This is a genomic window from Ruegeria sp. HKCCD6119, assembly GCF_013110585.1.
GTDB lineage: Bacteria > Pseudomonadota > Alphaproteobacteria > Rhodobacterales > Rhodobacteraceae > Ruegeria.
The window spans coordinates 1-57,671 of the sequence record NZ_WVQV01000007.1; the positions used below are offsets into that span (position 1 = coordinate 1).

The following is a 57,671-nucleotide window of genomic DNA, read 5'->3' on the forward strand; positions in this document are numbered from 1 at the left end:
CATCGCTGAAGCCATTGAAATCTAGTGAAGTTGGGCCGCCTACATGGGGCGGCCCTTAGCTGCCGTTGATCGGTGGGTATCATCGCTGCGGTGCAGTCCGTCGGAGGAGACATTCGCTGCAGTAGCAAAATTTGGTGACGACCAAACTCAGAGCCTGAATACAAAGTGGGCCTTTAGCAAAATCAAGTATACTTCGACCGCAGTTAGCAAAGCTGGCCTCTTTCGGCTTGGTGTTTTGCTTTGTTCAGGCTCGAATGACCGAAAGTTTCTGCGCCTAATTGCCTATGCAGCTAGAAGCTCAGGCTCACCACTTGCGGTACATTAGCAAACCTATGATGTTTGGGTATGGTGCTGAATACCACCAACCGTGAACAGCGCGAAAGATGTTCTCGCAACCCATGTCATACGGATGTCGCGGGAAGCCTGCAAAAAACATGTTAACTAACTAACTTGAGAGGTGCCCAATGTCTTTCTCTAACCGAAAATTTTTTTCCCGTCGCCAGTTTCTTTCCACAACAGCTGCAAGTGCCGCTACGATTACACTTCACCCCTTCTCGGCTGCTGCGGCCAACAATCAGGCGCATCTTCGGATCATGGAAACAACCGATATCCACGTCCATGTGTTCCCCTACGACTACTATGCAGACAAACCCCGGGATACAGTCGGCCTGTCCCGGACCACCTCGATCATAAATGAAATCCGTTCTGAGGCGACGAATTCGCTTTTGGTTGATAACGGGGACTTTCTGCAAGGCAATCCGATGGGCGACTACATCGCCTATGAACGCGGTATGAAGGAGGGGGATAGCCACCCAATCATCACCGCGTTCAACACAGTTGGTTATGATGCAGCCACACTGGGCAATCACGAGTTCAACTATGGGCTGAACTTTCTTGAGACCTCTTTGGCAGGTGCAGATTTCCCAGTGATTCTTGCCAACGTAGCAAAGGAGAAAGGCGCGAGCCCGCGCGATGACAAGACGCTCGTCCAACCTTACACCATTCTCGACCGCGAAATTGAAATGGGTGACGGCACAAAGCACCCGCTCAAAATTGGTGTAATCGGTTTTACGCCTCCGCAGATCATGAACTGGGACCGCAAGCATCTCGAAGGCAATGTCGAAGCGCGGGATATCGTTGAGACGGCCAAGGCCTATGTGCCTGAGATGCAGGAACGGGGCTGCGAACTGATCATCGCTTTGTCGCATTCGGGGATTGGCGATGCCAATCACGCGGATGGTATGGAAAACGCATCGGTTGTGCTTGCTGGTGTCGACGGAATCGACGCGTTGGTCACGGGTCACAACCACTTGGTCTTTCCGTCGCCAACATTTGCGGACCGTCCCGGCATCGATGTTGATAAAGGTACTCTGATGGGCAAACCCGCCGTTATGGGCGGTTTCTGGGGGTCACATCTTGGTCTGCTTGATCTGCTGTTGGAACGAGATGGGAACGAATGGCGGGTGGTAACCACCACATCCGAGGCACGACCTATTTCCAGAAGGAACGAGGACCGATCAATCACAGCACTGGTCGGAGATGATCAGCGAGTCCTCGACTCGGTTGCGACAGATCACGACGAAACGCTGGTCTATGTTCGCCGCGCTGTTGGCAAGACCTCAGCTCCTCTGCACAGTTATTTCGCACTGGTTGCAGATGACCCATCAGTCCAAATCGTATCAATCGCGCAGAAGTGGTATGTCGAAGACATGCTGAAAGGCACTGAACACGAAGGCCTGCCAATCCTGTCTGCGGCAGCACCTTTCAAGGCTGGTGGCCGCGGTGGTCCAGAATACTACACGGATGTTCCAGTTGGTGACGTTGCCATAAAAAACGTAGCCGATCTGTATCTCTATCCGAACACAGTGCGAGCGGTCCGCGTGAATGGTGCGCAGGTCAGGGGTTGGTTGGAACGGTCGGCCGGAATGTTTAATCAAGTTGAATCGGGTTCAATAGATGCGATCCTGCTGAACCCGGAGTTCCCATCCTACAATTTCGACGTGATGGATGGTGTGACCTATCAGATAGACCTGTCCCAACCCTCGCGCTTCGGACCCAAAGGCGAAGAGATTAACCCTGATGCAGCGCGGATTGTAAACCTGACTTACAATGGCGAACCCGTTGCTGATGAAATGGAATTCATCATCGCCACCAACAACTATCGCGCATCAGGCGGTGGATCATTCCCCGGAGCGTTGGGTGATACAATCGTATTCGAAGCCCCGGATACCAACCGCGACGTCATCGTGCGCTATATTGTCGAGCAGGGTACGATCGATCCAAAGGCAGATGCCAACTGGTCTTTTGCGCCGCTTGGGGACACGACGGTATTGTTCGAGACCGGCCCAAAAGCGCGGGACTATATGGGCGACGTCAAAGGTGTCACAATCGAGGACGCCGGAGAAGGCACCGACGGCTTCGCAGCCTTCCGGATCAAGCTCTGATCCAATTGGAGCAAGAATACCACCTGTCACCAGTAAAGCTGGTGGTGGGCTTACATTGTTGGCTATCGGCCCGTTCCTGCCGTTAGCGAACGGGTCAAGATGCTGCGGTCGCAGCCCGCGTAGCCGCCATTCGCCGCGGCCGCAATATCCCGGAGTAGATCGAATTCACGGAACGAGGACAGACCCGCCTTTTGCCTACGCGGCTGTCCGACGCGTTGGCCCCGTTCACCTCTAATGTGGCCGATCTGCTGAAACTGCGCCGCAATGGGCGTCTGAAGGTGGGAATGGACGCGGAGCCGGTGGTTCTTGACGAAAACCTTACCGTGCGGCATGTGATGGCCTGGGGGGAATGGCATGTCGGCGGTGGCCAGATAGCCCAGCGGGGCATGTATGAACAGATGTAAGCGCCCGCGCGGCCCCCGGTGGCTGCCCGCTTCAGCACCGGAAGGTAGTTAAGATATGTGCCCTGCACCCGTTGATGCAGAAACCCCGCGCGGGTTCATCATTCCAGTTGGCGGCGGCGAAGACCGCGTCAAGGAAATGCAGATCCACCGCAAGTTTGTCGAGATGTCGGGCGGCGCGGACGCCGATATCGTGGTGATCCCGACCGCCTCGATGTTGGAGGAGACAGGGCCGGATTATCACCGCATCTTCTCCGAGCTTGGCTCAGGGCAAGTCGAGTTTCTGCCGATCTCGCGCCGGGCCGATTGCGACAATCCCGACTATGTCGAGATTCTGGACCGTGCAACCGGCATATTCATGACCGGCGGCAACCAGTTGCGCCTGTCGGCGATTCTGGGAGGCACGCTGGTTGCACAGAAAATCCGCCGTCGCAACGCGGCGGGCGTGCCGGTTGCCGGAACCTCGGCCGGGGCCTCGATCATGTCCGAGCATATGATTGCCGGTGGCAGCAGCAATTCCGCCCCGGCAGAAGGCAATATAACGCTGGCCCCGGGCATGGGCTTGACCAACGCCGTCGTCATAGATCAGCACTTTACTCAGCGTAACCGGCTCGGGCGTCTGCTAACGGCTTCATCTTTCAACCCTTTTTTGATTGGATTGGGCATTGATGAAGACACGGCGGCCTTCATCGGGCCCGACAACGTTCTGGAAGTGGTTGGCAGCGGAACAGTCACGGTGGTGGACGCCAGCCACCTGACCCATTCGTCCATGTGGGACGCGCGCGCGGGTGAGGCGCTGAGCCTTCTGGGACTTCGCCTTGACGTTCTGGGCGAAGGGTGCCGTTATGATCTGACGGCTCGCCAGGCTTTTCCGCCGGATGAGCATCTGGCGTTCTGCACATTGCCGGACCTGTCCGAGGATGAGGCCGCCAGCGGGGGGGAAACAAAAAGCTAACAAACGGGGAGCCTCATGAAAATAATCTCGACCAATGTCTTTGTCGGCCCGAATGTCTGGGCAAGTTTTCCGGTCATCCGCCATGTCATCGATCTGGGTATTCTGGAAGATTGGCCCTCGGCAAAAATTGGTTCAGAGTTCATCGACGCTCTGGTTGAGGCACTTCCCGGTCTTGCGGAACATGGCTGTTCCTACCGCGAACCCGGTGGTTTCATCCGCCGCCTGCGTGAGGATGAAGGCACTTGGTTGGGTCATGTACTGGAACATTGCTCCATCGAAGTGCAGAATGTGGCGGGCACCGATGTGACCTTTGGCCGGACCCGTGGCACGGGCGAGCCGGGCAAGTACAACATGGTCTATGAATACCGCCAGCGCGATGTCGGTCTGGACGCGGGCAAGCTGGCATTGCGGTTGCTGATGCACCTGCTGCCGCAATCCCTCAAGGATCAGGTGGATTATGATTTCGACCCTGATTTCAACTGGGATGACGAATTGCGGAGCTTCGTCCTGCGGGCGCAGCGTAAGGAATTCGGCCCTTCGACCGGCTCGCTTGTCAAGGCAGCGCAGGAGCGGGATATCCCTTGGATCAGGCTGAACTCGGGCTCGCTGGTGCAATTCGGACACGGCAAGTATCAGAAACGCATTCAGGCGACCATCACATCCGAGACCAAACATATCTCGGTCGAGATTTCCTGCGACAAGGAAGACACTCATAACCTGCTGAACGATCTGGGCCTTCCGGTGCCGCAGCAGCGCATGGTCTATTCAGCGCGCGAGGCAGTGCGCGCCGCCGGACGGATCGGACATCCGGTGGTTGTCAAACCGCTGGACGCCAATCACGGGCGCGGGGTTTCAATCAATCTGAACTCGGACGCTGAAGTTGAGGCAGGTTTTGCTGAGGCCAAGGAACATTCGCGCAGCCGCGCCATTCTTGTGGAAAGCTTCATCACCGGGTTCGATCACCGGATGCTGGTGGTGAACAACAAGCTGGTCGCGGTGGCCAAGCGGGTGCCAGGCCATGTGGTCGGCGACGGCAAGCACACGATTGCGGAATTGGTCCACATCGTGAACGAAGACCCGCGCCGGGGCATTGGGCATGAAAAAGTACTGACCATGCTGGAGATTGACAATCAGGCCAAACGTTTGATGGAAAACGCGGGCGTAACCGAAGAGACGGTGCTGCCGGATGGCGAAGTTTTCTATTTGCGTTCCACGGCAAACCTGTCGACGGGCGGTACAGCCATTGACCTGACCGATGTGGTGCATCCAGACAACCGCGACATGGCCGAACGTGCCATCATGGCGGTGGGGCTGGACGTGGGCGGCGTCGATTTCCTGATTGATGACATCACCAAGTCCTACAAGGATATCGGTGGCGCGATTGTCGAGGTGAACGCCGCCCCCGGTTTCCGGATGCATGTCGCCCCGTCCGAAGGTCAGCCGCGCGACGTAGCGGGCAAAGTGATCGACATGCTGTTCCCGGCTAATGAACAGACCCGCATCCCGATTGCGGCAGTCACCGGCACCAACGGCAAGACCACGACCTCGCGGATGCTGGGCCATATCATGAAAACCAGCGGCAAGACCGTTGGCATGACCTCCACTGACGGTGTCTATGTAGACGGTAAGTTGAGCGTCAAGGGCGACATGACGGGACCCAAATCTGCTCAAATCGTCCTGCGTGATCCGGCGGTCGATTTCGCCGTGATGGAAACCGCGCGCGGCGGGCTGGTGCGGTCGGGCCTGGGCTATCAGCGCTCGGATGTGGCGGCCTGCCTGAACGTCTCGGCGGATCATCTGGGTCTTGGCGGCATCAATACCGTCGAGGAACTGGCCGTGGTCAAACGCGTCGTGGTTGAAAGCGCCACCAATACGGCGGTGCTGAATGCCGATGACATCAACTGTCTGAAAATGGCCGATTACGCAGAAGCGGGTCAGATTTTCTATGTAACGACAAACCCGGGTCACAGTCTGGTCAAGGAACATATCAAGGCGGGCGGTAGGGCCATCGTGCTGGAAAAAGGCATGAATGGCGACATGCTGACCATCTATGACAACGGGCTTCATATCCCGGTTCTGTGGTCGCATCTGATCCCCGCCACGCTTGAGGGCAAGGCGATCTTCAATGTGCAGAACGCGATGTTCGCTGCTGCGATGGCATATAGTTTCGGTGTGGATCTGGACAATATCCGCCACGGGCTGCGGACCTTTGACACCAGCTATTTCCAGGCACCGGGACGGATGAATGTCTATGACGAACATCCCTTCAAGGTGATCCTGGACTATGGCCACAACCCTGCTGCGCTCAAGGCGATGGCAGCGTTGGCCGACCAGCTTGAGATCACGGGGCGAAGACTGTGTGTGGTTGCCATGCCCGGCGACAGGCGCGATGAGGATATCATCGACGGTGCCGCCGCGCTGGCCGGACATTTTGACCAATTCATCTGCAAGGCCGACGACCGCCGCCGGGGCCGTGGCCATGACGAGGTGCCCCAGATGATGCGAAAGGCCCTGATCGACAACGGGGTAGACGCCGCTGCGATCACAATCATCCCTGATGAGGTCGAGGCGGTGACGGCCGGGTTGGATCAGGCCGCGCCGGGCGATCTGCTGGTGATCTTCGGCGACGACACCACGCGGTGCTGGAAGCAGATTATATATTTTAACTCCGACGGCGAAGCCCCCGAAGTCGAAGCTGTACCCAAGGCTCGACCTGTCGACACCTCGATTGAGGATATGTTCGAAAGCGACCAGAACCTGATCCGGGACGCGCGCGGCGTGCGTCTGGCCCGCGACATCAGCGAAGACGCGGACTGATCGGGGGCATCGCAATGGATCGGATCGAACAGCTTGAAACCGCGCTGACCATCGAAAGCGCGACCGCCGATCATATCCGGGTGGATGATGCCAGACGCCTGACCGGGCCCGGCCTACTGTGGAACAAGCCCGGCGCGGTGATGGATGTGTTCTTCAACGGGATCGACGCCGCGCAGGTCACGACATTGTGGGAAACTCATGCGCGCCGGGTGATGGATGCGCTTGGCTGGCAGGATCAGAGCGTGACCCACCGTACCTTCACCGGCGGCGTCAATCTGGCCATCTCGGCCCCGATGGATCAGCTTTATTCCGCGATCTTCGCGGCGCAGACTGCCTGGCACTTCTGCGCCGCCGAGCTGTTGGCCGCACCCTCCGGCGACTTTGATCAGATGGTGGGTGATGTCAAAGGTGTCATGGCCAGCGAAGCCAACCCCGCCCTGATCGCCCTGATCGAGGCGGCCGAGGCGCATGGCGTGGATATCCTGTGCGACGATGATGAGATCTCGATCGGGCACGGCACCGGCAGTCAGGTCTGGTCGGTCGATGCGCTGCCCGCCCCCGATGATGTGGACTGGTCCGGCCTTCACAACATCCCCGTTGCCTTCATCACCGGAACCAACGGCAAGACCACGACAACCCGGCTGCTCGAAGCGATTGCACGCGCCTCGGGCAAAGTGGCGGGGCTGACCTCGACCGAATTTGTGCGGGTGGGTGACGATATTCTGGACCGCGGCGATTATTCCGGCCCCGGGGGCGGGCGGATGCTGCTGCGCGACAAACGGCTCGAGGTTGCCTGCCTCGAAGTGGCCCGGGGCGGGATCCTGCGCCGGGGCCTGCCGACCCGCGCGGCGACGGCGGCGGCAGTGACCAATGTGGCGAATGATCATCTGGGGCAATATGGAGTCAACACCGTGCCAGAACTGGCGCAGGCAAAGTTCGCCGTCCACCGGACCTTGGCGGAGGGTGGCGTGCTGGCGCTGAACGCCGATGATGCGTATGTCCGCGCCGAGGCAGAAAACACGTCGGCGAACATCTGGTGGTTTTCTCTGGATGCACAGAATGATCTGATCCGTCAGGCGCGGGAAACCGGCACTTGCTGTGCATATGTTCAACACGGGAAAATTGTCTTTTTCGACGGCACGACCGAGCAAATGGTGATCCCCGTCGCCGACGTTCCCCTGACAATGGGCGGGGCCGCAAAGTACAACATCCAGAACGCGCTGGCGGCCCTGTGCCTTGCTCTGGCACTGGGTCTGCCGCAACAGGCGTTGCGCGACGGGCTGGCCGGGTTCAAGCCAGACGCCAAAGATAACCCAGGACGTTGCAACGAGTTTCGGCATAACGGAGCCCAGGTTTTCGTGGATTTTGCCCACAATCCGCATTCAATTTCGGCAGTTTGCGATGCGTTGTCGAGCTTGCCGGCAAAACGGCGTTTCATCATGCTTAGCCATGCAGGGGATCGATCAGATCAAGATATCTGTGACGTAACAGCGACAGCCCTGAACTTCCGACCTGATGTGGTCGTCGCAACGGAGTTGGAAGGGTACTTAAGAGGTCGCGAATTAGGAGAAATTTCTGATCTGATCGAACGAACAGCTTTGGAACATGGGTATGAAGCGAAACAAATACTCAGAGCTACGTCGCCCTCACAGGCCGCTTCAGTTATACTTGAGAGGGTGGAGCCGGGTGATATTGCCTTGCTGCTAGTGCTATCCGATCGCGACGCCGTTCTCGCGATGCTCGATGGTTAAAAACGAGGCCGGCTACCGAATTCACTGAGTTACAGCCAACACGAGGCAATACCAAAAAACCCTGTGCAGGTATCCAATTGGGCTTCAGACACTGATTGAAAGGTGGATTTCTAGTTCATCGGTAATGATTAGCTGAGAAAATAGCCTGGGTTTCTCCCTGGCAAAATCACGTACACGGGCCCACCTTGTTTACAACACCAGATCTATAGCGGCCCTGAGCTGCCGTTGGCCTACATGTTTCAATGCTGCGGTCGCAGCCCGCTTTGCAGCCATTCGCTGTAGTTGCGAAAGCCAGCCGAGGTGAATTCTCACTCTGCGGTTGAAAGTGGCATCGCGACTTAGACTTGCTTCATTCATCGCTTGATTTCTAGAGTGAGAACAAACTCCAACCAGCTATCGATGCTGGGGTTCAAGAACTGGTGCCAGACACGAAGACAAATCTGAGGACACAGCGAATATGATTCTCTAGAACTTTCTGCAGTCTACTCGCGCCAATCAAACGATGTTCGTAACATCACAACCCAGTCTCGAGTTCACCAATAAAGAATTCTAGAAACGATAAGTCGCGCCTAACACTGGCCCTGACTGATCAAATGTAAAATCGCTACCGTCGATCTCATGGTCAAACGAGATATAGCGATAGCCGCCGCGGATCAGCCATCTGTTGTTGATGGCATATTCGGCGGTCAACAGAACCTGCCATGTTTCACTGCCGCTGCGGAAACCTCCGTAGTCGACGAAACCGGTGCCGGACCATTTGTCCGAGAACCGGACGCGTGCTCTGGCGGCGATGACAGGGTCGGTCCAGCTGTCGTCGGCGGTTGTTGTCCTCCCCGGTGCCGCGCCAGGGAGAAGGGTGAACTCTGTATCAGTGCTGAACCACCGGAACCCTCCGGCGACATCCACCGAGATAGTTGGTGCTTCATACACTCGGTAGCCGACCTAACCGCTTAGGTATTGCGTGGTAAATGATGTCTCGAGGCCCGAACTGGCGGGGCCGGGAGTGCTGTTGCTGAACGACAAATCTGTGTAGTTGTAATCTGCAAGTATAAGCCATCGTCCGTCGGTGGCCGAGAACGCTCCCATAAAGGCGAAATCTAGGTTTTCCAATGCATCAGAAAAACTGAGTGTACCGTCCAGTGTCCCCATGGGGGTGCTTAAGGATGTTTCTGTTTCCGGCATGAACAGATAAATCGTGGCTTCGTAGGACCAATCGGATTGTTGTGCCGCAGCCGTTGTGGCTGCCGATGCCGATAGCGTTGCCGCGCATAAGCAACTTTTCACCCATAGTGACGAAAACATTCTGTTCCTCCCGACAAACATACAAGTTTCAATAAATTGTCGTTGGTTTGAAATTGTGTGGTCCTGATTTTCATTCCGCAGCTTCTTCCGTCGCCATCGAACTGTTGCCGACGCGATTGATATCTGTGTTCGGGAAAAACTCGGACCAAACGTGCCAGAATACGCCTGCGCGCAGGGTTTCTACACGTTTTAGCTGACCCTGATCCGAGTGACCCCAGAAATCGCATTTGGCCACCGGTTGACCCAAGTCGTTATACCAAACGCCCAGGCTTTCATATTTCGGATCCAGGCTGACCACGACATCCCGTCCTCCGACTTTGGCGGTCACGATCCAGTTGTTCTCGATGATGAAATCGTCGGTCCAGCAAGCGACATCTTGACCAATCGTAATTCCCCAGACGTAGGTTTTGTTCGGCAACCGGTGGTCTGAACGATCCATGTTGTCCATCACAGGAGCGTCTTCCTGATGTTGGCGTCCGATGCCCCAGCCAAAGGTGATCTCGGTCATCATGTCCAGCAGACGCAGCAAAGGGTTCGTGGATGGTTTGTTCAGAAACACCTCACCTTCTGGATAGGCTTTCTGAAACCCGCGGAATGTCATTCGAAAGGTGGGCCAAGGCCTCATTTGCGCTTCGGGCCGGAGAGGGCAAGCAGGACCCTCGGAGTTGGGGTCGCGATCCGCCTCGCGAAAACCGTAGATATGCTGGATCGGATCGCCCGTGTCGTTGTCACGCAGTATCAAGTTGTTGCCATGCTGGGCCAGAACCTCAAGGTTCAGGCGCCGTCCTTCTATTCGCGGTGTGTACCCCTGACCCAGATTGGCCATCGCGCAGTAAGTCATTACCACATCCTCGCCCCCCAGCCCATCTACATCGCCCGCCAAATGAGGGCGCATGATCTGCGCATCCGGGTGCGCGCGCGCGTGACCATTGTGTTCGATGACGATGACTGGCGCTGTTGGACCGACATATTTTCGCGCTTCCTCGATAGAAAAATACTGGGCGTCGTTGAGCTGGTTTCTCAGGCCCAAATGCACCCACACATAGGGAAACCCATAAAGAAGCAAGGTCAGCGCAGCCGTTACGAGCCAAAGCCAGAAAGGGCCGCCCCCCAAAAGGAAATGTGCAAGGGTTGCCACTACAAATCCGCCCAGGCCAATGCCAATCAGGCGGTATTCATGCCGGATAAAGCGCACCATATTCTCGCGCTTTACTTTCAGCAGCATTTGCGAGACATCGCCAAGGTCGCGGAAATAGACAAACCCGATTCCGAGTGACACGATCAATCCCAGTGCGAAAATTATGCTACCAACCATGCTGAGATCCTCGATTTTGGTGATTACAGCCCTTCGCGGTTCATTACGAAAGAACAGGCCTACTTCTGGGGCGACGCGCGCTTGATCATGAAAGCTTCAACGGCTTGCTGTGTCTCGGGACGAATGTTCTCAATCCCCTCATAAGGCATGCCGTAGGCGGGCGGAGTATCGGGGTATTTCTCTTTCCGCGCCTTGTGGCGGCCCAGTATACGTACGAATTCCTGCCCACCCCAAGACCCGACTTCGGTTGAGACCGAGTATTCTTCGCGGGTGTCGCGGTAAAGATCGAAGAATTTTGCTAAAATTGCGCTCTCGCCGGGTCCCGGCAGTTTGAGCTTAAGCTGATCCTTAACGATCGCCTCGGGTTTCGCGACCGAATAGATGATCACGTGATCGCGTCGCGCTTTCGATTCATCCGCGAACAGTAGCGCCGCCGACTGATCGACACCATCGACCAGACGATCCCTTGGGATGAATCCATCCGCCCCGGCAAAGCGCGAGATCGTGGTATAGAGGTCCGAAACATGAATGATGCTGTTTAACAACCCGTCAGCTTCAATCATGCCCGGCCAGCGGATGAAGGCGTCCACGCGCACGCCACCTTCAGTCGTGTCGCCTTTACCGCCCGCGTAAATCAGTGGGGTAAACCCGGATTGCGGCGCGTATTTGGTAAAATGCCCATTGTCGCCCATAACCACAACGATGGTGTTTTCGCTGAGCCCTAGATCATCCATGCGCGCGAACAGATCACCCAGCCACTGATCCAGTAGCTGCATTTTGTCGACATAGAGACCCCCATTCGCACTTTCCGGCCCGTCGCGTCCGGCCCGCGTATTGTCCAGCGGGATCATGGGCCAATATTGCAGGAAAAACGGCGCTTCGCCGCCCGCAAGGCGCTCTAGCTCATTCAGCGTTTTGTCCTGAAAGGTCTGGTTCATTTCATCGTATTTGGCGGCGTTCCAGCGTTCACCGGCGTCCATGCGGATTTCGCGGATCGGCCCGCTGGCCTCACCTTCGATGACGGTCATCATCGCTGACGCGTCCGGTCGGAACCAGCCATCCAAAGTGTATTTGTCGTCATAATCCCGGATCGCGACCGAGACCTGTTCCTTGATCGCATCATCGTTGAAAATGGTCAGCTGGCCCTGCTGGTGAACGGCGTGCTGAGCGTAATCGAATCCCTGATTCATTGCCCAGCTTTCGGCAATGTCACCCATGTGCCATTTGCCGACATGGCTGGTTGCATACCCTGCCTGTTTCAAGACTTCAGCTAGCGTCACTTCGCTACCCGGCAATCCAAATCCCGCAATATCGACCGTCGTGTCACCCATTCCCATACGCACGGGCAACCGGCCGGTCATTTGTGCTACACGTGTTGGCGTGCAGGACGGTTCGGTATACATCCGTACCATGCGTAGCGCTTCGTCCGAAAAGTCGTTGATGTTCGGAGTGTCGTACCCACGAACTGCGTTGAGTTCGGGTATACCCATGTCGCCAAAGCCCATATCGTCGATCAGTACGCTGACTATGTTTGGGGGCTGTCCATTGTTGCCGTCACGAAAGGCTGCCAGAGCCTCATCTACAGCGGTGTCATCTTGCACCCATTGTTCCGCGCGTTGTGCTTGCAGAACATAAAACTCGGCATCGTGTTGAATCGGACCTTCCTGTGCCTGCAGAGGTGGTGCCGCGACGCTTGAACACAAAACCAGAAGCCATTGTAGTTTCATTCCGTCTCCCCCTTGGTTGAAGCAGAGCTTCGGTGTTTGAACTTTGATGTGCTGGCAATTTGTAACATCATTATATTCAAATAATTGTTTTTTGCGAATTCACTGCCAGCTCATGAATGTATTGCGGGTCAGTTCGGTTTCCGGACGCAGGTTTTCGATGCCCTCATAAGGAATACCTTTGCCAATCTCTGAATGCGGGTACTTGGCGATCATCTTCTGGTGGCGCTTGATCATATCCTGAAAAGATGCGCCGGCCCAAAGCGAGTAGCCCACCAACGGGTGTTCCTCGCGCGGGTCCCGATAGATATTATAAGTCGGGGCACCCGCGCCGGGCTGGCCAGGGGCAGGAAGATGCATCTTGAATTCCTGTTTGACGATCGAGCGTAAAACAGGCCCTTCGTAAACATAGACATAGTCGCGCCGACCATTCCCCTCGCCATTCAACAGCAAGGCGGTCTGGTCAATACCGTCGATGATACGGTCCCGCGGTATAAAGCCGGTTGCTCCGGCAATTCGCGCCATTGTGGTGAAGATATCCGATACATGAAAGATGTCTCCAGCGGCGCTGTTGGGTTCGATCACACCGGGCCAGCGAATGAATGCGTCGGTTCGTACGCCACCTTCAAGGTGCTGGGTTTTGCCTCCGCGATAGATCAGCTGGCTCAGGCCGGATGTGCCTTCATAGTGATACATCAAACCATTATCCGCCATCAGAACAACAATCGTGTTGTCTCCCTTGCCGGTTTCTTCGAGCTTGGCCAGAAGATCTCCGATCCAACCATCAAGCAGTTGCAGCTTGTCGGCGTGAAATCCGCCATTTCGTGAAATTGCCTGATCCGGGTAAACGAAGTTCAGCGGATAAAGCGGCCAATATTGCAAGAAGAACGGTGCATCCTCGGAAGCTACGCGTTCAAGTTGCTCGAGCGCCTGCCGTTGATATCGCTCGTTCATCTCTTCATATTTGGCCTGCGTCCACACCTCACCGGCCGACATGTCTACTTCCAGGGCGGGACCACCGGCTTCGGCTTCGACACCTGTGACAAGACCATATGGCTTGAACCGTTCATCCAGTTGGAACTGATTATTCTGCCCCTCGGGCACATAGCCGAGCATAGTGTTGGACCGCATTGCCTCGGGGGTCATGAGGCTCAGCTGTACTTGCTGGTGTAGTGGAAATGCGGCCCAGTCGAACCCTTGGTTATGTGGGTACGATTGTTCAATGTCGCCTTGGTGCCATTTTCCGACATGCGCCGTATTGTAGCCGACCTGTTTCAGTATCTCCGGCAATGTCACTTCGCTGGCCGGAAGGCCCTCTCCGACCAAAGCCACTTTGACCTCTTCCACACCGGCGCGAATTGGGTGGCGCCCGGTCAGCATGGCAGTGCGGGTCGGAGTGCAGGAGGGTTCGGTATACATGCGCATCAGCGACAAACCTTCGGTGGCCAATTGATTGATGCTGGGTGTCTCGATCCCCATGACGTAATTCATCTTGCGGTCACCCATCTGACCAAAGCTGACGTCATCAATCAGGATGTAGAGGAGGTTAGGGGGCTTATCGCCATTGGCCGCACGAATTTCGGCCAGCTTGGCGTCGACTTCAACGTCTTGTGCATCCCATGCCTCACCAAACTGCGCGCGGAGGAATTCAAACTCGCCGTCATGAACAATTGGGGTTTCCTGAGCAAGCACGGAGCCAGCACCAATCAACAACGTAGGCAAGATATATCTAAGTTTCATGTCAAACCTCCAAATCTTTGTTCCGTACCGATTCCGCACGCGCGCCCTGAGCCCGCAGGTGTCCGTCAATACTGCTGCGCAGGTCCGAGAGGCTTTCTGCCAGATCCGCGAGATAGCGCATCTGTAGAACTGAATGCGACTTTGGCGGCATCGCCATTTCTGCGAAGACCTCTTTGTAGTCGCGACAAATTTGATCGAACTCTTGGTCTTTTTCCCGCAGGTTCCGTAGCAGACGACCCGCTTTGGGAAATTGAGATTCAAAGAATTCATCATCCGTCATTGGCAGCGCTTTTTAGGCATTCTCCCTCTAAGCATGCATCCAAAAGAATATGTATTGCACGTTTCAAGCCGCATGCTACGGTAGCAACGTGACGTCAAACCCTTATTGTGAAAGGATAGTTTTTGAACGTCAGCGTGGGCAATCAGGGCCAGACTGGTACTCAATCGTTCTCGGGCGAGCAGTTGCGTGCCGCGTTGGACAAGGTTCTGAGGTCGGATGAATTCAAAGGATCCGCCCGCATGCGATCATTCCTATCTTACGTGGTGACGGAAACGCTGGAGGGTCGTTCCGACGAAATACGTGCCAAGACCATTGCGATGGATGTTTATGGATACGACGCGGATGAGTTATTGAAACGCGAGGGCGTCGTGCGTGTGGATGCCGGACGTGTTCGGCGAAAGCTCCAAGCTTATTATGAAAGTAAAGGGGCCGCTGACGAACTGGTAATCTCATTGCCTGTCGGAAGTTACGCACCACAATTTTTGTCGGGCTCCGATCGAAGCAGACAAAGCTTACGCGTAAGGCAACGGGTTACCTTGGTCGTTATCTCGCTTTCAATTCTAGTAGCCGGTATTCTAACCGGCGTTCTGATCGGCCGCAGTTTGCAATCTGTTGCTCCAAAAACTGGCAAAACTGCGATCTACGACGTGTCTCCAGCCCGCGTCGAAGCAATGAACCTAAGCAACGCAGGCCGGGATCTAATTTTCCCGGTTACAGATTTGGCACGCCTTCAACCTGCGTTGTTGATATTTCAAACAGCAATTGAACGAGACCCGTTGTTCTACGGGGGGTACGCAGGCGCTTCTCAGGTCGAAACCATGTTCGCCATCATGAAATCCGGCAGTCCAAGTTCAAATGAGTTTTTGCGCGCGGCCGACAAGAATAGTGCTTATGCTTTGGAAATGGCTCCGGATGCAGCATGGTCGCTTTCAGCTCGGGCCTGGTTTGAATTTGGGGTGGGCAATTATGAAAGCGCGGTTGGATTATCCCAAAGGGCCGTAGACTTGGCACCCGATGATTCACATGTTGCTGAATTCGACGCCCTGATCTCCCTTTACACGTCCGATTTTGATCGGGTTCTGTCGCAATCAGTGAGATATAGAGCACTGGCCCAAAACGGTGGAGGGCTAGTTTTTGACAACGCATTGGGTGCGGCTCAGTTCCACACGGGAGACTATGCTGCCGCAATCCGAACGTTTGATAAAACAATATCTCGCGGTGGGCCGTTCGGACCAATTTCCGCAGCTTACCTTATGGCAGCCCACTGGAGGAACGGAGAACAAGCTGAGGCACAGCGGCTTGCAAGAGTATTTTCGGACACTTGGCCAAGCTTCCCCCTCGAAAAACTAAAGGCTCGGGTGTTTGTAGACCCACAGCCAGTTCAAGAGCTGATCAGTGCAATGATAGCTGCAGGTTGGTCAGGACCCGCCAAGCCCTGACGATTTTCTATAGGGTTTGTAATAATTCGTTCAGAGGCATGCGCTTCCAAGGAGGAGGTGCGTTGGTTGTGAAGTGGACGAACCTCCAGACGAGATCAAAACAAAGTTCATCGATACCGAATGGGTGTGTGATGGACAGACAAAGGTCTGCTCTTGGCTCCCGATGAGATAATCTTTGCACTCGCAGCGAACTTCTGCTTCCGCCCGTCCCGCCAGTGCTGCGCCTGCTGCTTCTACTAATTTGAGCTTTGCCATGGCTCTGGCTCTCCAAACAGTCGTGCCGAAGTGCAAAGTTTAACTCGAAATGCAAAGTCATGCCCGAACCTATAGATAGATCAGGCAGTGCCCCTGCCCGTTAAAACGGTGGTTGGCCGGCTTACAGGCAGATACAACCTGAGATCGCTTCACATAACACCCGTTCAGCGGTGTTCGCGCTTTGTTGCGGCTTCGGCGCTCACGCAGGAGTTGACTTAACGGGTTACCATCACTGCCGAGCAAAATTGTGACAGAACCGGGATCTCTGAAACGTAGCAACGATGTGAGTATCAACTTGTAACCTCATCAGTTTTGCATCACGTTTGGCGCAATGCAGTATAATCTATCAACTTTATCACCTTCACAATTCGAAGCACTTTCCGCGGACCTGATTGGTCGCGACACCAATCTTCGGTTTGAACAATTTGGTGACGGTCCGGATGGCGGCATTGACGGTCGTCACGCGATTGGTCAAAACAAAATCATACTTCAGGCGAAGCACTATGGTCGGTCCGGCTACTCTCAACTCAAGAGAGAACTGCGTGAAGAAAGGAAAAAAGTAGATAAGCTCGAACCTTGCCGATACATACTGGCAACTTCGGTATCTATGACGCCCGCACGCAAAGATGAAATAATAGGTATTATCGGAGCGAGCTTGATTGGCCCTGGTGATATCTACGGCAAAGAAGATCTCGATGGGCTTCTTAGAGCTAACCAAGATATTGTCGAAGCGCATCCAGCACTATGGGAGGCAAGCGGCAAAGTTCTCGAAGAGATTCTCAATAGGACACTTGATAGACGGGACCGTCGGCACGAACCCCCTGCAGCTCTCAAATCACTGCTTCCGAAACAACGTGACGTAGCCACACATACTGAGGCGGTCTCAAGAGATGTTGTATTCATCTTGGGCTCCAGTCCAAGCCACGATGATTTCATCCTTTGGCTGGGACCAAAATTAGAAGCAAGAGGGTACTCAGTTTTTTCTGACATTCTGACGCTCGAGCCCGGGCAACGATGGCGGAAGGAGGTCAACCGCGCGCTTGAAATTCGCGCAGCGAAAGTGCTCATTGTAGCAAGTGAAGTGACCCTCCAAGATGATCGCGTCATGGATACGGTCGACAAGGCCCGAGATGTCGCCCAAACAATCAACGATGAGAAGTTTATCATCCCACTTCGCATTGAGAACGGTGTACGAATTGATGGTCTGCGCGACGCTGTGCCGGTCGACTTTAAGCGCGGCTGGGGTGAAGGTTTGGATAAGCTTCTCGAAACTTTGCGCCGGCAAGCAGTGCCTCAAAATGCTGATGCTGTCGAAGTAGCCCCACAATGGGATGCATTTCGCAAGCGTAAGGCGGTGCCTCTTGTCCAAGAGCCAGAGCAACTTGTCTCTAACTGGCTTGCCGTGGTCGAGATGCCTGATGAGATCCACTACTATGAGGCAATCGGTGCAGTCAGCGAAGATGCGATCAAACGCCAGATTTCGCGCTTGTCCTATCCCGCCCAAAAGCACGGGCGGGGCGTTATTTCATTTGCCGACCCGCAGGACACTCATGACAGTATTGAAGGCATTGCGAGCATGCAGCTGCAGGCATCTGCGCCGGTGAAGGACTTCGTCGAATCCGGTTTGGCAGAAGCAGGTATAGAGGCTCGCGAAGCTTCAAACTTGATGACTCATTTCATGCGTGATGCATGGGAACGATATTGTGTGAACAAGGGTATGATCGCCTACGACTACTCGGCAGCAAAAGGATTTCACGTTTCCGCCGATCAGGCGCTAAACGGGCATCGTGTTCGCTGGGGAAAACAGGGCGGCGGTCGTCGCTCATCGATGCTGCGCAATATCGCGAATAAGCGGGTTTGGAAGTATGGTGTTACAGCTATTCCGCGACTTTGGCCTTTCTGGCACATGCGCCTGAAGGCACGAGTTCTCTTCGCAGACGACAACGGCACCGCCGAAGGCAAAGAGATCACTGACGCCAAGAAAATGCATCGCTTGCGCCGTTCGGGTTGCAAGGGGTGGCGTAACAAGCAGTGGCATGGACGTCTTTTGGCTTTCCTTGAACTGCTTTCAGAAGGATCGGCCTATTTGAGAGTACCACTTGCTCCTGGCCGCGACATGCTTCTTTCGTCAGAGCCCATTCTGTTCACATCGCCGGTCAGCACGCGCCTTCCCGATACCGCTGACGCGGACGGAGAAGAGCTGGATGAAAGCACGCTTGGCCGCCCCGAAATAGAGGAAGAAGACGCATGAGGCTTCGTGAACCCAGCCTGCTGGTCGAGCATCTTGACGAACCTCACTTGGACTTCCGTTTCGACCAAAAGAGTCACCACCCAAAAGACGGCCTTTTTCTATACGGGCCTCACGCAGCGAACAAAAAGATCAAAGAAGTTCGAATAGGAGTCGTGGCGACCCCGAAGGGGATGAAGCTCTTTCGGGAATGGGCAAAACGGCTTCAGAACGGGATCAAAGTCCCTCCACCGGGGCCGACAGAAAAAAAAGACCGTTTACATTTGGCTGACTTCATTGGGTTGGAAGAGACTTTTGGGATCACATTTGATCCAATGGGATGCAGCGAGTTAGTTGTTGATAGTGATGAAATCGAAAGAGCAACCCGGATCGAGAACAAACACGAAGCCGTTGATGTCGTTGCCCGAATTTACGCCGAGCGAGTCAAGAAGTTCCGACGAAACGAGGAACGAAACATTGATGTATGGCTCTTTGTGGTTCCGGAAATGGTCTACGAACGTTGCCGCCCAGAATCCAAACGGACAGGGTTGGAGTTGATAGCGGGCAAGGCTTCCAAGAAGCAGAAGACTCGCTTCAGCATGCCTCTCTTTGAAAGCTTGCCAGATTTCGACACGAGCGGTGAAGACATCTTCGATGACGTCCCTGACTTTCGCCGACGGATCAAAGCCGAATTTCTCGCTATAGCACCGTCGCAAATCCTGCGTGAGACCACACTTGATCCATATTCCTTCCTCAACAGCGCTGGGTATCCAACCCGCAAGGCGCAGGATGCGGCCACCATCGCGTGGAACTTGGCGACTGGACTCTACTACAAATCCCAATCGAAACCACCGTGGCGTCTGTCAGATATCAGAGAGGGCGTTTGCTACATCGGGATGGTCTACAAGAAGCTTCCCAACAACCGAGACAACCATGTGTGCTGTGCTGCGCAAATGTTTCTAACAGAAGGTGATGGGGTTGTGTTCCGCGGAGCAAATAGACCGTGGCAAACGGATGAGTACGAGTATCACCTGAGCGCAAAGGCAGCCGAACAACTCCTAAACACTGTCATCGAAACCTATACTGACATGCATGGAGCGCCACCAAAGGAGCTATTTATCCACGGCCAGACTTCTTTCAACGATGAAGAGTGGGATGCTTTCTGCCGCGCGGCCCCTCCGGGCACCAACGTAATAGGCGTACGCATCAAATCGACGGGCGGCGATGCCAAGCTTTTCCGTGACGGCGACTACCCTGTCATTCGGGGTACAGCGCTACATTTGGATGATCGAAATGCTTACATTTGGACGAGTGGATATGTTCCCCAGCTCGACACATACATCGGACCAGAAACTCCAAACCCGTTGTTTATCACCATCCTTAGATCGAAATACCGCCGTCCTGATATGAAGTCGGTTCTGGCCGACATCATGGGGCTCACCAAGATCAACTACAACTCCTGCAACTTCAACGATGGTCTACCGGTCACGGTACGGTTCGCAAAAATGGTTGGCGACATCTTGGTAATGGGCTCGGCCAAAGAAGGTGGACCGCAACCTTTCAAGTACTACGTTTGACTACATTTTTTTTTTCGTACGGCAGTTATCACAGAGGAGGAATTTTCCGGTCCGTTTAGTGAACCACTTCAGTTAAAGTGAAGGCAATCTCCGTTCTTTACAGCGCCTAAAAGCTGTAATTGAAAACACCAATAATGTTAGCAAGTCGACAAGGCCAGTTTAGCAAGGCACAATTTGGAAACACGGTTCAAGAAAAACGATGACTGATTACGTTGACTGGATTCGCCGACAGATCTCGGCGCAGACCGACAGTTTGGCACCAGATGACTTCGCGATGATCCCAACTACGCGAGGGCTTTCAGCTATAGTTGATCGTCAGTTCTCTGATGTTGTTTCGCAATATCGGTGGTTTGCCGTTCGGGCTCAACCTGAACACATTTACGCGGTTGCCGATATTGAGGGTCGCCGCATTGCCCTCCCGAGACTGGTGCTGACGCTCGCAAGCCTGGGCAAGAATGTAGACGATTTCAAACACGTGTCTTTCAAGAACAAGATCAGTTTCGATTGTAGACTGAGCAACTTGGAGTACCGGGTCGGTCGACAGGCGGTGATGCGTAACCGAAAACCGAAACGAAATACTTCTTCGCAGTACAAAGGCGTGATGCGGGCGAAGCGAACTGATGGTTCGATCTACTGGCGCGGCCAAATCAAAGGAAATGATGGCACGATGAGTCTGGGCAGCTTTGAAGACGAAGTGTGGGCTGCCACGGTCTACGACGCCGCAGCTTATTTGCTTTTTGGTGGAGCAGGCTATTCCAACTTTCCGGATCAAGCTCCAAGTATCGAGGCTTTAGACATTGCCAGGGCTCGGATTGAGCGCTTCAGAAACAGGCGTAGGCTTAAGAACGGCAGCGCGGAAACGTCGTAGTAGGGCTGGATTTCCTAATAAGCGTTGTGTTCGACATTTTTTGTGACGCTGTGAGTCGAGTTGGGGTGCAAGAGTTACGTGTCTGAGCATTGATTATGTCTCTTCAAACTAATTACAACCACCCTGACCTCATGAATGTCCGGCCAATCTCCAGATATCGAGTGCCAGTATTCCTGTAAGGCGACTTCAAGACTGTCCAGATTTACCCGACGGTTATTCTCGTCTGGACGACGGATAGCTATGCCGAATGAAACTGATCACTCGCTCTGCGAAGTACACTATTTGGAATGTTTGGAATTTGGGTGGTTTCGACTACTGATCCGCTTGAGTGAGCATCGACATCGATCTTGTGATGTAAGCCAATTTCATCGCTTGTGCGCAACAGCCTTCTGCAAATCAATTCAGCGAGTGCTTCATCTTCAACTGCGCAAATAATTTGACGCCCACCTTGTCGCATCGCACTTAAGACTTCTACTAAGTTTAGGGCTCGAAAGTCATCCACATGTTGAACAGGATCATCCAACACGAGCGTTTCCCATTGCGACCAAGAGCGGGCCAAGTGAACCGACAAAAGAAAGGCAATTCCCGCAGCCCTTCTCTGTCCACTACTGAAGACGAACTGAGGGTTTAGTTCATTGCCTACTTTTAGGCTCAAGAACCTCCGAACATCTCCACGGATGCTGTATTCTATACTTCGCCAGTCCGAGTGCGGGCGCAATCTCTGATAGAGTTCATTAAGCAGTGGACTAACAAGAGCTAAGCGTTCATCAATAATTTCGCTTGCAGAGCGGCGTACATTCTTATCCAGAGTTTTAGCAAGTGACAGAGCCGATTGGCATTCAGCGAGTTGGTCTGCCGCGTTATCCACCAAGCTACTCAAGTCACCCACCTGAGCACTCACTGAAGTCAACCTGTCAACAGCCCGAGAGGCTTCCAGCGCGCTCAGTGCGCGCTCGACTTCAACCAGCTGGTTTCTTTCTTGTAACGCAATCATTGCGAGTGCATCAGCGCTGTGGATTTGCTCAAAAGGCAGGGCATACCTTTCAAACATTTCAACGTGCTTTTCCTCAAGCGCACGGATAGTTTCCCCTGCTCTGATTTCGGCTGCCCACTCTCCCTCAATATTCTCCCAAGCGACCTGAGCTTCAGTTTCTATTGACCGAGCTACTCCAGCCTGTTCACGTGCTGCTTTGATCCCTGACGCAAGCTTTTCTATGCGCGAGCTGAGTTTTTCCAATCCAACTTCAAAATCGTCATCTGTGCGTGAAGCCGCACAAAGTGGGCAGTGCCCATCATCGAGACCCACGTGCAAGCCATGCTCCAATAAGCTGGATAATGACGCGGCTAAACCGCTTGCGGCCTCCTCTATTTCCAATTTTCGCAGCGCGTCTTCAAGCCGGGTTTTGGCGCTCTCCAACCGGTCGAGCGCGGCTTCTCTTCTTTCTGATAGTCTCTGTCTATCTTCTACCCTTTGCTTGGACTCGTACTCAGTTCTTAACGCTTCAATTTCGTGCCCTAAGGATATCGCACTTTGAAACGCGCTTTGTCGTTCACGCAGGGATGGCAAGCTTTGTTTTGCCGTTTCTCTTAGTTCAGAAATACTACTGGTGTTTTCGACTTCGAAAACTGTTTCGAGAGTGCGGATGGCCGCGTCGACATCAGAGTTTTGAGCGGCAGCTTCGGATGCTCTCGAAAGCTCAACAAGCGCACGCGATTGTTCTCCTCTGGCCTTTTCATAGGCATCATTGGCCTGTGCAACCCGAGCCTCGGCAGCGGACACAACAGATTTTGCCTTTTCAGCGAGTTGACTATTTTCGATGGCACCAAAAGCCGCTCGCACGAGGTCAAAGCGCTCTGTTTCTTTTAGATCAAGGCTTTGAGCTGCTATCCATTCATCGCGCAGGATGCTGGTTTTAACCAACTGTTTTATAGGATCCTCTGGAGTGTCACCTGAACAAAGTGCTTGAGCGATCTCCTCGTCAGATTTGTCAGCGCGCTCTCCGCGGGTACGTGTAACGATAAATCTTTCTGAATTCTTTCTAAAGAAGCCGATACGAACAAAATGTGCATCAGGCTTTCCCGTGCCGCGCCACCAATAGTAGTCGCTCACATTTTCTTTAGCCGCGCTTTCAACAGTGTATTTTCCAATTTGGCCGGTTAGTGCGAATTCGATGGCGTCACAGATTGTACTCTTTCCCACGCCGTTGCGGCCACTGATTACAGTGAACCCGCCCCCAAATTCAATTCGTACTTTGTCACGAAAGCCACGAAACCCAGAAACTTCGATAAAGTCTAACTTCATCTTTTTGACCTCAAGAGCTCTGCCACTTCAGCTGGCGATGCCGAACCGAGAAAGCCCTCCAAGGCTTCCGGCGAAATATCCTTCGATCTTTTCCTTACACGCTCGTCGAGATCAGCGTTGCTTATGACAGGACGGGCCCGGAGCGGGGCCAATGGCATCAGTGCGTTCTCCAAGTCATCAACGGTTTGGACACTGTGGCGAGCTATTTTTCGGGTCATAGAGAAATCTTCTTCCAGCTTTTCCACGGATCGCCGCAAATCTGGCGCATGCTCAGCAGTAAGAAAAACCGAATAGACATTCCAAGCCTTGGCACCAGCTGATCGTAACGCGATAGCGTGGCGTGCAAGCACTTGGTCTTGTTTGCTTTGCCAGTCCGATAGAAGTTCTTTAGCGGTTTCAAATACATGTACGAAACCAACAATCGACTGGTTTTCAAAACAAGTCGTCGCCGGTTGTGCTCCAGGCCAGGTCCAAGTCTCATAGCCTGCTTCACGTAATATCAATTCGGATTGCGTATGAATGTCCATCAGATGCCCAACTCCACACGTGCCCTTTCAAAGTCCAACCAACGTCCTGATGGCGCCGGTCGAACTATATCGCCTGCTTTCCCTTCCCGAACAACATTTGCAGGCAAAGCATAATCTGTTGCACCGGGAGCAGCGACTATGTCAGCTGCTTCTAAAGATGGCGCTTCAGTAAAGCGCGCCTTCAACTTGCTCAATGCAACACCAGAACCGTTAACGACACGAATGGATTGGCCATTTAGGTCATAACCCAAAGCAGTTTGGATCGCTCCCGCCTTTCGAAGCAGTAGATGAAATGCTCCTAATATCTCACAATTTGCAGGGCTACTGAGAGTGGCAGGCTGCCCAATGGGAACCCCCTCGGCGTCTCGGCGCAGCCCATAAAGCGTCTCGGAGTCGAACTCTTCCATTTCAAGCAGAGCATTCTCAAATACATGACCCGAAATCTCCTCGTACGTCTCTCTCCCGGACGCGAGTACCAGCCGCAAAAATTTTGCAGAAAACGCATTGCGAAGCTCGTCGAGCGCCTCTGCACCCGATTGCTGCACATGCACAAAATTAACACCCTCCCCGTTTGCGATGCCCCAAAGAGAAGGCGCCTTTTCCTCAAGTTCATTGACTGGTGCTGGGTCGAAGACAGTTACAGATAGCGGTGATATATCACCCAGAATATTGCCCAGTATTTCATTCAGATAGTCCCAGTCTGACCAGAAGCCGACAACCAAGAGGTCTTTCTGCCGCAAGTTTGCAGCCATCCACTCTTTGCTTCGCTCGATCCGACCAGCAATAGGGGGCTCATTCAATTGCGACGGAGCCCAAACTGTAGCAGGTCGATCCTTAGTCGCGCAGCCATGAAACTTCAAAAGCGGCCCCTGCGTCGCGGCACGAACAGTCGCTTCTTCTCCATCAAGCGACGCCTGAAAGTCGAAACCATTCTCTACTGCACACCTTTCAATCAAGGTGTCATAGTTTGCGGAGAGGGCTGCAATAGCCGATTTAGTCGTAAGGAAGTCGGCAACGGCTGCGTGTCCAGCATTTGGTGGCCGAACAAATTGGCCCCATGGGACAAGCCGTTCTATAAAAACACTCTGAAGAGTATTCGCGTCGACGAAGTGTTGCGCCAAAGCCTCCAGATCATGCCGAAGACTAAGGTCAACATCTGGATCGACATTCATTTGGTAGTTGTCGAAACAATTCTCGGCAACTCTCCATGCGGACGGGAGACTGCTTGGTGCAGCCATCGACAGCCCCGCCCCACAAACAACCACCAAACGATCTGCGTGCATTGAAGCCAGTAGTTGTGTCCTAATTTCTGGAGACATCTATTTTACTCAAGCTCTCAATTCTAATTGGTTAATATGTTGTTTAACAAAAGATACCACCATTACCGAGAGGCACTCGGGAACTCTCCACCTTAATACTTGCGGTTGAAAGAACTCAGGCACAAGCGAAAACTGCGCCATCCAACTTGGTTTCATTCTTGGAAAGAGAAAGCCACCGCCTTTTGAGGCGGAGGCAATATTTTGTGGTCAGAATTGCAAACTGTTGTTGCTTCTCATAGTTGAGTTGATCCAATTGCAGATCGACACAAGTTTGGTCCTAACGGACCAATACGCCTTGGCACACGCCAGCTTTGTGGGAAGCGCGCGCGCCAAGGCGCAGATCTTCCACAAAACAACCCGGTTTTATTGAAATTGCCACCGCCTCAAAAGCGGTGGCAAAGTTTTTACGGTCAAAGTTGCAGTTTGGGCTGGTTAAATTGCAAACTGATGCAGACTTTCACAACAATTGTAGCGCTCCATTTGACATTACCTATCCACACACGAAAAACCTTTTTAGATCAACACACTCTTATCACAGAGGCACGGCATGTTGACCAAAAATTTCATAATGATTTACTTACATTTAGTGGAGCGACCGATTGCCTCGCCGCCTCCCTTGAATTGAAAATCCTCACTCGGTTGCCCTAGGTTCTGCTAGAGACAGAACCGACAATCTGAATAGAAGCGCCCTATCAACGAACAGGCAAGCCGCCATTCGCTAAAGAGTTCCTGAAAGTCAGCAGTGCGAACCTTGCAGTCATTGGTATTCGAGACATCAAGGCCTGCTCGTTTCTGAATGAGCCGTTGAAACAGTAAAGCACCCGTGGCCACCACGGGTGCTTCATTCTCATTTGTCTTGTTATCGCGCCAGTTCGTAGCGTGTCATCGACATCGTGGATGCGTCGATCATGCTCATGAACTTTTCCGCAGCTGGTGCCGAGGCGAAACTGTCCATGGACGCCTGGGCTGCTTCAGCGGTTTCCCAGTTGACCACGACCGCCCACTTGCCATCTGCGAAGGCAGCTTGGCGAGAAATGAAGCCGGGCTGTTTGCTGACATGCTCATCTTCGATGGCTTTATCGATGGGTTCGAAGGCTTTAGCTGAAACACCCTCAGCCAAATTCATCGTGACGATCTCGATAACGCCTTTGTCTTGTGCCATTGCGGTCCCTCCTAGAGCCATGAACAATGTGATCAGTAGTGCCTTCATCGCGGTCATCGATCAGAACTTGCCGTTGTCGTGAGCCATCTCCGATGGGATGTCCGCGATCACATCCCAATGCTCGACGATCATACCGTCTTCGACACGGAACAAGTCATAAAACGCAGTCGGTTTGTCAGCGAAAGTGCCCTCTGATGCAGTCAGGACGAAGTTGCCCTCAGCCACGACATAATGCACATCCGTATAGACCATCTGAATGCCCTGCTCGGCCATGCCAGCAAGGGCTGCGCCCAATCCGTCCAGACCGTCAGCAATGTTGCTGTTGTGCTGAATGTAGGTCTCGGTGGACAGGAAGTCGGTGATCCGGTCGACCTCGCCATTCTTAAGAATGGTTTCCACGAAGTCTGTGACCAGTGCCTTGTTGTCGGCCGTTTTGTCGAGATCTGTGATCTCGGTTGGGCCATCGGTTTGCGTGTGGCCCGAGGGGTTCGGAGGCGTGATCGGGGTCAGATTGTCCCAATGCTCGGCAACCTTGCCATCTTCAACACGGAACACATCAAAGCCGACCAGAGTTTCCGCACCAAAGGCTTGGGCGTTGTTATAGGTGGTATGCAGAACAACCATGCCGCCTTCGGAAATCACGCGATGGATGTCGACCTCGATCCCGCTGTCTTTCAAGCCGGGAATGAAGCCGAGGATCGGGGCCGCACCTGTGGGGACGCCTGGGTTATGCTGAATATAATCCGGTGCAAGCAGCTGTTCAGCGGCTGTCGGATCGAAGTTGATGAAGATGGCGGAAACGGCCTCCAGTACGAGCTCTTTAGGTGTCATTGGTATACTCCTTGTTTGGTTTGGTTGACGACCTTCACGCAGCGCGGGCTTGCGCCGTGGTGATCTTGAATTCAGTGCCCCATGGATCGATCAAACGACCGGGGGACAGGCTCTCGGATGCGGCCAATAGCTCGACACTCGCAAGACCAGTTGATCCTTCTGACCGTTGGCCTGCCCCTTGGGATTGCCACGCGTTCGCGGCAAGGTGGTGGTGGTAACCTCCCGCTCCGAACCAACGGGCCGAGGGAAGCTGGAATGTTTCCACCATGCCAAGGTCTTGGGTAACGAACCGCGCGGCTTCGCGCACATCACCAACGCGCAGATGGACATGTCCGATGACCGTGTCTTGCGGCGCGCCTTGCCATGGCGTGGCTTCTTTAGTGAGAGATTTCAGATCAAGCGGGCGCGTGGTCATGTGCACGGTGTCGCCCTGCCGCTTCCATGCCTCGCGGGGCAGGTCACGATAGATTTCTATCCCGTTGCCTTCCGGGTCACTCAAATAGAGGGCCTCACTGACGCCATGGTGTGATGCACCATCAAGCTGAACACCGCGCTCTGCCGCGTAGATCAACCAAGAGCCCAGATCCTGTTTCGTCGGCAGCAAAAATGCCGTGTGAAACAGTCCTGCATCTCTTGGAAACGGCTTCGCCTTCCGGTCCTGGCGCAGTTCGATCAACGTTCCGGCATCTGAGCCCAACCGGGCGCTTTCTCCGTTGCGTTCGATCAGCTGGAGGCCAATCACCTCTTCATAAAAGGCAGCAGTCTTATCCAGATTGCGCACCGTAAGGGCGACTTGGCCAATTGAGATGGGGGCGTCTGAGGTTGCCATATTCTTGTCTCCTGCGTTTCAGCTTGAGAAGAACTTAGCGATGGCCTTTACTCCACAAAATTGCGATAAGAGAGAATGTATATCGCTAATTTGGAGATAATCCCATGGACCGCATTGAAGGAATGAAGAGCTTCGTCGCCGTGGTGGAATCCGGCTCCTTTGCCGCAGCCGGGCACCGTCTGGGAATATCAAACAAGCTGGTCAGCAAACGGGTCGCTCAGCTCGAGAACCAACTTGGCATGAGCCTGTTGCATCGCACGACCCGATCAATGTCCCTGACCCACGAGGGCGAGCGGTATCTTGAAGGCGCCCGGCGCGTTTTGACCGAACTGGAGCAGTTGGAAGATGAGTTTGACCCATCGGAAGGTCTAAAGGGCATTATCCGCGTGGCCGCGCCAATTACCTATGGGGACACCGCCGTTGCGCGGGCGGCATCCAGATTTGTGGAACAGCACCCGAACGTAACAATCGAACTGGACTTGTCTGATCATTACGTTGACCTTGCCAAAGGCGGTTTTGACGTTGCAATCAGGATCGGCGCACTCAGCGATTCCAGCCTGATCGTTCGCAAACTTGGTGAAACACATATGAAGGTGGTCGCGGCCCCTTCCTACCTCCAGAAACACGGGGCACCCTCACATCCAGTCGAGCTTTCCGATCACATCTGCATCCGTGACGCCAACAACCCCGATCCAAACCGCTGGCCGTTCCGCATCGAGGGACAAACCGTGCAAGTTCCGGTATCCGGTCCGTTCCTCGCCAACAGCCCTCCTGCTTGTCTCGTGCCAACGCGTGCGGGGCGTGGGATATTCATCTGCCCCGATGTGTTTTTAAGAGATGATCTAAAAACCGGGAAGCTCGTAGAGTTATTCTCTGATTTCCACTCTCGGACTCTGCCGATCCAAAGCGTACAGTTACCGTCGGCATTTCGAAAACCGCGCGTGAAGGCGTTTGTCGAATTTATGAAGCGGGAAATCAGAGCATAGTTGTTTGCAAGCTGTAAATCCACTTACCAGAGTTAACGGGCTTAATCAGAGCGATATTGAAATCTACTCCAACATCCCTCTGATTGGATAGTTGTTATCCGGGTTCCGAATGAACTCCAACCCGCCGACAAGTGTTTCCAGATGCGGGCGCACGAACGGGCCGTTGGAGATATCAGTCACTTGCAGCGTGCCATCACCATTGATGATGAAAAGCCCGGGTTCTGCGAATGGTCGCGAGCTTTCGGCATCGGAGCGGGGTTCAGAGATATAGAGACCGAGTGACTTCATCTGTGCGATGGACAGGTCATAGCCAATTGTCAAATTGATCCCAAGCTTGGCGATATGGGGTTCTGCGCGGTCTAGGCTGTCGGCAGAAACCGCAGCGACGTCAATGCCGATCCCATTCAGGCGCGGAACAAGCGGTTCCAGTTCCTGCAAATAACGGCTGCAATAGGGGCAGTGTTTCCCGCGATAGACGACAATCATTTGCCAATCAAATCCCTCGGATGGTTTGCCGAGCGTGAGGTCCCCTCCGCCCAAGCGGGCAATCTTGCTTACGGGGAATGGTGCGCCAGCGGCGAGTTTGAATGCGGTCATAATGTTTCCTTGAGGTCTTGGTCACTGACGTGATGAACGATTTCGTTGAAGCGAAGTTGCAGGCCATTGTTGGCCAGCGCTTCGCGGATCATGGGTTCCAGCGTGTCGCGATATTCGAAATTCTGCGATTTGGCATAGACGGCCTGTATGTCGGCGGGTTGATCCTTGAGGAATTCGCGCAAACGTGGCCGCACATAGGATGGCAAGTTCAGGTATTCGACTTTTACCTCTGTCGCGCCCGTTGCGCGGATACCTGCGAAGAGTTCGTCAATCAACTCGGGGCGTAAATACATATGCGGCAGGAATGGACCCACGAAAACATAGGATTTCACGCCCGCATCTGTCAGTTTGCGCAGTGTTTCAAGTCGTGCGTGGGTCAATGGGGCCATCGCATCCAGCTGTCTGCTCAGCTTGTCATCCGAGGTTGTAATGCTGAGGCCGACCTCTGCGTATTTGATCCGTTTCAGCGCCTCCAGGTCATCCAGAACCGTAGGCGATTTGGTCAGGATGCTGACACGCCCCTGATAGTCATGTTCCGCAAAGACCTTCAGAATACCGCGTGTCAGACGATGTTTGCGTTCCACCCCTTGATAGGGATCGGTCACCGTACTGATCGCGATGCGTGGATGTGGGTCTTTCTTGAGCAGCCTGTGGATTTGCTTTTCCATCAACTCGACAGCGTTGGTTTTCACGTAAACGTAGTTGCCCCAGTTGCCGTTACTCTCGCCCACGAAACGCCCCATGAAACTGGCAAAGCAGTACATGCAGGCGAACTGGCAGCCCGTGTATGGATTGATCACGTAATCCGCGCTCGGCACCTTGGTACTGCCGATGATGGATTTGGCCGCGGTTTCATGAATTTGAAGCGCCATGTCTCGACTCCTACTCTGGGACGACGCGCAGCCCCCTTTCCGGGGCCGCGCCTTGTTTAGAACTTGCCGGAGTTGTTCCAGGTTTCTTTCGGCCCAATCTTTTCCTGAACATCCCAGTGCTCGACGATCTTGCCGCCCTTTAAGCGGAACAGATCAAAGAATGCCCAATCATCGCCGCCTTGTTTCACATGGCTGTAGATCACCACGAAGTTGCCCTGACCCAGCAAGTGATGAACTTTAACGTATTGCGCGGCCTGACCGCTCGCCATCACCTCTTTCAGGTGTTTGCCGAAACCTTCTAATCCGTCACCGACTTCCGGATTGTGTTGGTCGTACTGCTCCGTAGAGATATAATCCGTGACCAGATCGGCACGCCCGCCCATCAAAACGTTGTCGACAAAGCCCTGCACCACCGCCTTGTTGGCGTCAGTCTGGTCGAGGTCTTCGATCTTGGTCGGGCCATCGACCATGGTGCGACCAGAAACGGTGGGCCATTTGTATTCGGCGATGACGTCCCAATGCTCGACGATCTTGCCGTCTTCATCAGTGTCAAAGATGTCGGCTGTGACCCACTGCGCTTCACCGTTACCTAAGTTCTGATAGACGTGGCAGAAGACAAAATTACCGTCTTCAATTGTGCGCAAAACCTGAATGTCGCGGATCGGATTGCGTGCTAGAAATGGCGTGAAGAACTCAATGAACCCTTCCTTCCCATCGCGCACGCCGGTGGAGTGCTGGGTGTAGCGATCGCCGGTGTATTTATCCAAAGCTTCGACCATGTTGCCGTCGCGAATACCTTCCAGATATAGGCCTTTTGCGTTCGAGACGCGGATGCTGTCTGTCATGTTCTTTCTCCAAAGATGGAATTAGATGAGCCCCAGGAACCCGAGCAATTCTGCCCGCCCTGACCAGGCGACGATGGCGGATAAGGTGCCCGTGATCATCGCGGGAACACCCTCTTTCCAAGTGTCCCAAATCAGGTGACAGCCGATCGCTCCGACAGATGTTCCTAGCAGCGCCAATGCACCCAAGGTGCCGATCCACGATCCCTGGAACCAAATGGCAATCGCGCCAAACAACTCAACCACGCCAGTCAAAGCCATGATCTGGCGGTTCAGACCATATTTGATGAACATTGCCAGCTGGGTCTCAAAGATCATCTTTTGCCAACCGAAGATCTTGATTGAACTAGCAAACAGGAAGAATGCAGATAAGAGGCCAGTAAAGATGGTGATTAGGGTCATGTGGGAGTTCCGTTTTGAGGGTGCTGGCCTCGTACTGGAGCCAGAAATTTGCATTATTGAAGGTTGATAACCACCTTGTTGCCCGGCGTGAAATCGGCGCCTTCGCCAAAGGCGACAACAAGGCGGCCAGTTGTTGTGACGGTAACGGTTGCGCCTTCAGCAATCGCTGCTGTGGAAGCGTCAGCGTCGATGCTAGCTGAGGCAGGGCCTGCACCGGTGAAGGTGTAGTAGTAGCGATCAAAGCGATCGGCTGGCATAGGGTTGTTGGCCGGCTTGGCGGTATCACTGACGGTCATGGTCAGTGTGGACATATCCTCTGCCACGTCGATCTCATAGAAATTGACGAAATTTGGGATTTCGACACCTGCGCTCACCGTCGCGGCCTGATTGGCGTAGACATCGGCGCTGAATGCGATGGTCGAAATCTCGTTCCCACGGGTCATTTGCGGGTCTTGGAAAGTGTTCGCGACGGTAAACATGGTTTCGGCAGAAGCGGCACCAGCCGTCAGGGCCACCGCGGCGGCCAGAATTGACCTATGAAACATGGGTTAGTCCTTTGTTTGATGCGCGGCGCGGTGCCACGTTAAGATTGCGTTCTCACGAAAGGCGATGCGTTCGATCCATCCACCAAAAACCTCTTCCATCCGGTCGATATGATCCGGGGAGGATTGGAGGCGCGCCGCAATACCGTCTTCGCTCGCGGTAAGATCACAGGTTCCGATTGGTAGCGTCACATGTGCCTCGCCCGATTTGGCTTGAACGGGCACTCGTTTTGAAAAATGCGTACAAAGCTGTTTGAGATACTCAGCGCCATGCTTCGTTCCGAATTGGCTGGTGGATATGATCATCAGTCGTCCTTTCGTGAGAACAAACTAGCCATTCCCACGTCTTTCAATAATATGTCTGTTAGTGAAATCATTATTCAGTCAGGATGAAAGATGATTGATGACCTGCGCGCGATGGCAATCTTCGCGACCGTTGCGGAAACTGGCAGCTTTTCAGCGGCAGGGCGGCAGTTGCGGTTGGCGACATCCGGGATCAGCCAGCATGTGACCAATCTTGAGGATCGGCTGGGCGTCACGTTGTTCTATCGGTCCACACGTTCGCTCTCGCTCACGAACGAGGGCAAACGTTTGTTAGAGCATACCCAACGGATGATGACTGCCGCAGAAGACGGGCTGAACAGTATCGTCGACATCAGCAATGAACCAGCTGGTGCGCTGATCATTACTCTACCGGCATTCATGGCGGGCAGCACCTATGAGCAGGCGATCTGGAGCTTCACTCGGCAGCATCAGGCTGTCGCAGTCACGATCAAGTACCTCGACCGCAATTTCGACCTTGTGGCTGAAGGGATAGATCTTGCCCTGCGAATGGGAGAATTGCCGGATTCGGCGCTTCGCTCTCGTCGCTTGGGCAGCTTTGGTCGAAAACTCGTTTGCGCACCATCGTATCTGAATACCCTTCCGCCCGTGGTTACGCCGGATGACCTCAAGAACGCCGACTTTGTCGCCATGGAGGGGCTGGCAGATCAAGTTGCCTTACTGAAAGACGGGGAGGAGCAAGTGCTGCACACAGGTCGAGGCCGTGTCCTAGTGGACAATTTCGCGGCATTGCGATCCGCCCTCTGCGCCGGATTGGGCATTCAACGGCTACCGGCCATTGTCGCTGACACAGACCTGAAGTCCGGCGCACTAGCCGAGATACTACCCGATTGGAAGATCCCCGATCTAGGCACCTACGGTGTCTGGCCCGACACTAGCCGTCGCAGCTCTCTCACACGACTGTTGATAGATTACATAATCGCCAAAACCTGAGCATGTGATGGATGCTATAGTAGCCTGAAATCACATTAGCCACTAATGGTACACTGCGCAGCATCTGGAAAAATGGCTCATCCGAGCCATTTGCCGCGCGGTGAACGAACGGCTGCACTTGCCAATTGGGTCAATGGCTCTGCCCCGAAAAGCAATCTCTGTGGCCATAGGGATCAAAGTGCTGTCCATAGGGGTCAAACTATGTGGCCACTTACAAAAAAGGTGTGGAGTGACAGATGGTTTGACCCATGGGCAGTCGCTAACCCATTGTTTTTTCGTCACCCGAAATCAAAATGAAGCATCCGATTGACCTTTTTTGACAGTTAGACTGTCGTTGAGATGCGGAATCTACCGAAACCAGCCGGTCACGGATGGATCGCCCAGGGGTCTAGCCCTTTGCCATAGAGGCAGAACTATCGACAGCGGCGCTTGAAGCAATAGTTAACACGGGTGCGTATTTCTCAGCCCGATTAGTGACATGCGTTCGGCTTATGAATCTCAATGGCATGTTTGATTAGATTGCGCATGGGGACAATTTTGAGAAATTGCATCAAACTGTAGCTTTAGACCTGACCATCATCCGCCAATGCTTCCTTTTTCTAGTTTGTCTCCAGCAGCCAATCACATACGACTGCTGGACCATAACGCTGCTTTATCGAGTATAAACCGCAGTCAGCTTCGCTGTCGCAATCGTATGAACGTGCGTCATAAACCCAACCAAAGCCGGAGTGGCGCCTTCATCAAGGTCAAGCGCTTCGATATTCAATGCGTGTACACGAAATTCGTAACGGTGAACCACGCCTGGCGGCGGACATGCTCCACCAAATTTCTTTTCACCGAAGTCGTTGCGCGCCTGAATAGTTCCTGCTGGCATACCGGTCACTGTGCCAACGCCAGTGTCCAAAGAAGACACGTCATCAGGAATGTTGAACGCAACCCAGTGCCACCAGCCGGAACCTGTCGGTGCATCGGGATCGAAGCAGGTGAGAACAAAGCTCTTTGTGCCCTCCGGCGCCCCCGCCCAAGTCAACTGAGGTGAAAGGTTGTCGCCATTGCCACCAAAGACGTTCAGCTCGTGCTTTTTGCCAAGGCTCTCACCTTCGGCGATGTCGGTGCTGGTCAGCACGAAGGATGCGGTATTGTCGGGGATAACTTGTTCTGGTTCGGCCATGGAATTGATCCTGTTATTAATCCATCCGCTATCAGCAACGTGAAGCGGAGATGGGAAATGAGCCAGCCGCTCGGAGATCCGGGCGACTGGTGCCGTGAGTGGGTTAGCGTGTGTAGACAGCTGTGATATCTGCAGAACCCAAAGAGTTCGCGCCGGTCATGAAACCCACCAGAGCAGCGCTGGCATTCTCGTCGAGGCCAAGGTTTTCAACGCCCAGAGCGTGAACGGTGAACTCATAGCGGTGTACTTCGCCCGGAGGAGGACATGCGCCGCCAAAGCCGGTGGCTCCAAAGTCAGTACGGCTCTGGACTGCGCCGTCAGGCATGTTGCCACCTTCAGAACCTGCGCCCTGCGCCAACGAGTTCACATCCGCAGGGATGTCAAAGGCAACCCAATGCCACCAGCCGGAGCCAGTCGGCGCGTCTGGGTCGTATGCAGTGACGACAAAGCTCTTGGTGCCTTCGGGAGCGTTGCTCCATTCTAGTGCGGGCGAGATGCTGTCGCCTTCACAGCCAAAGGCGTTCAAGACGAATGTGTTGTCGAGCTGTTGCCCTTCGGCGATGTCAGGGCTGGACAGGGTGAAAGCTTCGTCTGCAAAAGCCGGGGTAACGAGGGAAGCAACCAGTGCAACAGTTGTGATCAGGTGTTTCATTTTCGATCTCCATCAGAAGTATTTCGGATGATCGTAATGTGCCACTCTGGCCGCGCCTTTTATCTCCGGAATCGATCAAGCTTTTACGCTATTCGCTCAAGTTGAGCCTCAGATGCCCTTAGTTTTCCCGGCGTGATATCGAATCGTGCTTTGAACGCTTCGCTGAGGCGCGATTGAGAACTGAACCCGCATTCAAAAGCGATCTCCGCCAATGGATGTTGCGTCGTCTGTATGCGCATCAATGCAAACGACAGGCGCACATCACGCAGCATTTCGGTGAAACCGGTGCCTTCTTTGCTGAGCGTCCGCCGCAATGTAGCTTCGCTCATACCAAGCTCTCGGGCTGCTTGCGGTGCTTTCCAACTGCGCTCCAGATCACCCTCGAAGAGCATCCGCAATCGATCCTTCAGTCCTTCACAACAGTGAATACGGTGCGCGGCACCCTGAAGCTGTAGCCACATGAGCAATTCCTGCGTTCGATAGGATAAGATGCCATCACAGAGTTCGGGATCATCCAGGCTTGCGACAACGCGCGAGAAAGCGTCGTTGAAGCCGTTCGGCATGATCCCTTTTCTGACTTCGCGCGCAGTGCTTGGGTTTGGATGCAGTTGCAGGAAATCAGAGATAACACTGTCGTCAATCACCAAGCCTTCCGAGAAGTAGAGGCCAGTATCACCGATGATATTCCCGATCGTCAGATTTTCACCACGGCGCAGATAGACAAACTCGCCTTGCTCAACCGTTGTCTCAGCACCCGCAAAGGTCCGCACCGTTTTACGCCCGGAGCGGATACGTAGAATGCAGGTTTTGGAGATGTGGAGTTGATGAAAATCGGCGCTGCAGCGTTGGCGGAATTCGACATATCCCACAAGCCGGTTCATCGTATGTGTCTCGGGCAGATGTGAACCGTCCATTCGGCTATCTCCTTGCAGCGCACTCTGCCTTTTATTCGTACACTGATATTTCGACCAGGTTTTGATCTGGATCTCGCAGATACACGGATTTGATGGGTCCGGTTGCGCCTGTGCGCGGAACGATACCTTCTTCAATCTCGACGCCACAATTTTCGAGATGCGCAACAACTTCAGCGATCGGGAAAGCCGAGATCAGGCAAAAATCGCCACTACCCGGTGTCGGTGTCAGGGATTTGGGCTCAAATTCGTTACCATGTTGGTGAAGGTTGATCTTCTGCGCCCCAAACGAAAGCGCCTTACGTCCTCCCGCAAATTCCGTCACCTCCATTCCCAGAACCTTTGAATAGAAGTCACAGGTCGCATCGATCGAGGCGACTGTCAGGACGAAATGATCCACGCGATCAATTTGCATTGCTTGGTCTCCATACTTTTGCAGACAAAATAGGTGTTTGCCTTCGTCCTAAGCCATTGATCAATGAAGACAGACCCCATCTCGATCTCAGATGCCGGGATTAAGAGGCCTCGGGGAACTCACTTGTCAGATGGACCATGAGTGATCTAATGGGCCGCGACAGTGCTTCAGCATCACGCACGGCCACCTTCAACGTGCGTTCAGCCCAGCTGTCCGCCACAGGTGCCATCCGTAGGTTAGAGGCCGTCAGGTACGGCTCCACGGCTCCAAGCGGCAAAATCGCGATGCCAAGACCCGCTTCGACCATGCGCCGCACACCATCAAAGCTAAGGACTTCAACCCGTGTTCTCAGCTCCAACTCTTGCTCTGCGGCGCGCTTCTCGATGAAGGCCTGCAGAGAACTTCCCTTCTGAAGGCCGACAAGATCATGTGTTGAGAATTCGTTGAACGAAACTGGCCCGTCTGTCCCAAGCGGATGACCTTTTGGCGTCAGGACAACAAGTGTATCCCTGCGATAGGTGAACACGTCGAGATCCGGGTTTGGGATCATGCCGGAGAAAATGCCGACATCTGCAATACCATCGCGAACGGCCATTACAATTTCATCTGACGTTTGCTCGGTGAGATCGATCCGCATGTCGGGATGATCCGCTACAAACAACGCCAGATCCTCGGGCAAAAACTGTGTAATCGCAGACGTATTGGCCGCGATCCGCACAGTTCCACGCAAGCCTTGCGCAAAGTCGCTCATATGATCGTCGATACGGTCTAACAGACGCTGCAGGTCTTTGGCGTGGCGAAACATTTCTTCGCCAGCAGGCGTGAGGGCAACGCCTTTTTGCTGTCTGTAAAAAAGAGCAGTACCAACCTGGGCTTCAAAATCAGATATCCGCTTGCTGATGGCGGACGCGGCGATGTTCTCAGCTGCAGCGGCCTGCGCGATGCTCTTCGACGTAGCCACAGCCACGAAGAGTTCGAGGGTTACGAGGTCAAATCTTTTCCGCATGGCTCAGGTACTCACTTATCTCAATGAGATTGCCGTCCGGATCGTACAAATACAGCGAAAGGATTGTCCCTTGAGCGCCGACGCGCTCCACCGGTCCTTCTTCTATGCGGAGACCTATCTCTTTAAGATGGGATTCTACATCAGAAAGGCCCTGCTCGACCAGCAAACAAATATTTGCAGACCAAGACCTTCCAGCATTTTTGGGTGGCCCATAGTGCCGATTGTTGGGCTGAAGATTGAGCTTGCAGCGCCCGAACGTCGCTTCGACACGGCCATCATCCAACCGGTTGATCGCCATGCAAAGCCCGCCGCCATAAAAGGCGACGGACTTCTCGATGTCGGCGCAAGTGATCACTGCGTGATCCAGTGCTGCCCACGCGATGCGGTGTGGCTTCCCCATTAGAACAGCCTTGGCAGGATCAAGACGATCTGTGGGAAGAACAGCACCAGCAGGATGGTTGCAAGGATCGGGATCAGGAACGGCAGGACCGATAGCACGACCTTTTCAAACCGCATTCCCGTGATCGGAACAAGAATATAGAGGACCGTCCCAAATGGCGGCGTTATCACCCCAACCGATAGTGTGATCACCATAAACACGCCAAAGAACAGCGGGTCCACTCCTGATGCGGCGACGGCCGGAACCAGAATAGGCGTCAGGATCAACACACTCTCGATCACAGACATGAAGCAGCCGACCAAGACGAAGAACACCATCAGGATCAGCAGAAGGATCGTCGTGTGCAGATCCATAGCGACCAGATCGGCAGCCAAAGCTTGCGGCACCTGCAGGCGCACCAGCAGCCAACCATAGAACCCTGAGATCGCGATAATCAGCAGAATGACGGCACTGAACTCCATGCTTTGCACAAAGACCTGGAACAGCTCTTTGAGCTTTACATCTCGGTAGACAAACACGCCGAGAGCGATCGCGTAGGCACAGGCTACGGCACCCGCTTCGGTGGGTGAAAAAATGCCACTCCATATGCCCCCTACGATGATCAACGGCGTCAGCATCGGAAGCACGGCCCGGTGGCCGGTTTCAAACACCTCGCGCGCTGTTGGCAGCGGGCGCGTCGGCATGTCGATTTTGTACGACATGATGAACGTCGTCGCCATCAACAACACTGCCATCAGTACACCAGGTACAAAGCCAGCAAGAAACAGATCCCCGACGCTCACATCTGCCTGCCAGCCATAGACAAGCATGGCAACGCTTGGCGGAATGATCGGCCCAATCACGCTGGATGCCGCTGTGATGCCCGTGCTGTATTTCAGGTCATATCCCTTTTCCCGCATGGCCCGGATTTCCAACGCGCCAAGGCCGGCCGCGTCGGCGGACGCTGTGCCAGACATGCCGGCGAAAATCATTGATGCCACCACGTTCACGTGCCCCAGCCCCCCACGGACAAACCCGACCATGACATTGGCAAAATCGAAGATCCGTGTCGTGGCGCTGCCTCGGTTGAGCAGGTTTGCTGCGAGGATGAAGAGCGGGATTGCCAACAGTGGGAAACTGTTGAGCGTCTGCGTAATCTTCAGAGACATCAGCTCCACCGGTAAGCCACCGGACGCGGATGTCATCGCCAAGGCGAGAAGACAGGTTGCCCCAAGTGCAACAAAGACCGGCAGACCCAACGCCATGAAAAAGATCAGGCCACCAACAAATGGTAAGAAGATTTCCATGATCTCTACCCTTCCTGTTTTGGCTTGTCGAAAAACTCACTGACAAGACGGAGAAGGGATGCAAAGACCATGCCTGCGAAGGCGAGCAGCAGTCCCCCATAGTAAATCGAAAAACTCATTGAGAGAGCCGTTGTGCGGTTGTTGGCGCTCCGCTGCATCATCTCGGCAGCTCCCCAAGCGGCAAGCACCAGGAATACAATCGACAGGGTTTGCAGAAGGAGCGCGTAGCGCGAATGCCAAACGCCTTTGATGGCCATAGGCACCAGCTCCACGGCGATATGGGCCCCGCGAGACCACGCACCGATCGAGGCGAAGGCCACGGCGTAGATCGTGATCAGCGTGGCGATTTCTTCTAGCCACGGAACGGGAAAGCGAATGACATCGCGCGACAGGATCGACAGGACCAGCAATCCAACAAGCCCCATCAGCATGATGCCCGAGAACAGGTCTGTAACCCGCACCAGTGTCTTTTCAACATGCCCCACGTTGCGTGTCGGGATCGCCGCAGCGTCCATGTTTTCTTCTTCAAGCTGCATGTGGTTTCCCCCTGCGCTTATAAAAAAACGCCCGCCATAAAGACGGGCGTCCAGTTTCAGGGAGGTTACGAATTTGCTGCGATCGCGTTCCGAACGTCTTCGATCACACCGTCAGCCAGCGATGACATTGCATTGTCGATAGCGGGCTGTGCCTTGGCTTTGAAGGCCGCCACATCAGGCTCAACCACGGTCATGCCTTTTTTCTTGAGCTCTTCGAGATAGAACACATCCTTCTGTGCTTCGACAGCAGTGCCTTCAGTACGCGCAATCTCGACGGCTGCACGGACAACTGCCTGGTCTTCATCGGATAGGCCCGAGAACCAGGAGTTCGATGCCACCCAATGCCATGGGAAGTGCACGTGGCCGGTCATGATGAGATGCGATTGCACCTCATAGAGCTTGCGCGAGAACGGCGAGACGAGAGAGTTTTCATGGCCATCGACCTGACCGGTCTGCATTGCAAGGTAGATCTCCGTAGCGGGCACAACGACAGTTTGCGCGCCCAGACCGCTCCACACATCGACCCAGACAGGAATGCTCGGCAGACGCAGCCGGAACCCGTCGAGGTCTTCTGGTGTCGTAATGGCCTTGTTCGAGGTCATATGGCGCGGTGCGCGCATCTGAGCACCCATCTCTACGATACCACCCTGATCGATGCCGCGCTGCTGTAAAGCCTTACCAGAGTCACTGGCCATAAAGGCTTCGACAGCCGCGCCATTCGGGAACAGGAACGGGACCGAGATCGGATCGTAGTCAGGTGCATACTGAGCGCGCCAGTTGCCACCTGTCAGGGAGATCTGGGTCTCACCGATGTTCAGCAGTTCCAGGACGGCGTTTTCGCCGCCCAGCTGACCACTCAGGAATGGAACAACCTCAAACCGGCCCGGAGCCAGTTCCTCAAGCGCAGCCTTGAAGCGCGTAATACCGGCTTCTTCCGAGCCGCCCGGCTTCATGGTCGTATTGACCTGTATTGTGATTTTGTTTTGAGCAAGGGCGGGTGTTGCCAGTGCGGCCGTTGCCGCTGCAAGAGTCTTGATCGCTGTGCGTCGTGTGAAGTTCATGGTTTCCTCCCGAGAATTCTATGGTCCCAGAAGGATCAGGCGAAACCTGTTATCTGCCCAGAATTGGTTCGATAACGGAGCCATCGCGTTTCGCGATGAACATAAGCTTTGTTTCATCCTCTTTGCTAAGGAGCCTTTGGGGGTCTTTCGCTTCTGGATTGGTTAAGCACATCTAGAACCATTAGAACCGGCGACTGACGGAGCTCTTCAAGAGCTTTGTGCTTGCCGCGCTTCGAGAATTTGTTGCGCGCGGGCAAGCACCGGTTTGTCAACCATCTGGCCACGAAACTGGAAGCTGCTTTTTTCGGTTTTAGAGGCTTGGAGAACAGCATTCGCCCATTCGAAGTCACTGGAACTCGGGGAAAATGCAGTACGAACAATTTCTGTTTGGCGCGGATGAATACACATCATGCCACCCATTCCAGACGCTCTCGCATGCTCTGCCGCACGTTGAAGCCCAATTTCGTCGTTCAAGTTTGTGAAAACACCATCTACCGGCGGAGGAAGGTTGCCCAGCCGAGAATTTGACACAAGCATGAAGCGCGCTGTGTCGAGTGTGGATTGGCTGGCAGCATTTGAAATATCCACCCCCAGATCCATGGATAAATCAATTGTACCAAGCAGAAGACGCCCAAGATTCTGCAAAGTCACGATTTCCCTTAGATCGACGAGGCCATGCACGGTTTCGATGAGTGGCCAGACAGGCGTTCCTGACCTTCGTACCAATTCCGAACAGCTCTTTGCATCGGCTTTGGGAAGTATTACGCCTGCCAGGTTTTTGTGACTTGCCAGTGAAAGATCTTCATCGTGGAACTCGCTGTCAATGCCATTGATCCGGATCAGTATGTCTTGGCCGACTATTTTGTCCAGAAAGCTTCGCGCATGATATCGTGCTTTCACTTTGGTCTCGGGTGACACCGCATCCTCAAGGTCAATAATAATGGCATGTGCACCTGCGGCTGCCGCTTTGGCAAAACGCTCTGGCCGGTCCCCGGGAACGAAGAGAAAGCTGTGGGCTGACTTTAGATTAGGCATCAGATCACCCTTTCATTTTGCAATCTTGAGATTTCACTGCCTGAGTAGCCAAGCTCTGCAAGGAGATCAGTGGAATGTTCACCTAGCGCAGGCACGGCATCCATACGAGGCTCTGATCCAATTCCACCTGGCGGAAGCAGCGCATGAATTGACCCTTTTGGTGTTTGCACCTCACGCCAACGATTGCGGGCTTCAAATTGCACATGATGCCAGACGTCGGACATGTCATTCATATTCGCATTGGCGATACCGGCCCGGTCCAGCCGCTCGATCACCGTTTCGGTTGTCAGATCATCGAAACTGGTTGTGATGATCTGGGTAAGTGCGATCTTGTTCTCAGCGCGCAGGCTGTTCGATGAAAATCGCGAGTCTGCTGCAAGCCCAGGTGCTTCAAGCACCAGTTCACAGAAGGCTTTCCATTCGCGTTCATTTTGAAGGCCCAGAATGACCGTGCGCCCGTCCCCGACAGAAAAGGGGCCATAAGGGAAAATAGTGGCATGGCTGGCCCCGGCACGCGCAGGAGGTTCAGCCCCCTTATAGGCGTAGTAGAGCGGATAGCTCATCCATTCGGTCATCGCATCCAGCATGGACAGATCGATCTCGCAGCCCTGGCCGGCTTTTTCACGTTGCATGAGCGCTGTCAGGATGTTCGTATAAGCGTACATTCCGGCCGAAATATCCGCGATTGAGATCCCGGCTTTGCTTGGATCATCCGGCGTTCCGGTGGTGCTCATAAAACCGGCTTCCGACTGGATCAGAAGATCGTAGGCCTTGCGGTTTTCGTCCGGCCCACCTTTGCCGTATCCAGAGATATTGCAGACGATGACACCGGGGTTAACCTTGGACAGCTCTTCATATCCAAGACCAAGCCGCGCCGCTGCACCTGGGGCGAGGTTTTGAACAACAACATCCGCTTTCGCGACCAGCTTTTGCAGAATCTCGGCCCCGTCAGGGTGTTTGACATCCAGCGTCAGGCTTTCTTTGGACCGGTTTGTCCAGACGAAATGCGAAGCCATCCCGTTCACGCGCGTGTCGTAGCTGCGCGCGAAATCTCCAACGCCAGGTCGCTCAACCTTGATCACGCGCGCGCCCAAGTCGGCAAGCTGGCGGGTCGCAAAAGGTGCGGCAATCGCATGTTCAAGACTGACGACTGTAATTCCTTCAAGTGGGAGCATTAGAATGACCTCGGCAGGCCGAGGACATGCTCGGCGATGTAAGACAGAATGAGATTGGTGGAGATTGGAGCGACCTGATAAAGCCGGGTTTCGCGGAATTTTCGCTCCACGTCGTATTCGTTGGCAAAACCGAACCCGCCATGAAATTGAAGGCAGGCATTGGCCGCTTCCCAGCTGGCCTTCGCTGCCAGATATTTGGCCATGTTGGCTTCAGCCCCACAGGACTGGCCCGTGTCAAAGAGCTGGCAGGCTTGGAACCGCATAAGATTGGCGGCTTCCAGCTCGATCTTGGCTTCGGCAATCGGGAACTGAACACCCTGGTTCTGACCGATGGGCCTGCCAAAAACCTCGCGCTCTTTGACATAGGCGCTCACCTTTTCGACGAACCAATAGCCGTCTCCGATACACTCAGACGCGATCAGTGTGCGTTCTGCATTGAGCCCGTCCAATATATAGCGGAAGCCCATGCCCTCTTCTCCGATCAGGTTCTCAGCGGGGATTTCCAGATCGTCAAAGAAGAGCTCATTGGTCTCGTGATTGACCATGTTCGGGATGGGGTTCACATCCATCCCACTACCCATGGCATCTTTGAGATCGACCATGAAGATCGACATGCCGAGCGACTTCTTTTTGACCTGATCTATCGGGGTGGTGCGGGCCAGCAGGATCATCAGATCGGAATGTTGAACGCGACTGATCCAGACCTTTTGGCCGTTTACAACATAGCGGTCCCCCTTCTTAACCGCGGTCGTCTTGATCTTGGTGGTATCAGTCCCGGTTGTGGGTTCTGTCACCCCCATAGATTGCAGTCGCAATTCGCCACTGGCGATCCGGGGCAGATATCGCTGCTTTTGCGCGTCCGAGCCGTGACGCAGCAAGGTACCCATATTGTACATCTGGCCGTGACAAGCGCCGGAGTTGCCTCCTGACCTGTTGATCTCTTCCATGATGACGCTCGCCTCGGTGAGGCCAAGACCCGAGCCGCCATATTCTTCCGGGATCATCGCGGCTAGCCAACCAGCCTCCGTCAGGGCCTTTACAAAAGCTTCCGGATAGCCACGTTGTTCGTCGATTTCCCGGTGATATTCAGGTGGGAACGTCGCGCAAAGTGCCTGAACGGCTTCCCGGATTTCTATGTGGTCGAATTCCATACCACACCTCACGCAATCATTGCTTTGGCGTTCATGGCAAGCGCGCCATCCTGCCGACGCGCCCAGAGACGGAAGGTCTTTCCATCCTCTTCCGCAGCGCCATGAACCGAGAAGGTTTCATAGTCGAAGATTGTTGAGATCGCCCGGAATTCAAAACTCTTCACGGTCGCATCTGGTTTTTCGCGGCGCAGCAGATCGAGCAGGAGTGTGGCGAGCAGAGGGCCATGCACAACCAGCCCATTGTATCCTTCCGAGTTCACGCAGAACGGCTGATCGTAGTGAATCCGGTGCCCGTTAAAGGTCAGCGCAGAATAGCGGAACAGAAGAACCGGGTCGGGATCGATGTCACGACTAAACTCCCAGATGTCGGGGGCTTGAGGTGGCACGGGCGCAGGCGCGTCCGCGCTCGGCTCTTCGCGATAGACGATGTCATGCTCTTCGTCGACGCCAAGCGTGCCGCCGTCAAAAACCTGGTGGCCAACAGTTACGAAGACCAATTGACCGGACCGCCCGGTTTTCGCCTTCACCGATTTGATTGTCGAAACTTTCTTTAGTTCTTGTCCAATTTGCATTGGAGCATGGAAATTCAGTCTACTACCTGCCCACATCCGACGCGGCAAAGGCACCGGGGGAAGGAAACCACCAAGGGCAGCATGACCATCATACCCGGCATCACACAGTTTGAAGACCGGCAGGAAATGCAACCAGTGCCAAAGTGGTGGCAGTGCGGTCTCGTTGCTGTAGACCGGGTCGTCACGATCGAGTGTCGCGGCCAACGCGTTCGCCGGGAATGGCGCGATACGCTCAATCCTTTGTTCCGTTTTCCCCACCCATTCCTGGAGTTGTTCCTGTTCCATGGCACCCTCGACAGTCAGCTTCAAAGACAGGGTTACACAGTTCTTGCCTTCAGAAAATTCGCATATAAATAATCCCGCGTTCGTGTTAGGTGAACGCCATGAACCTTGAACTCATCGATCTGAAGCTCTTTGTATGCATTGCCGAATGTGGAAATCTTACACATGGAGCCGAAAAAGCATTTCTGTCGCCACCGGCAGCCAGCGCCCGTATAAAATCGCTCGAACAGGAAACCGGGCAGCAATTGTTCTTACGAAGCAACAAAGGCGTCACGCTGACCGATGCAGGCAAGGTGTTCTTACGTCAGGCGCGTTTGGTTCTCCGTCAAGTCGACTTTCTGATCGAGGAAATGATCAACCCGGATTCCGGCCATATTCGAATCTCGGCAAACACCACTGCATTGACTGAGTTCTTACCAGAAACGCTGGCGCATTTTTTGTCAAGATGGCCGGGAGTTACGGTAGATTTACAGGAACGTCTGACACGTGACATTGTTCGCTCAGTTGCAGATGGCACATCCGATCTCGGAGTAATTTCCGGTGACCCAAAGACGGATGACCTCGACATCATTCCATTCTCAACTGATAGATTGATGCTCGCAACGTCAGCTCATCATCCATTGACCAAATCCGATGGCGTAATGTTCAAAGATACCTTGAGTTTTGAGCATATTTCGCTGCACGAGGGCAGTACACTCCTTGACTTTTTAAGGCGGCAATTTCGACGTAGTGGATATGAAAAGCACCTTCGCTTACAAGTCCGGAGCTTTGAAGCGATGTGTCGGCTTATCGAGGCCGGAGTTGGGATAGGTATCGTTCCGGAATCCGCAGCCAATCGCCACAGAAAAACGATGAACATCGCCTTGTTGAATCTGCAAGATGACTGGTCAATCCGTACCCGATCTGTCCTCGTTAGAGATCGGACCAACTTACCGCCCGCAGCACGCGCGCTCGTTGATATGTTGGTTGAGTCGAGTCCAGGTGGTGAGAGATTGATGATGGAAAACTCTGCTTCAAGCGCGAGCCCTTAGTTTTTCTGAGGAAATAGAAGGACTAACTCTTGGTCCGGTGGAAGCCCCTTATCGGGAAGATCAGGAAACTTGTGTGCCCCAAATTGGAACCTCTACATTCCAGTATGGTGGCTCGGGGCCACTATGGGGAGCATCAAGAACTGGTAGTGAATCCCCCAACAAGTTTCCGCAAACAATCCGGTCGCGGTTCTCTCCCGTAAAAGCCAGACTAGATATGTTCTTAAGCCTCTCGGCAGGCGAACTATCAAAGTGCGTTCGATCCATCGTGTGATCATCGAGTGCTGCTTCAACACTTTCTATCCAAGCGTTGTCGCGTTCCCCGACTACCAGGGTAGGAGCTGCTTCGGGATCAATGTGATAAAGTTCGCTCGATACAATACAGGCCGCGTAAAGTCCGCCAGCGCCGTCCAGTTCGATACCATCCACGAACGTGCCAGGCCCGAACTGGAGGAAGAGTTCCGGCTCACCATGCACACCCTTTTCATCAAGGCGCACGCGCGTGATCTTCTGACCAAAGGTTTCCGCGATGTAGAGCCACCCGTTTCCATAGTCGGGACGCAGTTCATTGGTGTAGTGCAGCCCTTGCAAGACAATCGAAAAGGAATTGTCGGAATTGATCAGTCCGACATAGCCGTTCTTCACATTACGCCGATAGGCCCGTGAGCGCGGCCGCAGCTTCGATGAGACCGTTACCCAGGTTTTGCCAAGTTCATCGACATAGACAAAGTTCGCCGGTGGAAGCGCGTCTTCCTTGGCAGCGATGGCATGTGGTCTCACACCATCCGTATCCAGCTCCAAGATCCCCCCTGCATCAGAGATGTTGGCAATGAGGAACGAGCCGTCTTGCCGCAGCGCAATCCCGTTTGGCACGATCGGCATTCCGCCAAACTCAGTGTCGTCTTGCAACAGGAACTGGCGACCATCTGGAAGAATCCGCATGACGCCAGCGCCTTTATGCGAGCAAAAAATATCGCCAGAACGGGTCGCAAGCACACATTCCGGACGGCTTAAACCTTTTCCGATATAGGATATGCTTGGTTCGTGGGTCATGCCGCGAGGTTCTTCGAAATACTCGCTTCGACTTCACGCCGCAAACGATAGGCGTCCGTGTTCGTATCTGCTTGCACGTCACTCCATTTTACCGGCTGACCTTCAGGAACATCTCTGATCAACGTGACATTGTGGGCAAGGCCGAGTGGGACGTAGCCCTCAGCAACAGAAATCGATGCTGGGCGAAGACCACCGGCCACGGTGTATCCACCCTCGCCATCAAGGATTTCGCCCTTCTTCAACTGGCGCTTCGAGACAGCCGCAACATCGGCGCGGAATTCATGCGCCGCCCCTGTAGGCTCCTTGCGAATACCCACTGATGCAACCGAGATCCCGAGCTCCAGCCCGATCAGGTGCCAGCGCTTGTAGTTGCACATGTAGCGTCCGCTGTCGTCGGTCACGACTTTGTACTCTTCAAAGCAGTTGCGCAGGTACTCGGTGTCCCCCTCAAAGCAGACCCAAACGCCTTTCCGAATGTCATGCGGAATCTGCTCGCCTGCAGGTGTGAGGCAAGAGATAACATCCACCATGCCCTTGTGATCCAGCACCCCGCCCTCTGAGCGCGGCCGCGCCAGATTTGGAATGTCATCGATCCCACCCGAAGGGAAGACCAGGCCATTTTCAGGGGCGTCCAACCCGCACACATTGGCGATGGCCGCACTTTCAATGGCTGGCTTCGAGCCGTCCAAAAACGCATTGAACATTTTGGGGTTCAGCCGCCCGCGTTCCGCTTGCTCCTTCGTTAAACCCCAATGATCCCACACGGTGTCAGGCGTCGATTGCCGGTAATGCGGCATCCATTTGTGGCCGCGACCAGCCGCAACGACGCTGAAACCGCAGCCCCGCGCCCAATCAACCAGGTCACTGGCAAGCGCAGGTTGATCTCCATATGCCATGCTGTAGATTAGTCCCGCTTCCCGAGCTTTGTTGGCCAGACCGGGCCCGACAAAAGCATCTGCTTCAACTGTTACATTGATGATGTGCTTGCCGTTCTCGAACGCCTTGAGGCAGTGCGTGACGGCTGCGATCGGGTTCCCTGTGCATTCAATGATGATTTCAATTTCCGGATGCGATGTCAGCGCTTCCCAATCATCGCCGACGAAGGTTGCGCCTGATGTTGCCGCATCATCCAGGCTGGATGCTGCGTAAGCCGCAGCATCCCAGCCAACGAGCTTCATATTGGATTTGGCAGCATCAGGACGCAGATCAACGACACCAACGATATGAATCCCCTTCAATCGAAGTGACTGTGCAAGAAACATCGTGCCAAACTTACCCGCACCGATCATTCCAACACGAACCGGCTGGCCACTCGCTGCGCGCTCCTGAAGTTTCGTAAAGAGGTTCATTCGGCGTTCTCCTTGGACCAGCCTTCTTGCGTGAGGAAATCAAAATCGCAGCCTTCGTCGGCCTGCAGAACCGTCCGGCTGTAAAGCCCGCGATACCCGCGACTTTGCAACTCCGGGCGTTTGTGCTGTTCAAGACGGCGGGCGATCTCGGCGTCATCGACCAGCAGATCGATACGCTTGTCAGCGACCGAGAGACGTACACGATCTCCATTCTCGACAGCAGCCAATGGCCCGCCAACCGCGGACTCGGGTGACATATGAAGAACGATGGTTCCGAAAGCCGTTCCAGACATCCGCGCGTCTGAAATTCGCACGATATCCTTGATACCTTTCCGTGCCAGTTTCTTTGGGATCGGCAGATACCCGGCCTCCGGCATTCCCGCAGCCACTGGTCCCGCGTTTTTCAAAACCATGATGTCGTCGGCCTCAATGTCGAGGTCCGGGTCATCAATTCGTTTGGCGAGATCTTCGAGACTGTCGAAGACGACGGCACGGCCTTCTACTTCAAAAAGCTCTGGTGTCGCCGCAGCGCGTTTGAAAATGGCCCCCTGAGGCGCGATGTTCCCATAAAGGCTGATCAATCCGCCCTCGTTTGAAACAGGATCATCAAACGACCGGATTACCCGGCGATCAACCCAATCAGGTTCGTCGTCCAGACGCTCCGCTAGGGTTTGACCTGTTACATCCACCGTTTCGAGGTGCAGTAGGTGGCGGATCTCGCGCAAGACTGCTCCGACACCGCCAGCGGCATAGAAATCTTCCATGTACCCTTCACCTACTGGCTTCAGATCAACCAAAACCGGCGTTTCGTCCGAGATTTCGTTGAGGCGTTCGGGTGATATCCGGATGCCGAGACGACCCGCAACAGCTGTAAGGTGAACGATGGCATTGGTGGACCCGCTGACGGCCATCAGCACGCGGAAAGCGTTCTCTACCGACTTCTCGGTGATGACCTCGCTTGGTTTGCGAGGGTTCTGGATCAGATCAACAGCCAGTTTGCCGCATTCCTCAGCTGCGACCAGCCTGTCAGCGTGAACAGATGGAATTGCTGCTGTACCAGGCAAAGACATGCCAAGTGTTTCGGCAATGCACGCCATAGTGCTCGCTGTTCCCATGACAGCACAGGTGCCGGCCGTTGTCGCCAATCGGCCCTCGATATCGGCTATCTCTTCCCCTTCGACCTCACCAGCGCGAAACTTACCCCAAAAACGGCGGCAGTCAGTGCAGGCGCCCAGACGTTCACCCTTGTGGCGACCGGTCATCATCGGGCCAGTCACAAGTTGCACGGCGGGAATGTCAGCGGACGCCGCACCCATCAGCTGGGCTGGAACTGTCTTGTCGCAACCACCGATCAAAACCACCGCGTCCATTGGCTGCGCGCGAACCATCTCCTCAGTGTCCATGGACATGAGGTTCCGGTAGACCATGCTGGTCGGGTTCAGAAAGACCTCGCCAAGTGACACTGTTGGAAACGGTCGCGGCAAAGCTCCTGCAGCCAGCACACCGCGCGAGACAGCTTCGACGAGCTCAGGCATCGCTCTGTGGCAGTTGTTGAAGCCCGAAGGGGTCATCGCGATCCCGACAATCGGTTTGTCAAGCATTTCACGTGATAGCCCCATAGAGCGGGCGAATGAACGGCGTAGATAAGATGCGAAGTCCTTATCTCCGTAATTTGTCAGCCCACCCTGAATACCTTTTCCTTCAGACATTCTGTTCCTCCTTCCGGCAATCGACACCAAGCAGTCGTTCATAGACGAGCACCATCGCGCCCTTGTCTTTGTCCCCATGGCCCTCAAGAAGTGCCTGCTGATAGGTGGTTGTCGCGGCAGCCAACACAGGTGCCGGGATCTGATAACGGGCTGAGATTTCAGCACCGCTGATCAGATCCTTGTAGGCCGCTTGTAGCGGGTAGCCGGTGTCAAACTTGCCTTCGAGGACCTGGGGAATGAAATATTCCGACGCATAGCTGCGGCCGGTCCCTGAATTCACAACCTCGGCGGTGTTTTCCGGATCAAGGCCCAGCTTCTTTGCCATCGGCAGGATTTCGGCCAGAGCCGCCACGTTGATATCGAAGAGAAGCTGATTGATCAGCTTGGTGAGCTGGCCTGAGCCAACAGCGCCAGTGTGCAGGATGCGGTTCGACATTTTTGCCAGAGCTGGCCGCAGCGCCTCGACAATCTCACCGTCACCTCCGATCATCATCGTCAACGTGCCCTCCTGGGCTCGCTTCCACATGCCAGAGACGGGCGCATCGAGAAAACGCAACCCGAGGGCTGAAAGACGCTCGCTAATACTGAGCGTCAGTCCGTATTCTATGGTTGAGGTATCGATGACAACCGTGTCGGCTGAAAGATGCTGTGCAATCCCATGTTCAGGGTCGAACAGTGACTTTTCCACGATCCCACCACTTGGCAAACAAGTGATCAGCACGTCCACTTCTGAGAAATCTGCAGCACTACCGGCCTTCTTGGCGCCGGCTTCAGCGGCGGCATTCATGGCGTCTTCGCTGAGATCAAAGACCATTACGTTGTTTGAGCTGGCAAGGTTCGCCGCCATTGGCGCACCCATCTGACCCAAACCGACAAATCCAAATCGCATGTCGATCTCCTTCCCTTTGTTTTCGGAAGAAGTATCACTGCATGAGTTTCAATCTGGCATTCTCTATCGAGAACGCCCCGGTCGGCATTCGCGTGGTTGGCATAGGTTGAGGGGGCGAAGGTGCCTTAGGGCCGACAAAAACATTGTAGTTTTGGAAGTCTATGTCCGAACACTTAATTGAGCGAAAGTTTCTGATCTTTAATCTTTGAATTTGCATTATTATAAACTCTAAAATTTGGGTTGTTCTTCACGTGGGACCGGAGGCTCGTTTTTCTGGTTGCTGGGAGAGACCTTAGCAATCCAACGATCATCGCACTATCGGATTCCGATAGTGCGTAAGCGACTCCACGACTTCAGGCATCAAACACCTATGAGCGGTTTACTGATGCATATTTATCAAGTTGAAGGGCCTGCAAGCTGCCTCAGGCAACCTGCTGTAAGTCTGCTTTGCGTCTGATGGAAACACTCGTCGCACATGCCGCAAACTTTCGCTTTCCGCCCCTCGTATCAAAGCCTGATAATGCCTTCCGCCCAGCGCCATCTCATTCGTCTGTCCCTGTCAGACTTGGGAACGGCCCCGGGAGAAATCCGAGGCCGTTTTCTCATATCACCAGCCAAAATGATCTATTGAAACGTTTAGGTCATGTCGCATGAAACGCCACAACATCAAAGCACCCACCCCCAGCGTCAACCACATTTCGAATGCCCGCAGCTGCGGCAGGTCATGCAGCCCTCAATCATCACCATGTCATACTGGCCGCAGGACGGGCAGGCCCTGCCGCGGGGGGCGTCCATGTTGACCACCTGCGCCTGCGGGTCGGATTTCAGCCCCATCCCTTCGCCTTCGAGGAACCCGATCGCGATCATGTGCTGCTCGATCACGCCGCCGATTGCCGCCAGGATCGAGGGGATATACTTGCCCTGCACCCAAGCCCCGCCGCGCGGATCGAACACGGCCTTCAGTTCCTCGACCACGAAAGACACGTCACCACCGCGCCGGAACACGGCCGAGATCATCCTGGTCAGGGCCAGCGTCCAGGCGTAATGCTCCATGTTCTTCGAGTTGATGAAAACCTCGAACGGACGGCGGCGGCCACCGATGACGATGTCGTTGATGGTCAAATAGATCGCGTGCTCGCTGTCGGGCCATTTCAGCTTGTAGGTCGAACCCTCAAGCGATTGCGGCCGATCCAGCGGTTCGGACATGTAGATGACATCGCCGCCATCCACCTCGTGCGGGGCATCCGCGCTTTCACCCGGCACCTTGTCGTCGCTTTCCGAGACGGTCAGAACCGAGCCGGTCACGTCGTTCGGGCGATAGGTGGTGCAGCCCTTGCAGCCCTGATCCCAGGCCTGCATATACACGTCCTTGAAGGCGTCGAACGAGATGTCCTCGGGGCAGTTGATCGTCTTCGAGATCGAGCTGTCGATCCATTTCTGTGCCGCGGCCTGCATCTTGACGTGCTCGGCCGGGGTCAAGGTCTGGGCGTTCACGAAAAAGTCGGGCAGCTCGACATCGCCGAACTTGTCGCGCCACATCTGAACGGCATAGTCCACCACCTCTTCCTCGGTCCGCGAGCCATCCTTCTGCAAAACCTTGCGGGTGTAGGCATAGGCAAAAACAGGCTCGATCCCCGACGACACGTTCCCCGCGTACAGAGAGATCGTCCCAGTGGGCGCGATCGAGGTCAGCAGCGCGTTGCGGATACCGTGTGCACGGATGGCTTCGCGGACATCGTCATCCATCTGCTGCATCGTGCCGCTGGCCAGATATTTCTCGGCATCGAACAGGGGGAACGCCCCTTTTTCCTTGGCCAAGTCGACCGACGCCAGATACGCGGCGCGGGCGATCGCGTGCAACCAGCGCTCGGTCTGACGCGCCGCCTCGTCGGACCCATAACGCAGGCCCAGCATCAACAGCGCATCCGCCAGTCCGGTCACGCCCAGCCCGATGCGGCGTTTGTCCTGCGCTTCAGCCTCTTGTTCGGCCAGTGGGAATTTTGACACATCAACGACATTGTCCATCATCCGGACAGCCGTGGCGACAAGTTCTTGCAGGGCCTTTTCATTCAAATGGGCTTTTGCCTCAAACGGTTCAACCACCAAACGCGCCAGATTGATCGAACCCAACAGGCAGGCGCCATAGGGCGGCAATGGCTGTTCGCCGCACGGGTTCGTGGCCGCGATGGTTTCAACATAGCTAAGGTTGTTGGCCTGGTTGATCCGGTCGATGAAGATCACGCCCGGTTCGGCATAGTCATAGGTGGCCTGCATTATCTTGTTCCACAGATCACGCGCCTGAACCGTGTGATAGACCTTGCCGTCAAAGATCAGATCCCATGAGGCATCGGCCTTGACCGCTTCCATGAAAGGATCGGTCACCAGAACCGACATGTTGAACATGCGCAGGCGGGCCGGGTCGGATTTGGCGGTGATGAACTGTTCTATGTCCGGGTGGTCACAGCGCATGGTCGCCATCATAGCGCCCCGGCGCGAGCCCGCCGACATGATCGTGCGGCACATGGCGTCCCAGACATCCATAAAGCTCAACGGCCCCGACGCATCCGCCGCGACGCCTTTCACGTCAGCGCCACGCGGGCGGATGGTCGAGAAATCATAGCCGATCCCCCCGCCCTGCTGCATGGTCAGCGCGGCCTCTTTCAGCATGTCGAAAATGCCGCCCATGCTGTCGGGCACCGTACCCATGACAAAACAGTTGAACAGGGTCACCTGACGCGCGGTGCCGGCACCTGCTGTGATCCGCCCGGCAGGCAGGTATTTGAAATCTTCCAGCGCCTCATAGAATTTCTCTTCCCAGTGCCCCGGGTCGTTTTCCACCCGCGCCAGATCACGGGCGATGCGCCGCCAACTGTCTTCAACCGTCTGATCGATGGGGGTGCCATCCGCCTGTTTAAAGCGGTACTTCATATCCCAGATCTGCTCGGCGATGGGGGCGGCAAAGCGGCTCATTGGTGATTCCCTGTGCTGAAAGAGGTATCCAGACTACCTCAAATCACATGCGCACCACAACACCTTGATGACATCTGGAACCAAGCTACAATATAAAGATGATCCTAGGGACGACTCTGTGGGAAAGCTGTGGATAATTACGTAAACCTCATAAAACTGTCCGTTGGTTCGGAAAGCGTCGACACGCTGATGGCCTGGCAGGACAGCTATCGCCAGCGGTTCGCAGATGGCCTGCCACGCCACGTCACCCGCATGTGGCCCAAGCGCGAAGCCGAAATTCTGAACGGCGGATCGATCTATTGGGTCATCAAGGGCGTAATCCAGTGTCGCCAACGGATCCTGCGGCTGGATGAAGTGATCGGAGACGATGGTATCCGCCGCTGTGCCATTGTGCTGGACCCCAAGCTGCACCGCACACAGAACGCCCTGAAACGCCCGTTTCAGGGATGGCGTTATCTCAAGCCTGAAGATACCCCTGCCGATTTGCCGAAAAACCGCGAGCAGGACGATGCCCTACCCGATGATCTGAACCGCGCCCTGGCGGAAATCGGGGTTCTATAAAGGCCGGCACCAGACCATCCGCAATGTGATGCTTTGAGGATGCCAACAAAATCGCATAGAATGTTTACTTGATTTTATTAAGTTAACGAGGGCAATCTATGATGATTGGACAATTTCGAACAATCGTATTGGCGGCTGTATTTGTAGCAGGTGGAACAAGCGTTCTCGCCGCCCCAAAGGATGGAACCTATAGCCTGACCGTGCCGTCCAAAAATCCGTTCCCGGTGTCGGTTACAATTACCGGCGGCAACATTGCAGGCATCACATCCTCAACGCTGCAAAATATCAACGGCGCCAGCGTTTCGGGGAACAGCAAAAAGCAATCCATCAGTTTCAACTTCGACAGCGCGAACTGCGGAGGCGGCAACACCGGCACCATGACATTCGACCTGAGAAAGAATGTCGTGTTCAAAAAATGGAAAGGGACGTGCAGGTCAAAACGTTTTGACATCAGCAAATCAGTGACCGCTGCCCCTGATTAAGTTTTGCTCACCCGGTCCATTACTTCCGCAAGCACCCGCTTGTCATCAGGCAAATAACTGGCCACCCGACTACGCCACAGCGTGGCCTGCGATTGCAGGATCAGACCGTCCGAGAGGATCTTCAGGTGGTTCGCGCGCAGGGTCTCTCCGGTCGAGGTGATGTCGGCAATTGCTTCAGCGGTTTCATTCATCACCGTGCCTTCAGTCGCGCCCTGACTGTCGACCAGCGTGTAATCGGCCACGCCCGCTTCTGTCAGGAATTCCCGAACCAGACGGTGGTACTTGGTGGCAATCCGCAGCCGGTGGCCATGGGTTTTGCGAAACGCGGCTGCTGCCGCGTCCAGATCATCAAGCGTATCGACATCGACCCAACATGCCGGGATTGCGACGATCAGATCAGCCTTGCCGAATCCAAGCTGCGAAACCTCTTCAACCTGCTGTTCCCAGCGCGGCAGTTTCTCGTGCACCAGATCGATCCCGGTGACGCCCAGATGAATCCGCCCCGCCGCCAGTTCACGCGGGATTTCCCCCGCCGACAGCAGGATCAGAGAGACACCGTCGATCCCTTCGACCTTGCCCGCATATTCCCGGTCCGATCCGCTGCGTGACAAGGTGATGCCGCGTTTTTCGAACCACGAGAAGGTCTTTTCCATCAACCGGCCCTTCGAGGGCACACCCAGTTTCAGGCTCATACAGCACCCTCCTCGATCTCCAGCATCAGGTCGGGGCGCAACACGCCGCCGACAGCCGGGATTTCGTCTCCACGGCCCAATTGCCGTGTCAGCGCGTCATAGCGCCCGCCCGTGGCGATCGGAGGCAGATCAGGCCGACCTTCCGCATAAAACCCAAAAACGAAACCATCGTAATATTCCATTGATGTCCGACCATAGGCGGCCTCGAAATCCAACCGCTCGACATCGACTCCACGTGCTTGCAGTGCAGCCACACGCGCCTCCAGCCGGTCCAGGGCGGGCGTGACCTGCGGCAGATCCACCGCCACGTCGCGCAGCTGTTCCAGCGCAAATGGCATGGTCTCGCGCACATTCAGCAACGTTTCCAGCCCGGCCAGCTCATTGTCGGAAATCGGCGGCGTATCACGGTCTTCGCGCAGGGCTTCAATGCGCGCTGCGATTTCGGCCTTGCGGCGCTTGCCGATCATAGGGGCATCAAAGGCCATCGGATTGGCAGCGTCCAGCAGCGCGGTGCGCCCTTCCGAGGGCGCCTTGCGACCTGCAAACCGATCCAGCAAGATACGGAATCGGCGCGGTCTCCACAGGTGCCGCATAAGAGCGGCCTTGCGGCGCTCGGTCGTACGCAGCCCTTCGACCGCGGCGGTGAGGATACCGATATCCCCGGTTGCCGCACGCAAGGGCAGCCCGCGCAGTTGCAGCGCCATCAGCGAAAACACTTCGGCATCGGCACCAGCGGGATCTTCGCGGTCAAACACCTCATACCCCACCTGAATATACTCGTTCGAGCGGTCCGGGTCGTGTTCCTGACGGCGGAACACCTCACCGGAATAGGTATAGCGTGCAGGCTCGGCCCCGTCTCGCATGTGCATCTGAACAACAGGCAGGGTGAAGTCCGGGCGCAGCATCTGCTCGCCCCGCAGCGCATCCGAGGTGACGTAGGCACGGGCGCGGATATCCTCGCCATAAAGGTCCAGCAACATTTCAGCGGGTTGCAACAGAGGCGTATCCACCACCTGCGCGCCCGCAGCCTCGAACCGAACACGCATCATCGCGGCACGGGCCTGTATTTGGGAACGGTTGGGCATGGGTCAGTCCTGACTGTCCAGAATTTCACGCACTTTCGCGACCAAATCAGCGCGCGATACTTCGAACTGGCTGGGGCGTTCTTTCCATTCCTCCAGCGTGGCGCTTTCGGCGATTTTGGTTCCAAGGATCAGGTCCTTGATCTGCACGATGCCTTTTGCCTTTTCGTCCCCGCCTTCGATCACCGCAACCGGAGAGTTGCGCTTGTCCGCGTATTTCAACTGATTGCCGAAATTCTTGGGATTGCCCAGATAGACCTCGGCCCGGATGCCCGCGTTGCGCAGCTCGGCCACCATCGCCTGGTAATCGGCCATCCTGTCGCGATCCATGACGGTGACGACCACAGGGCCTTTGGCCTGGGCGCTGATCCGACCCTTTTCGCGCAGGGCCGCCAGCAGGCGGTCAACACCGATGGAAACGCCGGTCGCGGGCACTTCCTGTCCGGTGAAACGCTTCACCAGATCGTCATAGCGCCCGCCGCCCGATACGGACCCGAACTGCCGATTGCGGCCTTTCTCGTCGAAGATCTCAAAGGTCAGTTCGGCCTCATAGACCGGCCCGGTATAATAACCCAGACCGCGCACGACCGAGGGATCGATCTGGATGCGATCAGCGCCATAG

The 57,671-nt window shown here is 54.6% G+C and carries 53 protein-coding genes (1 of these 53 running past the window's edge); 14 read left to right on the forward strand and 39 right to left on the reverse strand.

Annotated elements, in window-relative coordinates:
* The first annotated feature begins 464 nt into the window (after positions 1-464).
* The 5 genes from GS611_RS14985 (at position 465) to GS611_RS15005 (ending at position 8,368) form a co-directional block, all read left to right on the forward strand.
* Entirely contained in the window at positions 465-2,444 is a 1,980-nt protein-coding gene (locus GS611_RS14985) for a bifunctional 2',3'-cyclic-nucleotide 2'-phosphodiesterase/3'-nucleotidase (RefSeq protein WP_171636970.1), read from the forward strand.
* Between the two features lie 191 nt (positions 2,445-2,635).
* Positions 2,636-2,848, forward strand: a complete 213-nt coding sequence (locus tag GS611_RS14990) for a hypothetical protein (protein WP_171636972.1) — start codon at positions 2,636-2,638, stop codon at positions 2,846-2,848.
* Positions 2,849-2,903: 55 nt separating this feature from the next.
* Positions 2,904-3,800 (forward strand): cyanophycinase, encoded by an 897-nt coding sequence (locus GS611_RS14995; protein ID WP_171636974.1) that lies wholly within the window; start codon positions 2,904-2,906, stop codon positions 3,798-3,800.
* Between the two features lie 15 nt (positions 3,801-3,815).
* Positions 3,816-6,617 carry a cyanophycin synthetase gene (gene cphA / locus GS611_RS15000; protein ID WP_171636976.1) on the forward strand — a complete coding sequence of 934 codons (2,802 nt, stop codon included), beginning with the start codon at positions 3,816-3,818 and terminating at the stop codon, positions 6,615-6,617.
* Positions 6,618-6,631: 14 nt separating this feature from the next.
* Complete coding sequence (locus GS611_RS15005) at positions 6,632-8,368, forward strand: Mur ligase family protein (protein ID WP_171636979.1); 1,737 nt, start codon at positions 6,632-6,634, stop codon at positions 8,366-8,368.
* Positions 8,369-8,917: 549 nt separating this feature from the next.
* On the opposite strand, the gene GS611_RS21180 is transcribed toward GS611_RS15005, so the two are convergent.
* The 6 genes from GS611_RS21180 to GS611_RS15030 all read right to left on the reverse strand — a co-directional run bounded on the left by GS611_RS21180 (position 8,918) and on the right by GS611_RS15030 (position 14,729).
* The gene (locus tag GS611_RS21180; RefSeq protein WP_253285071.1) at positions 8,918-9,298 is read right to left on the reverse strand and encodes an outer membrane protein; all 381 of its coding nucleotides are present in this window, start codon (positions 9,296-9,298) and stop codon (positions 8,918-8,920) included.
* A gap of 12 nt (positions 9,299-9,310) precedes the next feature.
* Complete coding sequence (locus GS611_RS21185; protein WP_253285072.1) at positions 9,311-9,670, reverse strand: hypothetical protein; 360 nt, start codon at positions 9,668-9,670, stop codon at positions 9,311-9,313.
* Positions 9,671-9,740: 70 nt separating this feature from the next.
* Positions 9,741-10,985 (reverse strand): DUF3179 domain-containing (seleno)protein, encoded by a 1,245-nt coding sequence (locus GS611_RS15015; protein ID WP_171636980.1) that lies wholly within the window; start codon positions 10,983-10,985, stop codon positions 9,741-9,743.
* Between the two features lie 59 nt (positions 10,986-11,044).
* On the reverse strand, positions 11,045-12,712 hold the full coding sequence (locus GS611_RS15020; RefSeq protein WP_171636982.1) for a sulfatase-like hydrolase/transferase: 1,668 nt from the start codon (positions 12,710-12,712) through the stop codon (positions 11,045-11,047).
* A 99-nt stretch (positions 12,713-12,811) separates the two neighbouring features.
* Positions 12,812-14,449, reverse strand: coding sequence for a sulfatase-like hydrolase/transferase (locus GS611_RS15025; RefSeq protein WP_170347523.1), 1,638 nt, complete (start codon positions 14,447-14,449; stop codon positions 12,812-12,814).
* A 1-nt stretch (position 14,450) separates the two neighbouring features.
* A complete protein-coding gene (locus GS611_RS15030; protein WP_170347524.1) occupies positions 14,451-14,729 on the reverse strand; it encodes a hypothetical protein in 279 nt (92 codons plus the stop codon).
* A 122-nt stretch (positions 14,730-14,851) separates the two neighbouring features.
* Here GS611_RS15030 and GS611_RS15035 point away from each other — a divergent pair, with 122 nt between their 5' ends.
* The 4 genes from GS611_RS15035 to GS611_RS15050 all read left to right on the forward strand — a co-directional run bounded on the left by GS611_RS15035 (position 14,852) and on the right by GS611_RS15050 (position 21,095).
* Positions 14,852-16,168, forward strand: coding sequence for an adenylate cyclase (locus tag GS611_RS15035; RefSeq protein ID WP_216598303.1), 1,317 nt, complete (start codon positions 14,852-14,854; stop codon positions 16,166-16,168).
* 586 nt (positions 16,169-16,754) lie between these two features.
* The gene (locus GS611_RS15040; protein WP_171636984.1) at positions 16,755-18,674 is read left to right on the forward strand and encodes a toll/interleukin-1 receptor domain-containing protein; all 1,920 of its coding nucleotides are present in this window, start codon (positions 16,755-16,757) and stop codon (positions 18,672-18,674) included.
* Positions 18,671-20,227, forward strand: a complete 1,557-nt coding sequence (locus tag GS611_RS15045; protein ID WP_171636986.1) for a hypothetical protein — start codon at positions 18,671-18,673, stop codon at positions 20,225-20,227. Before GS611_RS15040 ends, GS611_RS15045 begins: the two co-directional genes overlap by 4 nt.
* A 199-nt stretch (positions 20,228-20,426) precedes the next feature.
* Positions 20,427-21,095 carry a hypothetical protein gene (locus GS611_RS15050; RefSeq protein WP_171636988.1) on the forward strand — a complete coding sequence of 223 codons (669 nt, stop codon included), beginning with the start codon at positions 20,427-20,429 and terminating at the stop codon, positions 21,093-21,095.
* A gap of 238 nt (positions 21,096-21,333) precedes the next feature.
* On the opposite strand, the gene GS611_RS15055 is transcribed toward GS611_RS15050, so the two are convergent.
* The 6 genes from GS611_RS15055 to GS611_RS15080 all read right to left on the reverse strand — a co-directional run bounded on the left by GS611_RS15055 (position 21,334) and on the right by GS611_RS15080 (position 28,065).
* On the reverse strand, positions 21,334-23,397 hold the full coding sequence (locus GS611_RS15055) for an AAA family ATPase (RefSeq protein ID WP_171636990.1): 2,064 nt from the start codon (positions 23,395-23,397) through the stop codon (positions 21,334-21,336).
* Complete coding sequence (locus GS611_RS15060) at positions 23,394-23,924, reverse strand: hypothetical protein (protein WP_171636992.1); 531 nt, start codon at positions 23,922-23,924, stop codon at positions 23,394-23,396. The genes GS611_RS15055 and GS611_RS15060 overlap by 4 nt, the downstream gene beginning before the upstream one ends.
* Entirely contained in the window at positions 23,924-25,162 is a 1,239-nt protein-coding gene (locus tag GS611_RS15065) for a hypothetical protein (RefSeq protein ID WP_216598304.1), read from the reverse strand. The genes GS611_RS15060 and GS611_RS15065 overlap by 1 nt, the downstream gene beginning before the upstream one ends.
* 940 nt (positions 25,163-26,102) lie before the next feature.
* Positions 26,103-26,405 (reverse strand): antibiotic biosynthesis monooxygenase, encoded by a 303-nt coding sequence (locus GS611_RS15070; RefSeq protein ID WP_216598305.1) that lies wholly within the window; start codon positions 26,403-26,405, stop codon positions 26,103-26,105.
* A gap of 60 nt (positions 26,406-26,465) precedes the next feature.
* Entirely contained in the window at positions 26,466-27,236 is a 771-nt protein-coding gene (locus GS611_RS15075) for a nuclear transport factor 2 family protein (protein WP_171636994.1), read from the reverse strand.
* Between the two features lie 34 nt (positions 27,237-27,270).
* On the reverse strand, positions 27,271-28,065 hold the full coding sequence (locus GS611_RS15080; protein WP_171636996.1) for a VOC family protein: 795 nt from the start codon (positions 28,063-28,065) through the stop codon (positions 27,271-27,273).
* 104 nt (positions 28,066-28,169) lie between these two features.
* On the opposite strand from GS611_RS15080, the gene GS611_RS15085 reads away from it, so the two are divergent.
* Positions 28,170-29,051 carry a LysR family transcriptional regulator gene (locus tag GS611_RS15085; RefSeq protein ID WP_171636998.1) on the forward strand — a complete coding sequence of 294 codons (882 nt, stop codon included), beginning with the start codon at positions 28,170-28,172 and terminating at the stop codon, positions 29,049-29,051.
* 63 nt (positions 29,052-29,114) lie between these two features.
* On the opposite strand, the gene GS611_RS15090 is transcribed toward GS611_RS15085, so the two are convergent.
* From GS611_RS15090 to GS611_RS15115, 6 genes are read right to left on the reverse strand one after another with little or no spacing between them, the layout of a single operon-like run.
* Positions 29,115-29,648, reverse strand: a complete 534-nt coding sequence (locus GS611_RS15090) for a peroxiredoxin-like family protein (protein WP_171637000.1) — start codon at positions 29,646-29,648, stop codon at positions 29,115-29,117.
* Positions 29,645-30,520: a spore photoproduct lyase family protein gene (locus GS611_RS15095; RefSeq protein WP_171637001.1), complete on the reverse strand. Its 876-nt coding sequence runs from the start codon at positions 30,518-30,520 to the stop codon at positions 29,645-29,647. Before GS611_RS15095 ends, GS611_RS15090 begins: the two co-directional genes overlap by 4 nt.
* A 56-nt stretch (positions 30,521-30,576) precedes the next feature.
* Complete coding sequence (locus GS611_RS15100; RefSeq protein ID WP_171637003.1) at positions 30,577-31,365, reverse strand: nuclear transport factor 2 family protein; 789 nt, start codon at positions 31,363-31,365, stop codon at positions 30,577-30,579.
* A gap of 21 nt (positions 31,366-31,386) precedes the next feature.
* On the reverse strand, positions 31,387-31,764 hold the full coding sequence (locus GS611_RS15105) for a DoxX family protein (protein ID WP_171637005.1): 378 nt from the start codon (positions 31,762-31,764) through the stop codon (positions 31,387-31,389).
* A gap of 53 nt (positions 31,765-31,817) precedes the next feature.
* Positions 31,818-32,309, reverse strand: coding sequence for a hypothetical protein (locus tag GS611_RS15110; RefSeq protein ID WP_171637007.1), 492 nt, complete (start codon positions 32,307-32,309; stop codon positions 31,818-31,820).
* A 3-nt stretch (positions 32,310-32,312) separates the two neighbouring features.
* Positions 32,313-32,612 (reverse strand): DUF2218 domain-containing protein, encoded by a 300-nt coding sequence (locus GS611_RS15115; RefSeq protein WP_171637009.1) that lies wholly within the window; start codon positions 32,610-32,612, stop codon positions 32,313-32,315.
* A gap of 90 nt (positions 32,613-32,702) precedes the next feature.
* Between GS611_RS15115 and GS611_RS15120 the strand changes: the two genes are divergently transcribed.
* Complete coding sequence (locus GS611_RS15120; protein ID WP_171637011.1) at positions 32,703-33,581, forward strand: LysR family transcriptional regulator; 879 nt, start codon at positions 32,703-32,705, stop codon at positions 33,579-33,581.
* Positions 33,582-34,233: 652 nt separating this feature from the next.
* On the opposite strand, the gene GS611_RS15125 is transcribed toward GS611_RS15120, so the two are convergent.
* From GS611_RS15125 to GS611_RS15185, 13 genes are all read right to left on the reverse strand, one after another.
* Positions 34,234-34,752 (reverse strand): YbhB/YbcL family Raf kinase inhibitor-like protein, encoded by a 519-nt coding sequence (locus tag GS611_RS15125; RefSeq protein ID WP_171637013.1) that lies wholly within the window; start codon positions 34,750-34,752, stop codon positions 34,234-34,236.
* Between the two features lie 103 nt (positions 34,753-34,855).
* Positions 34,856-35,404 carry a kinase inhibitor gene (locus GS611_RS15130; RefSeq protein ID WP_171637015.1) on the reverse strand — a complete coding sequence of 183 codons (549 nt, stop codon included), beginning with the start codon at positions 35,402-35,404 and terminating at the stop codon, positions 34,856-34,858.
* A gap of 83 nt (positions 35,405-35,487) precedes the next feature.
* A complete protein-coding gene (locus GS611_RS15135) occupies positions 35,488-36,318 on the reverse strand; it encodes an AraC family transcriptional regulator (RefSeq protein ID WP_171637017.1) in 831 nt (276 codons plus the stop codon).
* Positions 36,319-36,349: 31 nt separating this feature from the next.
* Entirely contained in the window at positions 36,350-36,730 is a 381-nt protein-coding gene (locus GS611_RS15140) for a VOC family protein (protein ID WP_171637019.1), read from the reverse strand.
* A 100-nt stretch (positions 36,731-36,830) separates the two neighbouring features.
* The gene (locus GS611_RS15145; protein ID WP_171637021.1) at positions 36,831-37,736 is read right to left on the reverse strand and encodes a LysR substrate-binding domain-containing protein; all 906 of its coding nucleotides are present in this window, start codon (positions 37,734-37,736) and stop codon (positions 36,831-36,833) included.
* Positions 37,720-38,136 (reverse strand): VOC family protein, encoded by a 417-nt coding sequence (locus GS611_RS15150; protein WP_171637023.1) that lies wholly within the window; start codon positions 38,134-38,136, stop codon positions 37,720-37,722. Before GS611_RS15150 ends, GS611_RS15145 begins: the two co-directional genes overlap by 17 nt.
* On the reverse strand, positions 38,136-39,422 hold the full coding sequence (locus tag GS611_RS15155) for a TRAP transporter large permease (protein WP_171637025.1): 1,287 nt from the start codon (positions 39,420-39,422) through the stop codon (positions 38,136-38,138). Before GS611_RS15155 ends, GS611_RS15150 begins: the two co-directional genes overlap by 1 nt.
* 5 nt (positions 39,423-39,427) lie before the next feature.
* On the reverse strand, positions 39,428-39,958 hold the full coding sequence (locus GS611_RS15160; protein ID WP_171637027.1) for a TRAP transporter small permease: 531 nt from the start codon (positions 39,956-39,958) through the stop codon (positions 39,428-39,430).
* Between the two features lie 65 nt (positions 39,959-40,023).
* A complete protein-coding gene (locus tag GS611_RS15165; RefSeq protein ID WP_171637029.1) occupies positions 40,024-41,019 on the reverse strand; it encodes a TRAP transporter substrate-binding protein in 996 nt (331 codons plus the stop codon).
* Between the two features lie 207 nt (positions 41,020-41,226).
* Positions 41,227-42,054 carry a CoA ester lyase gene (locus GS611_RS15170; RefSeq protein ID WP_171637031.1) on the reverse strand — a complete coding sequence of 276 codons (828 nt, stop codon included), beginning with the start codon at positions 42,052-42,054 and terminating at the stop codon, positions 41,227-41,229.
* The gene (locus GS611_RS15175) at positions 42,054-43,229 is read right to left on the reverse strand and encodes a CaiB/BaiF CoA-transferase family protein (protein WP_171637033.1); all 1,176 of its coding nucleotides are present in this window, start codon (positions 43,227-43,229) and stop codon (positions 42,054-42,056) included. Before GS611_RS15175 ends, GS611_RS15170 begins: the two co-directional genes overlap by 1 nt.
* Positions 43,229-44,380: an acyl-CoA dehydrogenase family protein gene (locus tag GS611_RS15180; RefSeq protein ID WP_171637035.1), complete on the reverse strand. Its 1,152-nt coding sequence runs from the start codon at positions 44,378-44,380 to the stop codon at positions 43,229-43,231. Before GS611_RS15180 ends, GS611_RS15175 begins: the two co-directional genes overlap by 1 nt.
* Before the next feature lie 8 nt (positions 44,381-44,388).
* Positions 44,389-45,237: a MaoC family dehydratase N-terminal domain-containing protein gene (locus GS611_RS15185; RefSeq protein WP_171637037.1), complete on the reverse strand. Its 849-nt coding sequence runs from the start codon at positions 45,235-45,237 to the stop codon at positions 44,389-44,391.
* 98 nt (positions 45,238-45,335) lie between these two features.
* On the opposite strand from GS611_RS15185, the gene GS611_RS15190 reads away from it, so the two are divergent.
* Positions 45,336-46,265 carry a LysR substrate-binding domain-containing protein gene (locus GS611_RS15190; protein WP_171637039.1) on the forward strand — a complete coding sequence of 310 codons (930 nt, stop codon included), beginning with the start codon at positions 45,336-45,338 and terminating at the stop codon, positions 46,263-46,265.
* Between the two features lie 60 nt (positions 46,266-46,325).
* Here the strand turns inward: GS611_RS15190 and GS611_RS15195 are convergent, their stop codons facing one another.
* The 5 genes from GS611_RS15195 to GS611_RS15215 form a co-directional block, all read right to left on the reverse strand.
* A complete protein-coding gene (locus tag GS611_RS15195) occupies positions 46,326-47,315 on the reverse strand; it encodes an SMP-30/gluconolactonase/LRE family protein (protein WP_171637041.1) in 990 nt (329 codons plus the stop codon).
* Positions 47,312-48,664 carry an NAD(P)H-dependent oxidoreductase gene (locus tag GS611_RS15200; RefSeq protein WP_171637042.1) on the reverse strand — a complete coding sequence of 451 codons (1,353 nt, stop codon included), beginning with the start codon at positions 48,662-48,664 and terminating at the stop codon, positions 47,312-47,314. Before GS611_RS15200 ends, GS611_RS15195 begins: the two co-directional genes overlap by 4 nt.
* Positions 48,661-50,373 carry an IlvD/Edd family dehydratase gene (locus tag GS611_RS15205; RefSeq protein ID WP_171637044.1) on the reverse strand — a complete coding sequence of 571 codons (1,713 nt, stop codon included), beginning with the start codon at positions 50,371-50,373 and terminating at the stop codon, positions 48,661-48,663. The genes GS611_RS15200 and GS611_RS15205 overlap by 4 nt, the downstream gene beginning before the upstream one ends.
* The gene (locus tag GS611_RS15210; protein WP_171637046.1) at positions 50,366-51,262 is read right to left on the reverse strand and encodes an NAD(P)-dependent oxidoreductase; all 897 of its coding nucleotides are present in this window, start codon (positions 51,260-51,262) and stop codon (positions 50,366-50,368) included. The genes GS611_RS15205 and GS611_RS15210 overlap by 8 nt, the downstream gene beginning before the upstream one ends.
* A 687-nt stretch (positions 51,263-51,949) precedes the next feature.
* Positions 51,950-54,232 carry an adenosylcobalamin-dependent ribonucleoside-diphosphate reductase gene (locus GS611_RS15215; RefSeq protein ID WP_171637048.1) on the reverse strand — a complete coding sequence of 761 codons (2,283 nt, stop codon included), beginning with the start codon at positions 54,230-54,232 and terminating at the stop codon, positions 51,950-51,952.
* Positions 54,233-54,361: 129 nt separating this feature from the next.
* Between GS611_RS15215 and GS611_RS15220 the strand changes: the two genes are divergently transcribed.
* Both GS611_RS15220 and GS611_RS15225 read left to right on the forward strand, forming a co-directional pair.
* Positions 54,362-54,793: a DUF1489 domain-containing protein gene (locus GS611_RS15220; RefSeq protein WP_171119093.1), complete on the forward strand. Its 432-nt coding sequence runs from the start codon at positions 54,362-54,364 to the stop codon at positions 54,791-54,793.
* A 98-nt stretch (positions 54,794-54,891) separates the two neighbouring features.
* Positions 54,892-55,275, forward strand: coding sequence for a hypothetical protein (locus GS611_RS15225; protein WP_171637051.1), 384 nt, complete (start codon positions 54,892-54,894; stop codon positions 55,273-55,275).
* Here the strand turns inward: GS611_RS15225 and hisG are convergent.
* The 3 genes in view from hisG to hisS are tightly spaced (at most 3 nt apart) and all read right to left on the reverse strand, a layout consistent with a single transcriptional unit that may run on beyond the window.
* Positions 55,272-55,967 carry an ATP phosphoribosyltransferase gene (gene hisG / locus GS611_RS15230; protein ID WP_171637052.1) on the reverse strand — a complete coding sequence of 232 codons (696 nt, stop codon included), beginning with the start codon at positions 55,965-55,967 and terminating at the stop codon, positions 55,272-55,274. The two genes, GS611_RS15225 and hisG, sit on opposite strands and share 4 nt — an antisense overlap.
* Positions 55,964-57,052 carry an ATP phosphoribosyltransferase regulatory subunit gene (locus tag GS611_RS15235; protein ID WP_171637053.1) on the reverse strand — a complete coding sequence of 363 codons (1,089 nt, stop codon included), beginning with the start codon at positions 57,050-57,052 and terminating at the stop codon, positions 55,964-55,966. The genes hisG and GS611_RS15235 overlap by 4 nt, the downstream gene beginning before the upstream one ends.
* Positions 57,053-57,055: 3 nt before the next feature.
* Positions 57,056-57,671 carry the final stretch of a histidine--tRNA ligase gene (hisS, locus tag GS611_RS15240; protein WP_171637054.1) on the reverse strand. The gene runs 872 nt beyond the window's last position, so the window shows 616 of its 1,488 coding nt (coding positions 873-1,488); its start codon lies beyond the right edge, outside the window; it ends in the stop codon at positions 57,056-57,058.

Excerpts from the sequence above, each read along its gene's own strand:
- GS611_RS15080 (WP_171636996.1), bottom strand. The coding sequence starts at position 28,065 with ATGGCAACCTCAGACGCCCCCATCTCAATTGGCCAAGTCGCCCTTACG.
- GS611_RS15005 (WP_171636979.1), top strand. The coding sequence starts at position 6,632 with ATGGATCGGATCGAACAGCTTGAAACCGCGCTGACCATCGAAAGCGCG.
- GS611_RS15185 (WP_171637037.1), bottom strand. The coding sequence starts at position 45,237 with ATGGAACAGGAACAACTCCAGGAATGGGTGGGGAAAACGGAACAAAGG.
- hisG (WP_171637052.1), bottom strand. The coding sequence starts at position 55,967 with ATGAGCCTGAAACTGGGTGTGCCCTCGAAGGGCCGGTTGATGGAAAAG.
- GS611_RS15215 (WP_171637048.1), bottom strand. The coding sequence starts at position 54,232 with ATGAGCCGCTTTGCCGCCCCCATCGCCGAGCAGATCTGGGATATGAAG.
- GS611_RS15075 (WP_171636994.1), bottom strand. The coding sequence starts at position 27,236 with ATGACACCTAAAGAGCTCGTACTGGAGGCCGTTTCCGCCATCTTCATC.
- GS611_RS15115 (WP_171637009.1), bottom strand. The coding sequence starts at position 32,612 with ATGATCATATCCACCAGCCAATTCGGAACGAAGCATGGCGCTGAGTAT.
- GS611_RS15020 (WP_171636982.1), bottom strand. The coding sequence starts at position 12,712 with ATGAAACTACAATGGCTTCTGGTTTTGTGTTCAAGCGTCGCGGCACCA.
- GS611_RS15145 (WP_171637021.1), bottom strand. The coding sequence starts at position 37,736 with ATGCGGAAAAGATTTGACCTCGTAACCCTCGAACTCTTCGTGGCTGTG.
- GS611_RS14995 (WP_171636974.1), top strand. The coding sequence starts at position 2,904 with ATGTGCCCTGCACCCGTTGATGCAGAAACCCCGCGCGGGTTCATCATT.
- GS611_RS15055 (WP_171636990.1), bottom strand. The coding sequence starts at position 23,397 with ATGAAGTTAGACTTTATCGAAGTTTCTGGGTTTCGTGGCTTTCGTGAC.
- GS611_RS15040 (WP_171636984.1), top strand. The coding sequence starts at position 16,755 with ATGCAGTATAATCTATCAACTTTATCACCTTCACAATTCGAAGCACTT.
- GS611_RS15045 (WP_171636986.1), top strand. The coding sequence starts at position 18,671 with ATGAGGCTTCGTGAACCCAGCCTGCTGGTCGAGCATCTTGACGAACCT.
- GS611_RS15135 (WP_171637017.1), bottom strand. The coding sequence starts at position 36,318 with ATGGACGGTTCACATCTGCCCGAGACACATACGATGAACCGGCTTGTG.
- GS611_RS15150 (WP_171637023.1), bottom strand. The coding sequence starts at position 38,136 with ATGGGGAAGCCACACCGCATCGCGTGGGCAGCACTGGATCACGCAGTG.
- GS611_RS15070 (WP_216598305.1), bottom strand. The coding sequence starts at position 26,405 with ATGGCACAAGACAAAGGCGTTATCGAGATCGTCACGATGAATTTGGCT.
- GS611_RS21185 (WP_253285072.1), bottom strand. The coding sequence starts at position 9,670 with ATGTTTTCGTCACTATGGGTGAAAAGTTGCTTATGCGCGGCAACGCTA.
- GS611_RS15175 (WP_171637033.1), bottom strand. The coding sequence starts at position 43,229 with ATGCTCCCACTTGAAGGAATTACAGTCGTCAGTCTTGAACATGCGATT.
- GS611_RS15120 (WP_171637011.1), top strand. The coding sequence starts at position 32,703 with ATGATTGATGACCTGCGCGCGATGGCAATCTTCGCGACCGTTGCGGAA.
- GS611_RS15140 (WP_171637019.1), bottom strand. The coding sequence starts at position 36,730 with ATGCAAATTGATCGCGTGGATCATTTCGTCCTGACAGTCGCCTCGATC.
- GS611_RS15130 (WP_171637015.1), bottom strand. The coding sequence starts at position 35,404 with ATGAAACACCTGATCACAACTGTTGCACTGGTTGCTTCCCTCGTTACC.
- GS611_RS15225 (WP_171637051.1), top strand. The coding sequence starts at position 54,892 with ATGATGATTGGACAATTTCGAACAATCGTATTGGCGGCTGTATTTGTA.
- GS611_RS15190 (WP_171637039.1), top strand. The coding sequence starts at position 45,336 with ATGAACCTTGAACTCATCGATCTGAAGCTCTTTGTATGCATTGCCGAA.
- GS611_RS15110 (WP_171637007.1), bottom strand. The coding sequence starts at position 32,309 with ATGTTTCATAGGTCAATTCTGGCCGCCGCGGTGGCCCTGACGGCTGGT.
- GS611_RS14985 (WP_171636970.1), top strand. The coding sequence starts at position 465 with ATGTCTTTCTCTAACCGAAAATTTTTTTCCCGTCGCCAGTTTCTTTCC.
- GS611_RS15090 (WP_171637000.1), bottom strand. The coding sequence starts at position 29,648 with ATGACCGCATTCAAACTCGCCGCTGGCGCACCATTCCCCGTAAGCAAG.
- cphA (WP_171636976.1), top strand. The coding sequence starts at position 3,816 with ATGAAAATAATCTCGACCAATGTCTTTGTCGGCCCGAATGTCTGGGCA.
- GS611_RS15180 (WP_171637035.1), bottom strand. The coding sequence starts at position 44,380 with ATGGAATTCGACCACATAGAAATCCGGGAAGCCGTTCAGGCACTTTGC.
- GS611_RS15205 (WP_171637044.1), bottom strand. The coding sequence starts at position 50,373 with ATGTCTGAAGGAAAAGGTATTCAGGGTGGGCTGACAAATTACGGAGAT.
- GS611_RS15200 (WP_171637042.1), bottom strand. The coding sequence starts at position 48,664 with ATGAACCTCTTTACGAAACTTCAGGAGCGCGCAGCGAGTGGCCAGCCG.
- GS611_RS15210 (WP_171637046.1), bottom strand. The coding sequence starts at position 51,262 with ATGCGATTTGGATTTGTCGGTTTGGGTCAGATGGGTGCGCCAATGGCG.
- GS611_RS15060 (WP_171636992.1), bottom strand. The coding sequence starts at position 23,924 with ATGGACATTCATACGCAATCCGAATTGATATTACGTGAAGCAGGCTAT.
- GS611_RS15015 (WP_171636980.1), bottom strand. The coding sequence starts at position 10,985 with ATGGTTGGTAGCATAATTTTCGCACTGGGATTGATCGTGTCACTCGGA.
- GS611_RS15105 (WP_171637005.1), bottom strand. The coding sequence starts at position 31,764 with ATGACCCTAATCACCATCTTTACTGGCCTCTTATCTGCATTCTTCCTG.
- GS611_RS15170 (WP_171637031.1), bottom strand. The coding sequence starts at position 42,054 with ATGCCTAATCTAAAGTCAGCCCACAGCTTTCTCTTCGTTCCCGGGGAC.
- GS611_RS15165 (WP_171637029.1), bottom strand. The coding sequence starts at position 41,019 with ATGAACTTCACACGACGCACAGCGATCAAGACTCTTGCAGCGGCAACG.
- GS611_RS15155 (WP_171637025.1), bottom strand. The coding sequence starts at position 39,422 with ATGGAAATCTTCTTACCATTTGTTGGTGGCCTGATCTTTTTCATGGCG.
- GS611_RS15085 (WP_171636998.1), top strand. The coding sequence starts at position 28,170 with ATGGACCGCATTGAAGGAATGAAGAGCTTCGTCGCCGTGGTGGAATCC.
- GS611_RS15195 (WP_171637041.1), bottom strand. The coding sequence starts at position 47,315 with ATGACCCACGAACCAAGCATATCCTATATCGGAAAAGGTTTAAGCCGT.
- GS611_RS15125 (WP_171637013.1), bottom strand. The coding sequence starts at position 34,752 with ATGGCCGAACCAGAACAAGTTATCCCCGACAATACCGCATCCTTCGTG.
- GS611_RS15235 (WP_171637053.1), bottom strand. The coding sequence starts at position 57,052 with ATGCCCAACCGTTCCCAAATACAGGCCCGTGCCGCGATGATGCGTGTT.
- GS611_RS15095 (WP_171637001.1), bottom strand. The coding sequence starts at position 30,520 with ATGGCGCTTCAAATTCATGAAACCGCGGCCAAATCCATCATCGGCAGT.
- GS611_RS15050 (WP_171636988.1), top strand. The coding sequence starts at position 20,427 with ATGACTGATTACGTTGACTGGATTCGCCGACAGATCTCGGCGCAGACC.
- GS611_RS15030 (WP_170347524.1), bottom strand. The coding sequence starts at position 14,729 with ATGACGGATGATGAATTCTTTGAATCTCAATTTCCCAAAGCGGGTCGT.
- GS611_RS15100 (WP_171637003.1), bottom strand. The coding sequence starts at position 31,365 with ATGACAGACAGCATCCGCGTCTCGAACGCAAAAGGCCTATATCTGGAA.
- GS611_RS15065 (WP_216598304.1), bottom strand. The coding sequence starts at position 25,162 with ATGGCTGCACCAAGCAGTCTCCCGTCCGCATGGAGAGTTGCCGAGAAT.
- GS611_RS15160 (WP_171637027.1), bottom strand. The coding sequence starts at position 39,958 with ATGCAGCTTGAAGAAGAAAACATGGACGCTGCGGCGATCCCGACACGC.
- GS611_RS15025 (WP_170347523.1), bottom strand. The coding sequence starts at position 14,449 with ATGAAACTTAGATATATCTTGCCTACGTTGTTGATTGGTGCTGGCTCC.